The 55,690-nt window shown below is 65.4% G+C and carries 52 protein-coding genes (1 of these 52 cut by a window edge); 32 read left to right on the top strand and 20 right to left on the bottom strand.

Annotated elements, in window-relative coordinates; translation table 11 throughout:
- The 5 genes in view from N0K08_RS21775 to N0K08_RS21755 are tightly spaced (at most 38 nt apart) and all read right to left on the bottom strand, a layout consistent with a single transcriptional unit that may run on beyond the window.
- Nucleotides 1–173, bottom strand: the 5' portion of a protein-coding gene (locus N0K08_RS21775; protein ID WP_261502521.1) for an ornithine cyclodeaminase family protein. 754 nt of this gene lie to the left of the window's left edge; 173 of the gene's 927 nt are visible here — the first part of the coding sequence; its start codon is at nucleotides 171–173; the stop codon falls past the left edge of the window.
- A 38-nt stretch (nucleotides 174–211) separates the two neighbouring features.
- Nucleotides 212–967, bottom strand: a complete 756-nt coding sequence (locus N0K08_RS21770) for a sulfite exporter TauE/SafE family protein (RefSeq protein WP_261502520.1) — start codon at nucleotides 965–967, stop codon at nucleotides 212–214.
- On the bottom strand, nucleotides 961–1,239 hold the full coding sequence (locus N0K08_RS21765; protein ID WP_261502519.1) for a 2Fe-2S iron-sulfur cluster binding domain-containing protein: 279 nt from the start codon (nucleotides 1,237–1,239) through the stop codon (nucleotides 961–963). The genes N0K08_RS21770 and N0K08_RS21765 overlap by 7 nt, the downstream gene beginning before the upstream one ends.
- Nucleotides 1,240–1,256: 17 nt before the next feature.
- Nucleotides 1,257–1,574: a ferredoxin gene (locus N0K08_RS21760; protein ID WP_261502517.1), complete on the bottom strand. Its 318-nt coding sequence runs from the start codon at nucleotides 1,572–1,574 to the stop codon at nucleotides 1,257–1,259.
- Nucleotides 1,575–1,589: 15 nt separating this feature from the next.
- Nucleotides 1,590–1,892: a 2Fe-2S iron-sulfur cluster-binding protein gene (locus tag N0K08_RS21755; protein WP_261502715.1), complete on the bottom strand. Its 303-nt coding sequence runs from the start codon at nucleotides 1,890–1,892 to the stop codon at nucleotides 1,590–1,592.
- Nucleotides 1,893–2,113: 221 nt separating this feature from the next.
- On the opposite strand from N0K08_RS21755, the gene N0K08_RS21750 reads away from it, so the two are divergent.
- The 5 genes from N0K08_RS21750 to N0K08_RS21730 all read left to right on the top strand — a co-directional run bounded on the left by N0K08_RS21750 (nucleotide 2,114) and on the right by N0K08_RS21730 (nucleotide 6,757).
- On the top strand, nucleotides 2,114–2,851 hold the full coding sequence (locus N0K08_RS21750) for a TenA family transcriptional regulator (protein ID WP_261502516.1): 738 nt from the start codon (nucleotides 2,114–2,116) through the stop codon (nucleotides 2,849–2,851).
- Nucleotides 2,852–2,946: 95 nt separating this feature from the next.
- Nucleotides 2,947–4,404, top strand: coding sequence for an aldehyde dehydrogenase family protein (locus N0K08_RS21745; protein ID WP_261502515.1), 1,458 nt, complete (start codon nucleotides 2,947–2,949; stop codon nucleotides 4,402–4,404).
- 35 nt (nucleotides 4,405–4,439) lie between these two features.
- Nucleotides 4,440–4,916 carry a GlcG/HbpS family heme-binding protein gene (locus N0K08_RS21740; RefSeq protein ID WP_261502514.1) on the top strand — a complete coding sequence of 159 codons (477 nt, stop codon included), beginning with the start codon at nucleotides 4,440–4,442 and terminating at the stop codon, nucleotides 4,914–4,916.
- 25 nt (nucleotides 4,917–4,941) lie between these two features.
- The gene (locus N0K08_RS21735) at nucleotides 4,942–5,967 is read left to right on the top strand and encodes a 2Fe-2S iron-sulfur cluster-binding protein (protein WP_261502513.1); all 1,026 of its coding nucleotides are present in this window, start codon (nucleotides 4,942–4,944) and stop codon (nucleotides 5,965–5,967) included.
- A 10-nt stretch (nucleotides 5,968–5,977) separates the two neighbouring features.
- Entirely contained in the window at nucleotides 5,978–6,757 is a 780-nt protein-coding gene (locus N0K08_RS21730; RefSeq protein ID WP_261502511.1) for an SDR family oxidoreductase, read from the top strand.
- Nucleotides 6,758–6,820: 63 nt separating this feature from the next.
- On the opposite strand, the gene N0K08_RS21725 is transcribed toward N0K08_RS21730, so the two are convergent.
- Both N0K08_RS21725 and N0K08_RS21720 read right to left on the bottom strand, forming a co-directional pair.
- A complete protein-coding gene (locus N0K08_RS21725) occupies nucleotides 6,821–8,194 on the bottom strand; it encodes a PepSY-associated TM helix domain-containing protein (RefSeq protein ID WP_261502510.1) in 1,374 nt (457 codons plus the stop codon).
- A gap of 11 nt (nucleotides 8,195–8,205) precedes the next feature.
- Nucleotides 8,206–10,386 carry a TonB-dependent receptor gene (locus tag N0K08_RS21720; protein ID WP_408642995.1) on the bottom strand — a complete coding sequence of 727 codons (2,181 nt, stop codon included), beginning with the start codon at nucleotides 10,384–10,386 and terminating at the stop codon, nucleotides 8,206–8,208.
- A gap of 291 nt (nucleotides 10,387–10,677) precedes the next feature.
- Here N0K08_RS21720 and N0K08_RS21715 point away from each other — a divergent pair, with 291 nt between their 5' ends.
- Both N0K08_RS21715 and groL read left to right on the top strand, forming a co-directional pair.
- Nucleotides 10,678–10,968, top strand: coding sequence for a co-chaperone GroES (locus N0K08_RS21715; RefSeq protein WP_261502508.1), 291 nt, complete (start codon nucleotides 10,678–10,680; stop codon nucleotides 10,966–10,968).
- Between the two features lie 48 nt (nucleotides 10,969–11,016).
- Nucleotides 11,017–12,672, top strand: coding sequence for a chaperonin GroEL (gene groL / locus N0K08_RS21710; RefSeq protein WP_261502507.1), 1,656 nt, complete (start codon nucleotides 11,017–11,019; stop codon nucleotides 12,670–12,672).
- 314 nt (nucleotides 12,673–12,986) lie between these two features.
- On the opposite strand, the gene pgi is transcribed toward groL, so the two are convergent.
- Both pgi and tal read right to left on the bottom strand, forming a co-directional pair.
- Complete coding sequence (gene pgi, locus N0K08_RS21705; protein ID WP_261502506.1) at nucleotides 12,987–14,594, bottom strand: glucose-6-phosphate isomerase; 1,608 nt, start codon at nucleotides 14,592–14,594, stop codon at nucleotides 12,987–12,989.
- Between the two features lies 1 nt (nucleotide 14,595).
- Nucleotides 14,596–15,549: a transaldolase gene (gene tal, locus N0K08_RS21700; RefSeq protein ID WP_261502505.1), complete on the bottom strand. Its 954-nt coding sequence runs from the start codon at nucleotides 15,547–15,549 to the stop codon at nucleotides 14,596–14,598.
- Nucleotides 15,550–15,889: 340 nt separating this feature from the next.
- Between tal and N0K08_RS21695 the strand changes: the two genes are divergently transcribed.
- Nucleotides 15,890–16,735, top strand: a complete 846-nt coding sequence (locus N0K08_RS21695) for a MurR/RpiR family transcriptional regulator (protein ID WP_261502503.1) — start codon at nucleotides 15,890–15,892, stop codon at nucleotides 16,733–16,735.
- A 177-nt stretch (nucleotides 16,736–16,912) separates the two neighbouring features.
- Here N0K08_RS21695 and N0K08_RS21690 read toward each other — a convergent pair whose 3' ends face one another.
- Complete coding sequence (locus N0K08_RS21690) at nucleotides 16,913–18,022, bottom strand: porin (protein ID WP_261502502.1); 1,110 nt, start codon at nucleotides 18,020–18,022, stop codon at nucleotides 16,913–16,915.
- Between the two features lie 243 nt (nucleotides 18,023–18,265).
- On the bottom strand, nucleotides 18,266–19,300 hold the full coding sequence (locus N0K08_RS21685) for a porin (RefSeq protein WP_261502501.1): 1,035 nt from the start codon (nucleotides 19,298–19,300) through the stop codon (nucleotides 18,266–18,268).
- Between the two features lie 313 nt (nucleotides 19,301–19,613).
- Between N0K08_RS21685 and coq7 the strand changes: the two genes are divergently transcribed.
- A complete protein-coding gene (gene coq7 / locus N0K08_RS21680; RefSeq protein WP_261502500.1) occupies nucleotides 19,614–20,231 on the top strand; it encodes a 2-polyprenyl-3-methyl-6-methoxy-1,4-benzoquinone monooxygenase in 618 nt (205 codons plus the stop codon).
- 30 nt (nucleotides 20,232–20,261) lie between these two features.
- Here the strand turns inward: coq7 and N0K08_RS21675 are convergent, their stop codons facing one another.
- Nucleotides 20,262–20,711: an OsmC family protein gene (locus tag N0K08_RS21675; protein ID WP_261502499.1), complete on the bottom strand. Its 450-nt coding sequence runs from the start codon at nucleotides 20,709–20,711 to the stop codon at nucleotides 20,262–20,264.
- Nucleotides 20,712–21,073: 362 nt separating this feature from the next.
- On the opposite strand from N0K08_RS21675, the gene ilvA reads away from it, so the two are divergent.
- From ilvA to N0K08_RS21660, 3 genes are read left to right on the top strand one after another with little or no spacing between them, the layout of a single operon-like run.
- Nucleotides 21,074–22,627 (top strand): threonine ammonia-lyase, biosynthetic, encoded by a 1,554-nt coding sequence (ilvA, locus tag N0K08_RS21670; protein WP_261502498.1) that lies wholly within the window; start codon nucleotides 21,074–21,076, stop codon nucleotides 22,625–22,627.
- Nucleotides 22,628–22,646: 19 nt separating this feature from the next.
- Complete coding sequence (gene cobS / locus N0K08_RS21665; protein WP_261502497.1) at nucleotides 22,647–23,459, top strand: adenosylcobinamide-GDP ribazoletransferase; 813 nt, start codon at nucleotides 22,647–22,649, stop codon at nucleotides 23,457–23,459.
- Complete coding sequence (locus N0K08_RS21660) at nucleotides 23,459–24,019, top strand: histidine phosphatase family protein (protein WP_261502496.1); 561 nt, start codon at nucleotides 23,459–23,461, stop codon at nucleotides 24,017–24,019. The genes cobS and N0K08_RS21660 overlap by 1 nt, the downstream gene beginning before the upstream one ends.
- A gap of 59 nt (nucleotides 24,020–24,078) precedes the next feature.
- Here the strand turns inward: N0K08_RS21660 and N0K08_RS21655 are convergent, their stop codons facing one another.
- Complete coding sequence (locus tag N0K08_RS21655) at nucleotides 24,079–24,522, bottom strand: type II secretion system protein N (RefSeq protein ID WP_261502495.1); 444 nt, start codon at nucleotides 24,520–24,522, stop codon at nucleotides 24,079–24,081.
- Nucleotides 24,523–24,543: 21 nt separating this feature from the next.
- Between N0K08_RS21655 and gspG the strand changes: the two genes are divergently transcribed.
- The 15 genes from gspG (at nucleotide 24,544) to N0K08_RS21580 (ending at nucleotide 38,306) form a co-directional block, all read left to right on the top strand.
- Nucleotides 24,544–25,020 (top strand): type II secretion system major pseudopilin GspG, encoded by a 477-nt coding sequence (gene gspG / locus N0K08_RS21650; RefSeq protein ID WP_261502494.1) that lies wholly within the window; start codon nucleotides 24,544–24,546, stop codon nucleotides 25,018–25,020.
- Nucleotides 25,021–25,108: 88 nt separating this feature from the next.
- The gene (locus N0K08_RS21645; protein WP_261502493.1) at nucleotides 25,109–25,534 is read left to right on the top strand and encodes a prepilin-type N-terminal cleavage/methylation domain-containing protein; all 426 of its coding nucleotides are present in this window, start codon (nucleotides 25,109–25,111) and stop codon (nucleotides 25,532–25,534) included.
- Nucleotides 25,535–25,557: 23 nt separating this feature from the next.
- Nucleotides 25,558–25,911: a type II secretion system minor pseudopilin GspI gene (gene gspI, locus N0K08_RS21640; RefSeq protein ID WP_261502492.1), complete on the top strand. Its 354-nt coding sequence runs from the start codon at nucleotides 25,558–25,560 to the stop codon at nucleotides 25,909–25,911.
- 160 nt (nucleotides 25,912–26,071) lie between these two features.
- A complete protein-coding gene (locus N0K08_RS21635; RefSeq protein WP_261502714.1) occupies nucleotides 26,072–26,782 on the top strand; it encodes a prepilin-type N-terminal cleavage/methylation domain-containing protein in 711 nt (236 codons plus the stop codon).
- Complete coding sequence (gspK, locus tag N0K08_RS21630) at nucleotides 26,779–27,798, top strand: type II secretion system minor pseudopilin GspK (protein ID WP_261502491.1); 1,020 nt, start codon at nucleotides 26,779–26,781, stop codon at nucleotides 27,796–27,798. The genes N0K08_RS21635 and gspK overlap by 4 nt, the downstream gene beginning before the upstream one ends.
- A 21-nt stretch (nucleotides 27,799–27,819) precedes the next feature.
- Nucleotides 27,820–29,052: a type II secretion system protein GspL gene (gene gspL / locus N0K08_RS21625; RefSeq protein ID WP_261502490.1), complete on the top strand. Its 1,233-nt coding sequence runs from the start codon at nucleotides 27,820–27,822 to the stop codon at nucleotides 29,050–29,052.
- Nucleotides 29,049–29,624, top strand: a complete 576-nt coding sequence (locus N0K08_RS21620) for a type II secretion system protein M (RefSeq protein ID WP_261502489.1) — start codon at nucleotides 29,049–29,051, stop codon at nucleotides 29,622–29,624. Before gspL ends, N0K08_RS21620 begins: the two co-directional genes overlap by 4 nt.
- Complete coding sequence (gene gspN / locus N0K08_RS21615) at nucleotides 29,621–30,448, top strand: type II secretion system protein N (protein ID WP_261502488.1); 828 nt, start codon at nucleotides 29,621–29,623, stop codon at nucleotides 30,446–30,448. Before N0K08_RS21620 ends, gspN begins: the two co-directional genes overlap by 4 nt.
- A gap of 5 nt (nucleotides 30,449–30,453) precedes the next feature.
- Nucleotides 30,454–32,733 carry a type II secretion system secretin GspD gene (gene gspD, locus N0K08_RS21610; RefSeq protein WP_261502487.1) on the top strand — a complete coding sequence of 760 codons (2,280 nt, stop codon included), beginning with the start codon at nucleotides 30,454–30,456 and terminating at the stop codon, nucleotides 32,731–32,733.
- Between the two features lie 4 nt (nucleotides 32,734–32,737).
- Nucleotides 32,738–34,099 (top strand): GspE/PulE family protein, encoded by a 1,362-nt coding sequence (locus tag N0K08_RS21605; protein ID WP_261502486.1) that lies wholly within the window; start codon nucleotides 32,738–32,740, stop codon nucleotides 34,097–34,099.
- Between the two features lie 221 nt (nucleotides 34,100–34,320).
- Entirely contained in the window at nucleotides 34,321–34,608 is a 288-nt protein-coding gene (locus N0K08_RS21600; protein WP_261502484.1) for a hypothetical protein, read from the top strand.
- Between the two features lie 16 nt (nucleotides 34,609–34,624).
- On the top strand, nucleotides 34,625–35,626 hold the full coding sequence (locus N0K08_RS21595) for an LLM class flavin-dependent oxidoreductase (RefSeq protein WP_261502483.1): 1,002 nt from the start codon (nucleotides 34,625–34,627) through the stop codon (nucleotides 35,624–35,626).
- Between the two features lie 101 nt (nucleotides 35,627–35,727).
- Nucleotides 35,728–36,957 carry a type II secretion system inner membrane protein GspF gene (gene gspF / locus N0K08_RS21590; protein WP_261502482.1) on the top strand — a complete coding sequence of 410 codons (1,230 nt, stop codon included), beginning with the start codon at nucleotides 35,728–35,730 and terminating at the stop codon, nucleotides 36,955–36,957.
- A gap of 19 nt (nucleotides 36,958–36,976) precedes the next feature.
- Nucleotides 36,977–37,906 (top strand): 5'-nucleotidase, encoded by a 930-nt coding sequence (locus N0K08_RS21585; protein WP_261502481.1) that lies wholly within the window; start codon nucleotides 36,977–36,979, stop codon nucleotides 37,904–37,906.
- A 31-nt stretch (nucleotides 37,907–37,937) separates the two neighbouring features.
- Nucleotides 37,938–38,306, top strand: coding sequence for an EF-hand domain-containing protein (locus N0K08_RS21580; protein WP_408642994.1), 369 nt, complete (start codon nucleotides 37,938–37,940; stop codon nucleotides 38,304–38,306).
- Between the two features lie 12 nt (nucleotides 38,307–38,318).
- On the opposite strand, the gene N0K08_RS21575 is transcribed toward N0K08_RS21580, so the two are convergent.
- The 3 genes from N0K08_RS21575 to N0K08_RS21565 form a co-directional block, all read right to left on the bottom strand.
- Nucleotides 38,319–38,750: a hypothetical protein gene (locus N0K08_RS21575; RefSeq protein ID WP_261502480.1), complete on the bottom strand. Its 432-nt coding sequence runs from the start codon at nucleotides 38,748–38,750 to the stop codon at nucleotides 38,319–38,321.
- A gap of 169 nt (nucleotides 38,751–38,919) precedes the next feature.
- A complete protein-coding gene (locus N0K08_RS21570) occupies nucleotides 38,920–39,411 on the bottom strand; it encodes a cyanophycin metabolism-associated DUF1854 family protein (RefSeq protein ID WP_261502479.1) in 492 nt (163 codons plus the stop codon).
- Nucleotides 39,412–39,414: 3 nt separating this feature from the next.
- Complete coding sequence (locus N0K08_RS21565; RefSeq protein ID WP_261502478.1) at nucleotides 39,415–41,712, bottom strand: cyanophycin metabolism-associated ABC transporter; 2,298 nt, start codon at nucleotides 41,710–41,712, stop codon at nucleotides 39,415–39,417.
- 203 nt (nucleotides 41,713–41,915) lie between these two features.
- On the opposite strand from N0K08_RS21565, the gene N0K08_RS21560 reads away from it, so the two are divergent.
- The 3 genes from N0K08_RS21560 (at nucleotide 41,916) to N0K08_RS21550 (ending at nucleotide 47,280) form a co-directional block, all read left to right on the top strand.
- A complete protein-coding gene (locus tag N0K08_RS21560) occupies nucleotides 41,916–44,087 on the top strand; it encodes a cyanophycin synthetase (RefSeq protein ID WP_261502477.1) in 2,172 nt (723 codons plus the stop codon).
- Between the two features lie 70 nt (nucleotides 44,088–44,157).
- Nucleotides 44,158–46,743, top strand: a complete 2,586-nt coding sequence (cphA, locus tag N0K08_RS21555) for a cyanophycin synthetase (protein WP_261502476.1) — start codon at nucleotides 44,158–44,160, stop codon at nucleotides 46,741–46,743.
- A 57-nt stretch (nucleotides 46,744–46,800) separates the two neighbouring features.
- Nucleotides 46,801–47,280, top strand: coding sequence for a CreA family protein (locus N0K08_RS21550; protein WP_261502475.1), 480 nt, complete (start codon nucleotides 46,801–46,803; stop codon nucleotides 47,278–47,280).
- Here the strand turns inward: N0K08_RS21550 and N0K08_RS21545 are convergent.
- From N0K08_RS21545 to N0K08_RS21535, 3 genes are read right to left on the bottom strand one after another with little or no spacing between them, the layout of a single operon-like run.
- Nucleotides 47,270–50,005, bottom strand: a complete 2,736-nt coding sequence (locus N0K08_RS21545) for an Hsp70 family protein (protein WP_261502474.1) — start codon at nucleotides 50,003–50,005, stop codon at nucleotides 47,270–47,272. The two genes, N0K08_RS21550 and N0K08_RS21545, sit on opposite strands and share 11 nt — an antisense overlap.
- A 14-nt stretch (nucleotides 50,006–50,019) precedes the next feature.
- Entirely contained in the window at nucleotides 50,020–51,882 is a 1,863-nt protein-coding gene (locus N0K08_RS21540) for an Hsp70 family protein (RefSeq protein ID WP_261502473.1), read from the bottom strand.
- Nucleotides 51,883–51,884: 2 nt separating this feature from the next.
- On the bottom strand, nucleotides 51,885–52,478 hold the full coding sequence (locus N0K08_RS21535) for a DUF2760 domain-containing protein (RefSeq protein WP_261502472.1): 594 nt from the start codon (nucleotides 52,476–52,478) through the stop codon (nucleotides 51,885–51,887).
- Nucleotides 52,479–53,057: 579 nt separating this feature from the next.
- Between N0K08_RS21535 and N0K08_RS21530 the strand changes: the two genes are divergently transcribed.
- Entirely contained in the window at nucleotides 53,058–53,936 is an 879-nt protein-coding gene (locus tag N0K08_RS21530) for a FapA family protein (RefSeq protein WP_261502471.1), read from the top strand.
- 2 nt (nucleotides 53,937–53,938) lie between these two features.
- On the opposite strand, the gene N0K08_RS21525 is transcribed toward N0K08_RS21530, so the two are convergent.
- Nucleotides 53,939–54,370, bottom strand: a complete 432-nt coding sequence (locus tag N0K08_RS21525) for a type III secretion system chaperone (protein WP_261502470.1) — start codon at nucleotides 54,368–54,370, stop codon at nucleotides 53,939–53,941.
- A 577-nt stretch (nucleotides 54,371–54,947) separates the two neighbouring features.
- On the opposite strand from N0K08_RS21525, the gene N0K08_RS21520 reads away from it, so the two are divergent.
- Complete coding sequence (locus N0K08_RS21520) at nucleotides 54,948–55,160, top strand: hypothetical protein (RefSeq protein ID WP_261502469.1); 213 nt, start codon at nucleotides 54,948–54,950, stop codon at nucleotides 55,158–55,160.
- Nucleotides 55,161–55,690 lie beyond the last annotated feature (530 nt).

The following is a 55,690-nucleotide window of genomic DNA, read 5'->3' as shown; positions in this document are numbered from 1 at the left end:
GCTGGAATCACGGCCCCCAAGGTCGAGAGCTTGACGCCCCCCGCCTCGGTGCGCTCGCGCGATTGCATGGCCGCCTCACCCCGGCCAAAGGACGAGAACGCGGTACGCATCGCCTCCAGCGCGTCGTCGGGGGAAACCACGGCATCAATCATTGCATCGGTGATGTGCAGCATAGGAACTCTTCTCTGTACGGATATGGATAAAGCAGGCCCTACAGGGCTTGCCAAAGAATGACCAGGGAGCTCACCAGCGCCGTTCCCAGCAGCCAGTGGCGGATTCGGTCGCGGCTGACCTTGCGCGCCAGCGCGGTGGAAACGCTGAAACCCGCCAGCATCCAGGGCAGCAATGCCAGGCTGTAAAACCACTGCGCGCCGCCCATACGGCCAACCCAGGTCAATGCCGCCAGGGACACCAACGTGCCGATGAAGAAGACCATGCCCAGGGTGGAGCGCAGGGTCGCGGGTGGCAGTCGCTGCATGGCGATGGCAAACGGCGGACCGCCGGCCGCGGTGATCGTTCCCATCACCCCGGAGAACAGGCCGGCCACCGATAAATTGTTGACCGTGGGCGCCACTTTCCAACCCACCAGGCTCAGCGCCACGCCCGACAGAATCAACAGCGCAAAGAAGATGGCCAGCCCGTCGGCGTCGACCAGGCTCAGCAGGACGGCTGCCGCCGCGGTGCCAACCACTCTTCCAGCCAGCGCCGCCGCCGCCACGCGCACATCCAGCGCCTGCCGCTCCCGCAGATAGGCCAGCAAGGCCAGAGGCGCGCCGACCGCCAGCAATGGCCCAGGCACCAGTTCCGGGAAATAGAGGGCTGCCAGCGGCGCGCAAAGCATGGCATAGCCCAGGCCGCCAACCCCTTGCATCGCAGCCCCCACCAGCACCATCAAGCCCATGCACAGATAGGCCGACAGCGACAGCGTGTCCAGCCAGCTGCCAAACAGTGCGTACAGGCTCACCATGTCACGCTGACATCACCGTTGACAAAGGTCTGGCAGGCCAGCCGGTGGCCTTGCGCAAAATCCTCGTCCGAGAAGTGCTTGCGCTCCTTGGCTTTCACGGCGTCGGTGTTGGCCAGGCCTTCGACGATCTTGCATTTGCAAGTCCCACACAGGCCGCCTCCACACTTGAAAGGGATCCCGCCCTTTTCGCGCAGCGACACGCGCAGCAGATTGCTGTTTTCCGGGGCTTCAACGGCTTTGCCGCCGTTGCTGACAAAAATGATTTGGGGCATGGCTTTGTTTCCTCGGCTCACGCCGTTGCAAGACTGCTCAAGGCGCGCTCGACCAGCTTGGCGTCCAGTGAGCCGAACTTGCACAGGTGTGCCAGCTCGACGTGTGCCGCTTCCAGGGTGTCGAAGCGCTCCAGGAATTTGGAGGGCACCCAATTGACGATGCTGGCATCGGCGTCCTCCACGACTTTCACGCGCGTCTCACGCAACAGGCGGCCGATCACGAACTGCGCCTGCTGGCGGCCGTAAAACACATAGTCCCAGGCCTCCACCAGCTCAATGTCCGCATTGGCGTGGGTGGCGTACTGACCGGGCTTGCTGGTCAAGATGACAAACATCGGGGGCTCCTTTTCTCAGATGCTTTCGGGGATTTGTTCCAGCTCCAGGTCATGCTCCAGCCACAGCTGGCATGCCAGTCGAAAGCCCTCATCCAGGCGCGCGCCCAGTTGCTTCTTTTCTTTCCAGTTCGGCGGCGGCAACAGCTCGCCTCCTGACAGCACCTTGCAGGCGCACTTGGCACATTTGCCCATCCCGCACTCGTAGACCAGGTGTGGATAGGGGTACTGCTTGATCCCAGCCCGAACCACCAGGTTCGCGCCCGACTTGACCTCATCTTCAAAGACTTGGCCGTTCTTGTGAAAAGTAATACGCGGCATGAGAAGCTCCACTAGAACGATGTGGATACTGTATACATATTTCTTCACTCAGTCAGATTTTTTTGAGTTCATCCTGCAAAAAATCCTGAATTACCCCGGTAAGTCTTTTTTGAAATATTTAAGCGAAATGGGTTGACAGACAATTTGTATACAGTATTCTAAGTCGTCGCATCCAGCTCGCAAGCCGCGACACGATCAACCCACCGACACAAGGACCCGCCATGACCGACAAATTGATGAACCGTGATGAATTTCGTGCTGCCCTGGAAAACGCCATCAAGAGCCAGAGTGCCAACAAGGCACCGTTCAGCGTGGCCTGGGCCAGTGGTCGTTTGAGCCGTGAGCACCTGGCGCGCTGGGCCGAGAACCACTACCACTACGTGGGCCCGTTTGCCGACTACCTGGGCTACCTGTACGCCCGCACGCCGCACCACATGACGGAAGCCAAGGATTTCCTGCTGGCCAACATGTATGAGGAAGAAATTGGCGGCGACCGCCATACCGACCTGCTGATCCGTTTCGCCGAAGCCTGCGGCACCACCCGTGAGCGCGTCGTCAACCCCGACAACATGTCGCCCACCACCCGCGGCCTGCAGGCCTGGTGCTATGCCGTGGCCATGCGCGAAGACCCCGTGGTGGCGGTCGCCGGCCTGGTGGTCGGCCTGGAATCCCAGGTGCCTTCGATCTACCGCAAGCAGACGCCCACGCTGCGCGAGAAATACGGCTTCACCGACGAAGAAGTCGAATTCTTCGACCTGCACATCGTCTCCGACGAGATCCACGGCGAGCGCGGCTACCAGATCGTGCTCGAGCACGCCAACACACCCGAGCTGCAAGCCCAGTGCCTGCGCATCTGCGAAATCGGCGCCCAGATGCGTCTGCTCTACACCACGGCGCTCTACCACGACTACGTGGCCCACGAACTGCAGATTCCCGCCGAGGAACTCGTCGCCGCCTGAAACAGGCCCCAGGCCTGCGCGGGCATGGCGACATGCGCCATGCCCGCTTCCCATACCGCCCGACAACGCCCCCCTACCAACCTTCACCGACCGCCATGACCGCAACAGTGCAGAAGTTCTTGAACTACATCGATGGCAAATGGCTGCCTTGCCAGTCAGGCCGAAGCTTTGACAACACCAACCCGGCCGATACGGACGACATCGTCGGCCAGTTCCAGGCCTCCGGCTCCGCCGACGCGGAAGCCGCCGTCGCCGCCGCGCAAAAAGCCTTCGACGCCTGGCGCAAGACGCCCATCGGCAAGCGCGCCAAGATCCTCAATGACGCCGCACTGTATCTGGAGCAGAACGTCGACCAGTTCGCCCAGGAGCTGACCCGGGAAGAAGGCAAGGCCCTGGCCCAGGCCAAGGACGAGTTCCTGCGCAGCGCGCAAACCTTCCGCTTCTACGCCACCGAAGGCCAGACCTGCGGCGGCGAAACCTACCCGCAGGATGACCCCCACATGCACGTCTTCAGTCACCGCGAGCCCCTGGGCGTGGTGACGGTGATTTCGCCCTGGAACTTCCCGGCCTCCATACCGGCGCGCAAGCTCGCGCCGGCCCTGATCACCGGCAACACCGTGGTCTTCAAACCTTCTTCCGATGCCCCGCTGAGCGGCCTGCGCCTGGTCGAGGCGCTGGAAAAAGCAGGCATTCCCGCCGGCGTCGTCAACTGCGTGACGGGCCGTGCCGGCGATGTCGGTCCGGTGATCACCACCTCCAACACCATTCGCGCCATCTCGTTCACCGGCTCGACCGTGGCCGGCACGCAAATCCACCGCAGCGTGCACCTGACCACGCGCCTGCAGATGGAGCTCGGCGGCAAGAATCCGCTGATCGTCATGGAAGATGCCGATCTGGACCATGCCGTCGACCTGGCGATCAAGGGCGGCTTCTCGCTGACCGGCCAGGCCTGCACCGGCACCAGCCGCATCATCGTCGTGCCCAGCGTCAAGGCGGTCTTCACCGAAAAGCTGCTGCAGCGCGTCGCCGAACTGAAGATCGGCCCCGGCATGACGCCCGGCATGGACCTGGGCCCGCTGGCCACGGAAAAGCAGATGCAGACCGTGCTCAAGTATGTGGACATCGGCAAGCAGGAAGCCCGCTGGCTGTGTGGCGGCGAGCGCCTGAGCGGCCCGGGTTTCGACAAGGGCTACTACGTCTCTCCGGCCGTCTTCACCGATGTCACGCCCCGCATGCGGATTGCCCAGGAGGAAATCTTCGGGCCGGTGCTGGCCATCATCGAAGCCGCCGATTTCAACGATGCACTGGCCAAGGCCAATGACACCGAATACGGCCTGTCCGCCAGCCTGGTGACCATGAACCCGCGCTACATGCACATCTTCACCAACGAGATCCAGGCCGGCACCGTGAAGATCAACCGCACCACCACCGGCAACCTGGTGAATGCCCCATTCGGCGGCATCAAGAACTCCAGCACCTCCACCTTCCGTGAATCCGGTCGCGCCGGTCTGGATTTCTTCACCCAGATCAAGACCGTCTACCGCGGCGTCTGACGCCTTTCCCTTCTTCTCCGAACCAGGAACCGACCATGAAAAACGCACTGAAACTGGAATTGCACGAAGCCCGGGCCATGGCCCACGCCGCACTGGCCAAGGCCAAGGAAATTGGCGTCCCCGAAACCGTCTGCATCACCGACGAAGGCGGTTTCCCGCTGGTGCTCGAACGCATGGACAACGCACGCGTGACGGGACCGCAGATCGCCTGGAACAAGGCCTTCACCGCCGCCGGCCACAAACGCTCGACCCATTTGTTCAACACCGCCCCCAACGGCCCCGCGCTGCCCGGCAACGAGGCTTTCGGCATCCAGTGGAGTTTCGAAGGCAAGTTCGCCGTGTTCGTCGGCGGCTTCCCCATCGTCGTCAACGGCGAAGTGATTGGCGGCGTAGGCCTGTCGGGCGGCAATGGCGAGCAGGACACGGCCTGCGGCCTGGCTGCTTTGCAAGCCTTGCAGGAAGTGCTGGGCAGCCGCGCCGAAGTACTGGTACAGGCCGATATCAAGAAATAAGCCACCGCGTGCAAGGAGAGAAACCGTGACCTACCGCGTACTTTGGCTGCAGACGCAGCAAGCGTTTGATGTCGACAGCGAGGAATCCGTGCTCGAAGCCGCCACGCGCCATGGTGTGGATTTGCCGCACGAATGCACGTTCGGCGGTTGCGGCACCTGTCGCATGAAGGTCGAAACCGGCAGCATTGCCTATCCAGACGGCGAACTGCCGATGGCGATGACCGATGAAGAACATGCACAGGGCTACGCCCTGGCCTGCCAGGCACGCGCGCAATCCGACCTGGTGATCAGCGTGGAACAGGGGCCGGCGTGCTCGCCCCCACAGACGCTGACCGCCACGGTAGTGGAAATGGCGCTGCACTCTCCTGACATCTACCATCTGGCGCTGGAGTTGCCGGCCGAGCACGGTGTGCGCTATGCGCCGGGCCAGTATCTGAACATTGCGCTGGGCAACGGTGAAGTGCGCAGCTTCTCCATGGCCAACCCGCTGCAGGGCAATCGCATCAGCCTGCAGATCCGCAAGATCCCCGGCGGCCAGTTCACCGACCAGATGCTGGCCACGACACGCCCCGGCGATGACCTGCAGGTGGAGCTGCCCCACGGCAACTTCCACCACCACGCCCAGGACTACCAGCCCATGGTGTTCGCGGCCACCGGCACGGGCTTTTCCCCCATCCGGGCCATTCTGGAATCGCTGCTGGACGACGAGGATTGCCCACCCATCCACTTCTACTGGGGCATGCGCAGCGAGCAGGACTTGTACCTGCTGGACGAGCTCGAGCGCTGGAGCAGCCGGCTGTATGAGTTTCGCTTCATCCCCGTGTTGTCGCGCCCTTCCGATGCCTGGACCGGCCGGCGCGGCCATGTGCAAGATGCCATCACGCAAGACTTCGACGACCTCTCCGAGCATTCGATCTACCTGTGCGGGTCGCCGCGCATGATCGAAGAGGCCAAGGCGGTGCTGGCCCTGTCCGGCGCCGCCATGGACAAGATCTACTCGGACAGCTTTCTCTTCCAAAACGCCGCTGCCGCCCTGGCAGACGCCACCTGAGGACTGCCGCATGGACTTGAAGATCGCCGGAAAATCCGCCCTGGTCTTTGGCGGCAGCAAGGGCATGGGCTACGCCACGGCCCGCCAGCTCGCGCTCGAAGGCGTGCATGTGGTGATTGCCGCGCGCACCGAAAGCACGCTGCAAAGCGCCAGCACCCAGCTGTCGCAGGACTGCGGCCTGGCGGTGCGCCACGTGGTGGCCGACATCACCACGGCGGCAGGGCGACAGGCCGCGCTGCAGGCCTGCCCGGCGCCCGACATTCTGGTGACCAATGCCGACGGCTTTCCACCCGGTGATTTCCAGGACTGGGACAGCGAGACCTGGCACCGCGCGCTGGACTTGATGATGGTCGGCCCCATAGACATGATCCGCCAGGTGGTCGACGGCATGCGCGCACGCCGGTACGGCCGCATCATCAACATCGTCTCCCGCAGCGTCAAAGCCCCGCATGCCGAGCTGGGCCTGTCGAATGGCGCGCGCTCGGGCCTGGTCGGCTTTTGCGGGGGCCTGGCGCGCCAGACGGTGCGTGACAACGTCACCGTCAACAACGTGCTGCCAGGGGCCTTCGACACCGATGCCCAGGCACGGCACATCCAGAAGCTGGCCTTGAGCCAGGGGGATTCCGTGGAAGCCATCCGCAAATCACGGGAAGCACACAATCCGGCAGGCCGATTCGGCAGGCCTGAGGAAGTCGGGGCCTTGATTGCCTATCTTGCGTCCGATCTGGCGGGCTATATGACAGGACAAAGCCTGCTGATCGACGGCGGCGAGTACCCTGGCATCTTTTGATGTCTTGCATTGAAGCCTGCGCGCCCATGCGGGCCATGAAAAAACCGCCCGCAGGCGGTTTTTTCATGCCGCGCTGACCGCCAGCGCACGCTCCTTGGCCCTGCGCGCCCGGCGCTTGCGCTCCCAGATCACGATGCCCGTGACCGACAGCATGACCACCAGCAGGCCCATGAAGGACATCATGATGCGTCCCGGCAGGCCCAGGATGCGCCCCGAATGCAGCGGCAGCTGCAGTTGCACGAACACATCGGCGGCCGTGCCATGCCAGGGCCGGTGCATGCCCAGCACTTCGCCGTTGTCCGCGCTCACATAGATGTTCGACAGACCCATGCCCATGCCGCCCATTTCATCAGCCGGATCGAAGAACGACACGTTGTAGAACGGGAAATCCCCGCCGTACCAGATGCCGCCCGGCGGGTGCTCGAAGCCCAGGCGCTCGCCTTCGCGGCGCGCGATATCGATCGCCGTGGCGAACGAGACCTTGGGTTCGATGAAGCTGCCGAAAGGCGCGGGCGTGATGGTTTCGTACGGGCCGGGCGTGGTCGTCGAGATCTGGCGCATCACCGGATAGAACACCTCGCGGTACAGGTTCAGCGAAAAGGAAGTGAACGACACCACAATGATGAGGACCCAGATCCACAGGCCGCCCGCGCGGTGCAGGTCGAAGTTGAGCTTATAGCCGCCCGCGCGCCAGCGCACGACCCACGACGGCTGCCAACGGCTCCACCAAGATTTTGACCCCCCTGAGCCGCTCACGCGGCTTCCCCCTCTCAACCTTCGGTGGAGGGGGACGGCAGCCTCGGTGCGGGGCGGCCCTTCCTCGTTGCCCCTGCGCTGGGACAGCACAGTTGCATGGGCTGTTGACGGCATTGACACGCGGCGCGCGGCCAGGCGCCGCGGCAGCGTGAGGTAGAGCGCGACAAAGCTGTCGATCAACCACATCAGCGCCACGCCGCCCATGAGCCAGAAGCCCCAGCGGTCGCTGCCCCAGAAGGCCGGCATGTGCAGGCTTTCATGCAGATGGCGCAGCCAGGGCATGAGGTTGCGGGTGCTGAGCGTGAGGCTCTTGGAATCGCGGTGCCCGGTGATCTGCGCGGTCACCGGGTCGACAAACACGTTGTTGTAGTCGAGCACATGGAACCGGCCCGTGGCCGGGTCCTTGCGCGGGCGCACCAGAAAGGAGGCCGCATGGCCTTCTTCCAATCCCAGCGTCATGTAGGCCACCTCGGCGCGCGGGTCGCTGGCTTCGACCGCGGCCGCGAGTGCCAAGGGGTTCCGCAGCGCGCCCCGCCCCGGGGTGTGCATGATGTCGCCGTTGAGCCATTCATCGATCTCGTGGTCCCACGAAATCACCGCACCGGTCGCTCCCGCCACGATCAGGAAAAGCGCCACCGTCAGGCCCATCCAGCGGTGGACCACGGTCCAGAACTCACGCATGTGGCGCTACCTCAGAAATCGACACTGGCGCTGAGGGCGAAAGTACGCGGCGTGGACTGCACCAGGTAGTTCGAACCCGGATAGCCGCCGACCGACGCCCAGTACTGCTTGTCGAACAGGTTGTCGACACGCGCGCGCAGCGTCAGCAGGCGGTCGTTGCCGATGTCCATCATGTAGCGCACACCCAGATCGGTGCGGGTCCAGCCCTTGACGTTCAGCGTGTTGGCCGCATTCGCATACTGGCTCGAAGTGTGGATCAGGCGCGCATTGAGCGCCAGGCCCTGCACGCCGGGCACATCCCAGTCGCCGCCCAGCGTCAGCTGGCGACGCGGCACGCCGATCGCGTTGTTGCCCTGGTACAAGCCACCGGCCGTGGTCTTGAGCTTGGCGTCCGCAAAAGTCACACCGCCGAGCACGCGCAGGCCCTTGACGGGCTCGCCAAAGACATTCAGCTCCAGGCCGCGGTAGCGCTGCGTGCCAAACTCGCCGAAGACCTGGTTCTGTACATAGCTGACCGGCTTGTCCATGGTGTAGAGCGCGGCCGTGGCGCCGAGTCCGCCCTGCTGCCACTTCACGCCGACCTCTTTTTGCTTGGCGCGGTAGGGCGAGAACACCTGACCGGCATTGAGCACGGGCAGGTTGCCGGCAGAGGTGGGTGCCACCTCACCCTTGACCAAGCCTTCAACATAGTTGCCGTACAGCGAAAGTGCGGGCGTGGCCTTGAACACCAGACCCACGACCGGCGTGGTCGCCGACTTCTTGTAGCTGCCAGTCTGCAGGTCGGTCGCATTGCTGAAGCTGTTCTGCTCAATGCTCTGGTGGCGCAGGCCCAGGGTCAGCAGCACGCGATCGTCATGGAAGGACAAGGTGTCGGCCAGCGCATAGCTCTGCAGCTTATCCACGCCCGCGCGCAGCGGGTCGGACAGATTGCCGCTGCCCAGATTGGTGGCCGGGCGCGCCGAGCCCACCGGGTCGTAGATATTGATGGGGAAATTGCCGCCAGTGAACATGGCCCAGGCGTTGCGCTCCTCATGCGCGAACCACGAGGCGGACGCGACCACCTGGTGCTGGACAGCGCCGGTCGCGAAGCGCGCGCGCAGACCGATTTCGCCGGTCTTCACATCGTCTTCACGGCTGTTGTCGAAACGGCCCGTATTCGCCATCCCGGAGCGATCGACCATCGTGGGACTGGCCAGTGAATTCTCTTCCTTGCCGCGCTTGAGCCCGCCCGCGGCCCAGGCCGTGACCTGGTCGCTGAGGTCCCATTCGGCGCGCGCGGTGGCAAACAGGTCCTTGGCATTGGAATAGGTCCAGGGCTGGGCGTAGTTGGTCTTGTTGTCGGGCACGGCGGGAATGAAGTCCGCAGCGGGCGTCAGATTGGGACGCGCGCCCTTGAGCTTGTCGTCCTGGTAGCCGAGGTCCGCCGACACGCGCACATCGCGGCTGCGCCAGTCCAGGCCCAGACCCAACGCCGTCAGCCCGCGGCTTTCGCCGTCAATAGCCGTGCCGCCATCGCGGCGCACGGCATTGAGTCGCACGCCCGTGTTGTTGTCCGGACCGAAGCGGCGCGAGAGGTCGACGGACGCCGACACCTGGCCGCCCGACTGCACGCCCAGGTCCACGCGACTCAGCGCTTCATTGCTCGCGCGCTTGGGAACGAGGTTGATCGCGCCGCCGAGGTTGCTGCCCCCCGGGGCCGCGCCATTGAGGAAAGCGCTTGCACCGTGCAGCACTTCGACGCGCTCGAAGAATTCCGACGCCACATATTGGCGCGGCAGCAGGCCGTACAAGCCGTTGTAGGCGATGTCGTCCGAGTACATCGGCTGACCGCGCAGCATGTAGATTTCCTGGAAATTGCCATAGCCCCGGGCACTGCGCACGGCAGGGTCGTTGAGCAGCACTTCGCCCACGCTTTTCGCCTGCTGATCGCGGATCAGCGTATTGGTATAGCTCGTGAGCTGAAACGGCGTGTCCATCAGGTCCTGCTGCCCCAGCAGGCCCACGCGGCCACCACGCGCCACCTGCCCGCCGGCAAAGGGCTTGGCCAGGCCTTCGACCGAGGCATCGGCGCTGGCTTCGACCGTGACCGTGTCCATCTCGGGGGCAGAGGCTGCTGGCTGCGCCCCCGCCGTGCACGCAGTTGCCCACAAGGCAATAGCGCCCACAGTGGGGCGCAGTGACGGGTTTTTCATAATAAAAACAAAAATGATTCTCGTTTGATTTTATCTTTTGCGGCTTTTCCCTCCTGGGCCGCCGCCAAAAACCACAGGGATTTCCCGGACGAGGCTTCCAAGCACCCTCTGCGATCCCCGGATTCGCCAAGGCCTCTTGCCGCAAAACACTTGAAAGTCCGAAAAACGCCCTTATCATTAGCACTCGTTGGGATAGAGTGCTAACAGTGCCCTGCCCCCGGCAATTTCGAATGTCGAGCCGCTCCCGGCTTGGCAGTGTGGTTCCAACCTGTTGATGTATCTGGAGATGTTATGAAACTTCGTCCCTTGCACGATCGTGTGATCGTTAAGCGCCTCGAAAACGAAACCAAGACCGCTTCCGGCATCTTTATCCCTGACAACGCCGCCGAAAAGCCCGACCAAGGTGAAATCCTGGCCGTCGGCCCCGGCAAGAAGAACGACAAGGGCGAACTGATCGCTCTGAACGTCAAGGTCGGTGACCGCGTTCTGTTCGGCAAGTACAGCGGCCAGACCGTCAAGGTCGATGGCGACGAACTGCTGGTGATGAAGGAAGACGACCTGTTCGCAGTCGTCGAGAAGTAAGCACTTCTCCTTCCCGGCCTTCCTGTTAACTGAATTCGGAGAATCAAAATGGCAGCTAAAGACGTAGTTTTCGGTGGTGAAGCACGCGCCCGCATGGTTGAAGGCGTGAACATCCTGGCCAATGCGGTCAAGGTGACTCTGGGCCCCAAGGGTCGCAATGTGGTGCTGGAGCGCTCGTTCGGCGCCCCTACGGTGACCAAGGACGGCGTGTCCGTTGCCAAGGAAATCGAACTCAAGGACAAGCTGCAGAACATGGGCGCTCAGCTCGTGAAGGAAGTGGCTTCCAAGACCAACGACATCGCTGGTGACGGCACGACCACGGCTACCGTGCTCGCCCAAGCCATCGTGCGCGAAGGCTCCAAGTACGTCGCCGCTGGTCTGAACCCCATGGACCTGAAGCGCGGTATCGACAAGGCTGTGACCGTGTTGGTCGAGCAGCTCAAGGCCCAATCCAAGGCCACCACCACTTCCAAGGAAATCGCCCAGGTCGGCTCGATTTCTGCCAACTCGGACGAGTCCGTGGGCCAGATCATTGCCAACGCAATGGACAAGGTCGGCAAGGAAGGCGTTATCACGGTTGAAGAAGGCAAGAGCCTGGACAACGAACTCGAAGTCGTTGAAGGCATGCAGTTCGACCGCGGCTACCTGTCGCCTTACTTCATCAACAACCAGGAAAAGCAATCGGCCATCCTGGACAACCCCTTCGTGCTGCTGTTCGACAAGAAGATCAGCAACATCCGTGACCTGCTGCCCACGCTGGAGCAAGTTGCCAAGGCCGGTCGTCCTCTGCTGATCGTTGCCGAAGACGTCGAAGGCGAAGCCCTGGCGACGCTGGTGGTCAACACCATCCGCGGCATCCTGAAGGTTGTGGCTGTCAAGGCTCCTGGCTTCGGCGACCGCCGCAAGGCCATGCTGGAAGACATCGCCATCCTGACGGGCGGCAAGGTCATCGCTGAAGAAGTCGGCCTGACGCTGGACAAGGTCACGCTGGAAGACCTGGGCCAAGCCCAGCGCGTCGAAATCGGCAAGGAAAACACCATCATCATCGACGGTGCTGGCCAAGCTGCTGAGATCGAAGCCCGCGTGAAGCAAATCCGCATCCAGATCGAAGAAGCCACTTCCGACTACGACCGTGAAAAGCTGCAAGAGCGCGTGGCCAAGCTGGCCGGCGGTGTTGCCGTGATCAAGGTTGGCGCTGCCACCGAAGTCGAGATGAAGGAAAAGAAGGCCCGCGTTGAAGACGCACTGCACGCTACCCGTGCAGCTGTGGAAGAAGGCATCGTGGCCGGCGGCGGCGTGGCACTGCTGCGCGCCAAGCAAGCCGTGGGCGAGATCAAGGGCGACAACGCCGACCAGGACGCCGGCATCAAGCTGATCCTGAAGGCCATCGAAGCGCCTCTGCGCGAAATCGTGGCCAACGCCGGTGGCGAGCCTTCGGTGGTGGTGGATGCCGTGCTCAAGGGCACTGGCAACTTCGGCTTCAACGCCGCCAACGACACCTACGGCGACATGATCGAAATGGGTATCCTGGATCCCACGAAGGTCACGCGTACTGCTCTGCAGAACGCAGCTTCCGTCGCTTCCCTGCTGTTGACCACCGAGTGCATGATTGCCGACGCCCCCAAGGCTGACGCTGGTGCCGACATGGGCGGCATGGGCGGCGGCATGGGCGGCATGGGTGGCATGGGCGGCATGGGCATGTAATTTCCCTCGGGAAATTGCGCTGTCCGGCGGGTCGCAAGGCCCGCCAGTCCCAGCCAACAAAAAACCCGCAGTCCGAAAGGGCTGCGGGTTTTTTATTGTCTACCGGCGTTCTCTCTGCGATTTGCATCGCTCGCAGCCTTTGAAACTGGCGCGGCCAAAAGCGAGGGACACCGAGCAAGGGCCGCCCCGCAGCGATGGTGTCGCCCCTAGCCGGGCGCCCCTAGCCGGGCACCCCTAGCCGGGCGCCCCCTTCCACCGAAGGATGAGAGGGGGGAGCCGGGGCCGGCCATCCGGTGAAGCGGCTCAGGCGGTGCTTATATATCCGCCGCAATCAGGCGTCGCATCAGGCCCGCGGTCGACGCATCCACGCCTTGCCAGTCGTCGCGCTCCTGGCGTGCAGCCAGATCCCGCGCCAGGCCCTTGCCCAGCTCCACACCCCACTGGTCGAAGCTGTTGATGCCCCACACGGCACCCGTGACGAACACCCGGTGCTCATACAGCGCAATCAGCGCCCCCAGCGATGCAGGATCGAGCTGCTGCAGCAGCAGAAAGCTGCTGGGACGGTTGCCCGGGCAGTATTTTTCGCTGCTCTCGTTCTTGCGCCCCACCATCAAGGCCTGGGCCTGGGCCACGGCGTTGACCAGCAGGCTGTGGTGGTGCGCGCCCAGGTACTTGCCGCCACCGCGCAGGGCGATGAATTCGACGGGAATCACGTCCTGGCCCTGGTGCAGCATCTGGAAGAACGCATGCTGGCCATTGGTACCCGGCTCCCCCCAGACGACGGCCGACGTGGCCACGCCCAGCGGACGTCCCTGGGTATCGACCTGCTTGCCGTTGCTTTCCATTTCCAGCTGCTGCAGATACGCCGTCAGGCGCCGCAGACCGTGGCTGTAAGGCGCGATGCAGCGGCTGCCAAAGCCTTGGAAGTTGCGATACCAGATATCCAGCAGGCCCATGCGCACCGGCAGATTGCGCGCAAGCGGCGCCGTGACGAAGTGCGCATCCATGGCATGCGCGCCCGCCAGCAGGGCGCGAAAATGCGTTGCGCCGACGGCAATCGCAATCGGCAGGCCGATGGCCGACCAGAGTGAATAACGCCCGCCCACCCAGTCCCAGAAGCCCAGGGTGCGGTGGATGCCGAACTGCGCCGCCGCCTGCACATTGGTGGTCAAGGCCACGAAATGATCGGCGATCGCACATTCGGCGGAATCGTCCTCCGAACCTCCGTTGGCCAGGAACCAGGTGCGCGCCGAATGGGCATTGAGCATGGTTTCGGCCGTGGTGAACGACTTGGACGCCACCAGGAACAACGTGCTGTGCGGGCGCACGCGCGACAGCACATGGCCCAGTTCATGCCCGTCCACATTCGAGACGAAATGAAAGCGCTTGCCCGAATCGCACCAGTCCTCGAGCGCGTTGACCACCACTTCCGGCCCCAGATGGGAGCCGCCGATGCCGATGTTGACCACGTCGGTGATATGGGGCATGGCCCGCACCTGCTCCGCCAGAGCCAGCATCGCGTCCAGGGTGTCATGCACCTCCTCCAGGGCTTCGCGCACCGGCGCCGCCATGGCCGTGACCAGCGCCTGCTCACGCAGCAGGCCGCCATCGCGCGGCATGCGCAGCAGCCAGTGCATGGCCGCGCGCCCTTCGGTGCTGTTGACCGGTGCGCCAGCGAACATGCGCTCGCGCTGCGCGGGCAGGCGGCATTCCTGCGCCAGTGCGATCAGCAGCTGCTCGGTGTGGGAGGTGATGCGGTTCTTGGACAGGTCGGCGAAGACATAGGGCGCCTGCTGGCTCAGCGCGGACAGGCGCTGCGGGTTGGCGGAAAAATCCTGAGCGATGTCAAACGCCGCCATGTCTTGCTGGTAGTGGCGCGCAAGCGCTTCCCAGGCTGCGGTTTCATTGCATTGCACGCTCATCCTAAGCTGCCACCTGTTGCATCAAAGTCTCCAGCTTGAAAGTGTCGGCGACAAAAGCACGTATGCCTTCGGCCAGTTTTTCCGTGCCCATGGCATCGGCATTGAGGGCGAAGCGAAAGCCGGCCTCGTCGTAGTGCAGCGCCGGCAAGTCCAGCGCTTTCGCGGCCTGGGGGTCGAGGGCGCGTGTCAGCGGCGCATCGCTGGCCGCGAGCTGGGCCAGCAGTTCCGGCGCAATCGTCAGCAAATCGCAGCCTGCCAGGGCTGTGATCTGCCCCAGATTGCGAAAACTCGCGCCCATCACTTCGGTGGCAATTCCGAAGTGCTTGTAATGCGCATAGATCGCCCGCACCGAGCGCACGCCCGGGTCGTTGGCACCGGCCATCGCGGCCTCATCCCAGGACGCACCCGCCTGCTTTTTGTACCAGTCGTAAATACGTCCGACAAACGGCGACACCAGTTGCACCTTGGCCTGGCCGCAGGCCACGGCCTGGCACAGCGAGAACATCAGGGTCAGGTTGGTGTGGATGCCGCGCTGCTCCAGACGGCGCGCCGCTTCAATGCCTTCCCAGGTGGCTGCAATCTTGATCAGCACTCGGTCAATGTGCACGCCTTCGGCCTGGTACAGCGCGATGAGGCGTTCCGCGCGGGTCACCGTGGCTTCGGTGTCGAAGGACAGCCGCGCGTCGACTTCGGTCGACACCCGGCCTGGCACCAGCGCCAGGATCTCGCAGCCGAAGCGCACCAGCAAACGGTCCATGACCTCGTCCAGCGGCCGTCCGCGGCGCTGGACCACGGTGGCCTGCAGCAGCGGTGCGTACTCCGGCATCTGCACGGCCTTGAGGATCAGCGAAGGGTTGGTCGTCGCGTCCTGCGGTAAATATTGTGCAATCTGGCGAAAATCACCGGTATCCGCCACCACCGTAGTGAACTGTCGAAGTGCGTCAAGCTGACTCATGCCAAATTCCATTCTTGTAGAGCCTCCATGGGTGGAGTGCGTTGTAGCGATCTTACAAGCCCGCAGCCAGCAGAGGCAGCACCGCCGCTGAGGATGGGGCAGACCGTGTCCCGGGCGGGCTCTACTTCCATCCAATGGAACTCGCCCACGCCAGCCCCCAGTGTATGCGCTGCCTTGCGCCGTTCCGCGCAACGGGCGGATCGCTCACCCTCAGGGAAGGCAAGCAGATGAAACTGCGGTTACATTGACGGTCGCGCTGAACGCGGCCACCCGCGGGCCCTGTCCGCCGACCTTCGGGGTCGCAGGCCCCGCAAGCTTCTTGCCTCCGTCCAGGATTTCCATGCTCGATCGCATCACTGCCTCCCTGCCCTCGCTGGCCCCGGCCGAACAACGCGTGGCGCGTCTCGTTCTGGCCGATCCCCGGGCCTTTGCCCAACTGCCCGTGCGCCTGCTCGCGGAGCGGGCCCATGTCAGCAAACCCACCGTGGTGCGCTTTTGCCGCAGCATGGGCTATGACGGCCTGTCCGACTTCAAGCTCAAGCTCGCCGGCCAGGGCACCGAAGGCGTGCCTTTCATCCACCGCAGCGTGGACAGCGATGACAAGACCGGCGATGTACTGGTCAAAGTCGTGGACAACGCCGTCGCGGCCTTTCTGCAATATCGCAATGCCGCCAGCACCCCGGCCCTGGAGCAGGCCGCCCAGGCCATCGTCAGCAGCTGGCAGCAAAACCGGCGCATCGAGTTCTACGGTGCGGGCAATTCCGGCATCGTCGCGCAGGATGCACAGCACAAATTCTTTCGCCTGGGCGTGACCAGCCTGGCCACCAGCGACGGCCACATGCAGGTGATGAGCGCCACCTTGCTCGGCCCCGGCGACTGCGCCATCATCATCTCCAACTCCGGCCGCACGCGCGATCTGATGGACGCCGCCGACATTGCGCGCCAGCGCGGCGCCACCACCATTGCCATCACGGCCAGCGGCTCGCCCCTGGCCAGCGCCTGCGAAATCCACCTCGCCGCCGACCATCCCGAAGGCTACGACCGCTACAGCCCCATGGTTTCGCGCCTGATGCATTTGCTGATCATCGACGTGCTCGCGACCTGCGTCGCGCTGCGCATTGGCGAGCCTTTGCAGCCGCTTCTGCAGCAGATGAAAGACAATCTGCGCGCCAAGCGCTATACCTGAGCCATGCCCATCCACGCCTTCCGCATCGAACCTCGGGCCATCTCCTACACGCCATTCAGCGGCACAGGAAATATTTGATCGACCTTCTCCGACATATATTCAAAATGAAATACCGGCCTTTTATAAAGCCAATAAAAAAGCCCCTTTCGGGGCTTTTTTATTGGGAAGCAGAGACCATCAGAAACGATGGCGCAGACCTGCGGTAATACCGGTGCGATCACGCGCGCCATTCGCACCCAGTGCGATATTGGCGCCACCCTTGACCTTGGTGTAGTCCACACCGAAATAGGCATCGGTACGCTTGGAGAAAGCATAATCCGCGACTGCCACGATGAAGTCGGCCTTGCCATTATCGGCCGCCACTGGGCTACCCTTTTGCTTGGCATGGAAGTAGTGCGCTCCGACATTCAACTGGGGCGTGAACTGATAGCCAAAGCCCACCTTGAACATATCACGCTTGGTCGCCGCGCCGCGCGTGAAGCCGCCATTGGTATCGCCGCCCCACATGCTCGCCAGCACTGCGGAATCCAGCGCCGTAGGTGTGCCCTTGAGCTTGTTCTGTCCATAGCCCAGGTTCACGTAGAGCGCATTCATGCGGTACGAACCACCCAAGGTAAAGGCGTCCACTTTCGCATTCTGGGGCAGGTTGTAATTCTGGTAAGCCGCACCTGCAGAGAAGCCATTGGCCGAGTAGCGCAGGTAGCCACCAGCAGTGCGTGCGCTGGCGCCCGTCGTCGTGTCTTTCTCATCGAATGAGTACTGCAGGGCACCGCGAACTGCACCGTACTCGGCGGTGTACTTGAGCATGTTGTTCGCACGCGCGCCCAGTGCCATGCCGATTTCCGGCTTGTAGGCTTCCATGTAAGGCGAATAGGGGAACGACGCATAAGTCGATGTCACCAGGTCGAACAGCACGTTGTACTGACGACCCATGGTCAGGCGTCCGTAGTTGCCTTGCAGGCCCAGCCACGATTGCTGGAAGTAATTGGCCGACGCCGTCGTGCCTGAATCGGTCAGGAAACGATTTTCCAGGTTGGCAATGGCCTTGAGGCCACCACCCAGATCTTCCGTCACATTAATGCCCCAACGGCTTTGCGACATACCGCCACCAATCATTTTGGTCAGCGACGAATTAGCCCCAACCCCCTCATTGTTGGTATGGCGAACAGCTGCATCGACAATGCCGTACAACTGTACGCTGCTGCTGGCCTGCTGCGCAAACAGCAAAGGAGAAGCGACTGCCATGGCAGCCAGTGCAAGGGTATTCTTCACAAACGAATTACGCATTATGCTGTCTCTCTTTATGAACAAAAAATGGGTTGGAATAGTCATTCTATGAACCCTCTTTTCTTGCGCATAGATGCGAGTGCAGCATCACAACACAGGTTTTCCCTAGCCGCAGGTTTACCCTAGCCGAAGGTTTACCCTGCTTTTTGGCGGTTTTCTCGCACAAAAAAAGCACAAAAAAAAGCCAGTCCGAAGACTGGCTTTTTTAGTTTCTAAGAGAAGCTGAGCGAACTCAGCCTGTCATTAGAACGAGTGGCGAATGCCGACTTGCACGCCGGTTTGCTTTTGGTTGGCAGCAGCGACGGTGTTGATACCCTTGGACTGCAGACCCAGAGCCGAGCCGTCCTTGTTCTTCAGGTAAGCCACGGTGCCGTAAACAGCAGTGCGCTTCGACAGGTTGTGCACGTAGCCCAGCGACAGCTGGTCAGCGTTGCCGTTGAAAGTCTTCTGGTCGTAGCGTGCGTATTGCAGCTTGACTTCGCCAGCGCCGCCCACGGGAGCCGACACGCCCAACATGTAGTTGTTGAACTTGGCTTCGCCGCCAGCGTTGGCAGAGTACTTCTGCTGCTGAACGATACCGTTCAGCTTGGCCACGCCGAAGTTGTACGAAGCGCCCAGGGTCGCTGCGTCACGGTCGCCGCCGACGAAGTCCAGACGGTCGTACGACACTGCCACGCTCAGAGGGCCGTTGTCATAAGACACGTTGCCGCCGATGTAACGGCCAGCCTTACCGGTCGCCTGCTCGTCGAAGCCGTAGCTGACAGCAGCCTTGACACCACCAAAGTTGGGGGTGAAGTAGCTGATCATGTTGTTCGAACGGATGCCGTTTTCGTCACCAGTAGCGACGACGCCACCCCAGTTGCGCCATGCGGAGAACTGGCCGATGCCGGTCTGGCTGAACAGGTCGTACGAGCTGGTCTTCGAGTAGCCGGTGGTCAGATCGCGACCCAGGCGCACTTCACCGAAGTTGCCTTCCAGGCCCACGGTCGAACGACGCTTGAAGTTCAGGCCATCAGGATTGCCGCCGTCAGCGAAAACTTCGCCTTCGAGCCAGAAACCAGCCTTCAGGCCACCGCCCAGATCTTCCGTACCACGGAAGCCGATGCGGCTGGTTTGGTTGCCGCTAGTGCCGACGCCGTACTTGTTGCCGTTAGCAGCAGTAGCGTTGTCCACGTAACCGACGCCAGCATCGATGATACCGAACAGGGAAACAGACGATTGGGCCATGGCGGCGCCGGAAGCAGCCAGCACGGCCAAGGCAATCAGGGATTTTTTCATTGCGAATTACTCCAAGGTTTAACAGAGGGCGTCGGTGCGTTGGGGGTAGTAGCAGGGTCAGACCCTGGGTCTCCGCCGCGATTTCCCGCGCCAACCTCCTGGTGGGGAAGCTTCCCGTATTCGAACAGACGGCTGGCCGATGCGCAAAGAAATTCACCCACAAGCGGCCGGAATCCAGGAATTCGTTGCATCATTGCAACACCTCCTCCCGGAGCGGTACCATCGTGCGCAAGTGCCTGAACCGGCCCTGATCGCGACGCCCCCGCCCTGGATGGGTCCATTTTTGTCGCCTTGCAGCAGCTTTTTTATCTCTATGGACAAGATTTTGACGGCAGCCGATGCGGCGCTGCGCACCCTGTTTGCCCGCCCGGCGGCGTCCCAGCCCTCGCCCGCGCAAGCCATTCCAGAAGCCGATCTGAGCAACGACCAGCAGCGCCTGGCCGGCGCCTTGATGCGCGTCAACCATGTCGGCGAAGTCTGCGCCCAGGCCTTGTACAACGCCCAGGCCATGGTCACGCGGGACGCGCAGTTGCGCATCCACCTGCTCGAAGCAGCCCGCGAGGAAACCGACCACCTGGCCTGGTCCCGCGAGCGCCTCGACGCCCTGGGCCAGCGCCCCAGCCTGCTCAACCCGCTGTGGTTTGCCGGCGCATTCGCCATCGGCCTGGTCGCGGCCAAGATCAGCGACCGCATGAGCCTGGGCTTTGTGGTGGAAACGGAAAACCAGGTGTCGGCCCACCTGGGCAGCCACCTGGAGCGTCTGCCCCAGGAAGACCAGGCCTCGCTCGCCGTGGTGCAGCGCATGAAGGACGACGAGGAGCGGCACGCGGCCGAAGCGCTGGAAGCCGGCGCCCTGCCCCTGCCCGCCCCCGTCCAGAACCTGATGCGCGCCGCAGCCAAGGTCATGACGACCACGGCGCACTACGTATAAGAGCACCCCCTGAACCGCTTCGCGGCTTCCTCAAGCTTCGATAATTTCAAACCCGGTGGTGATCTCGGCGGTCTTGCCCAGCATGATGCTGGCCGAGCAGTATTTTTCGTGGCTCATGGCGATGGCCCGCTCCACGGCGGTGGCTGGCACGCCCTTGCCGGTCACGGTGAAATGCATGTGGATCTTGGTGAAGACCTTGGGCTCGGTCTCGGCGCGCTCCGAGCTGAGCTTGACGCTGCAGCCGCGCACGTCGTGGCGGCCGCGCTTGAGGATCAGCACCACGTCATAGGCAGTGCAGCCGCCGGTACCGGCCAGCAGCGCTTCCATGGGCCGCGGCGCAAAGTTGCGTCCGCCGTTGGCCGGGGTTTTTTCATCGGGTGCGCCATCCATGGCCAGGATGTGGCCGCTGCCCGTTTCCGCCACAAACCCCATGCCCGACTGGGTGCCGCTGGCACCGGTCCAGCTGACTGTGCATTCCATGCTGTTTCCTTTGCTTATATGTAGTGAAATGGCATCGCCATTCCGGTAAACCCTGATTTTGCTGCAACGCAGCAACTTTTGCGCTACAATTGCCCCAAGCGTTGCCTGATTGCATTGTATTTTTCAGGCGGACAGCAAGATCAAACATCTTGCATCGCACCATTTGTCTCCTCCACCTCCTCTAATGGTGGATTCAGCCCTAGGCCTCACGGTCTGGGGCTTTTTTTTGGCCAAGCCGCTTCACAGCAAAAAACCTGGAGCTCGCGCGCTGCCGCACAGGCCCAAGCCGGGTAAACGCCTATGATGGCAGCCCAGCCTCCCGGCGGGCATGCAGCCCGCATGGCATGCATTTTTGCCCGACCATGACCAAACACCTCACTCCCGCCGACTATCTCACCAAGATCCTGAACGCGCGCGTCTACGACGTGGCCGTGGAGTCGGATCTGCAGCCCGCCAAGAACCTCAGCCGCCGCCTGCACAACAAAGTGCTGTTCAAGCGCGAAGACCAGCAGCCGGTGTTCAGCTTCAAGCTGCGTGGCGCCTATAACAAGATGGCCCACCTCACGGCCGAGCAGTTGCAGCGCGGCGTGATTTGCGCTTCGGCCGGCAACCACGCCCAGGGCGTGGCCATGAGCGCGCGCAAGCTCGGCTGCCGTGCGGTGATCGTGATGCCAACCACCACTCCCCAGCTCAAGGTCGATGCCGTGCAGGCGCTGGGCGGTGAAGTCGTGCTGGCCGGTGAAAGCTATTCCGATGCCTATCAGCACTCGCTGCTGCTGCAACAGGAGCAGGGCCTGACCTTTGTGCACCCGTTCGACGATCCCGACGTGATCGCCGGCCAGGGCACGATCGCCATGGAAATGCTGAGCCAGCTGCAAAAGCTGGGCAACCAGCGGCTGGACGCGGTGTTTGTCGCCATCGGCGGGGGCGGCCTGATTTCGGGCGTGGCCAACTACATCAAGGCCGTTCGGCCCGACATCAAGGTGATTGGCGTGCAGACCCGCGACTCGGACGCCATGGCGCGCTCGGTGCAGGCCGGCAAGCGCGTGGAGTTGACCGATGTCGGGCTGTTCTCCGACGGCACGGCGGTGAAGCTGGTCGGCGAAGAGACTTTCCGCATTGCCCGCAACCTGGTCGATGAGTATGTGGTGGTCGACACCGATGCCGTCTGCGCCGCCATCAAGGATGTGTTCGTCGACACGCGCGCCATCGTCGAGCCTTCGGGCGCGCTGGCCGTGGCCGCCATCAAACAATACGTGGCCAAGCACAAGACCAAGGGCGAGACCTACGCTGCCATCCTGTGCGGCGCCAACATGAATTTCGACCGCCTGCGCTTTGTGGCCGAACGCGCCGAAGTGGGCGAGGAGCGTGAAGCCCTGTTCGCGGTGTCCATCCCCGAAGCGCGCGGCAGCTTCCGGCACTTTTGCGAAGTCGTGGGCAAGCTGCCCGGCGGCCAACGCAATGTGACCGAGTTCAACTACCGCATCAGCCACCACCAGCGCGCCCATGTGTTTGTCGGCCTGACCACGGCGGCCAAGGGCGAGTCGGAAAAGATTGCCAAGAATTTCCAGAAGAACGGCTTCGAAGCGCTGGACCTGACCTTCGACGAAATGGCCAAGGAGCACTTGCGCCACATGGTCGGCGGGCATTCGCCGCTGGCCCAGGAAGAGCGGCTGCTGCGCTTTGTCTTCCCCGAGCGCCCCGGCGCGCTGTTCAAGTTTCTCAGCATGATGGCTCCGACCTGGAACATCTCGCTGTTCCACTACCGCAACCAGGGCGCCGACTACGGCCGCATCCTGGTGGGCATGCAGGTGCCGCCCGAGGACGCGGCCGCATTCGACACTTTCCTGGCCTCGGTGGGCTACCCCTGGGTCGAGGAAACCAATAACCCGGCCTACCGCCTGTTCCTGCAGTAAGCGCCGCGGCTGCACATCCATGCAAGCCTTGCGCCACTTCCTGCTGGCCCTGCAATTCTTCACCCGCATTCCGGTGACCGGACGGCTGGCGGCCTGGGTCGGCTACAGCCCGACCATGCTGCGCGCCAGCGCCGCGCATTTCCCCGGCATAGGCTGGATCGCGGGCGCGGTCGGGGCCGGCGTCTACGGCACCATCCATCTCGCGCTCGCGCCCAGCCCGTTCGCGCCGGCCGCGGCTGCCGTGCTCAGTTGCGTGGCCACGGTCTGCATGACGGGCGGCCTGCATGAAGACGGCCTGGCCGATGTGGCCGACGGCCTGGGCGGCAGCGCCGAGTCGGCGCGCGCGCTGGCCATCATGAAGGATTCGCACCTGGGCGCTTATGGCGCCATGGCGCTGGTGCTGGCCTTGCTGGCCAAGACCAGCCTGCTGGCCGTGCTGGGCAGCCACAGCCTGGGCGCCGCCGTGGCGGCGCTGGCGTTGGCGCAGGTGGTGTCGCGTTTTTGGCCGCTGTGCCTGATCCGCATCCTCCCGCATGTAGGCGACGCGGCACGCTCCAAAAGCAAACCCCTGGCCGAACAGATCAGCGCCAGCGCCCTGTGCGTGGCGGGCCTGTGGTGCCTGCCGCCGCTGGCACTCTACGCCTGGGCCCAGTCGCCACGGGTGCTGGGCCTGGCCCTGCTGGGCAGCGCACTGGCCGCAATGTGGATGGCGCGCTGGTTTGCACGGCGCCTGCACGGCTTTACCGGCGACTGCCTGGGCGCGACCCAGCAGGTCAGCGAAATTGCGTTTTATCTGGGCGCGGCCGTGATGCTCCTGCGCAACGCGGTCTGATGGCCTCCCCGCGCCTGTGGCTGGTGCGGCATGCGGCGCCCCTGGTCGCACCCGGCATCTGCTACGGCCGGCTCGACCTGCGCGCCGACGACCAGGCCACGCAGCAGGCGGCGCAGGCCCTGGCCCGGGCGCTGCCGCCGCGGGTGCGCCTGTTCAGTTCTCCGCTGCAGCGCTGCACGCAGCTGGCCCAGGCCTTGCGCGTGCTGCGACCCGAGCTGCACTGCGAGGAAGACGCGCGCTTGCAGGAAATGGATTTTGGCCAATGGGAAGGCCGGCCCTGGAACGATCTGCCCCGCGCCGAACTCGACGCCTGGGCCCAGGACCTGAACGGCTATGCACCCGGCGGCGGCGAGCCGCTGGCCGCCATGCTGGCGCGCGTGCAGGCCGCCCTCGAAGACACGCGCCAGCGCGCCAGCGCGCAAGACACGGTATGGATCAGCCATGCGGGCGTGGCGCGCTGCGTGCACTGGCTGCAACAGCAAGCTGGACAGGCCCCGACATCCGCGCAATGGACGCAGGCCGCACCCGCACCCGGCGAGTGGCTTACTTTTTTGCCATAAGCCGCCCCGTTCCGCTTGGGGGTAGGGCAGCCACGCTACAGCGAGGCTGGCTGTAGGGCTTATTTCTTTAAGGGCAATTCCAGGGTCACGGTAGCGTTGCCCTCACGCGACGGTCCGAGCTTTGCCTGCTGAACCCCGACCGACTGCAGCACCAAGCCCTCGTCGACCTGCGAACCGACCGCAAAGGCCTTGGCCGCCTGGCCGTTGACGGTGATCACGGCCGCGCCCCGGCCGCTGTCGCGACCCGCCAGCAGGCCTTGCAGCGCATAGCGACTGGGAGCGGCAGGGGCGGCCGCGACCGACTGCGCCGGGCCCACGCCCAATGCCCTGGCCAGCGCCTGGGGATCGACGGACACGGTTCCGGGGTCGGCCACGGCGACCATGGCGGTATCCGCGGGTGCGACAACGCGCAGCCCCCAGAACACCAGGCTGGCTCCCGCCAGACCCCAGAGAATGAAGGTGCCACCACGCACACGCCAACGTTGAAGTGAATTTGTCACCATGGCCCATTATCATGGAGACATATGACTGTTCTGCCACTGAACCCCAATCAAGCTCCGCGTTCCTCGTCCTGGCGTGCATTGCGCCGTGCCGTGCAGCGCGGTTTCACCCTGATCGAACTGATGGTGGTGCTGGTCATCATCGGCGTGCTGGGCGCACTCATCGTGCCCAATCTGCTGGACCGTGCCGACGATGCACGCCACACGGCCGCGCGCACCGACATCACCAACCTCATGCAGGCGCTCAAGCTCTACCGCCTGGACAACCAGCGCTACCCCACGGCCGAGCAGGGACTGCAAGCCCTGGTCGCGCGCCCCAGCAGCGGCCCCCAGCCCAACAACTGGAAGCCCTATGTGGAAAAGCTGCCCAATGACCCCTGGGGCCATCCCTACCAGTACCTGAACCCTGGCATCAAGGGCGAAGTGGACGTGATGTCGCTGGGCGCCGATGGACAGCCCGGCGGCGAAGGCAAGAACGCCGACATTGGCAGCTGGCAGTGAAGTCGCCGGCCCGGGCAGGTGCGCAGACTGCTGCGCCTGACTGCCAGGGCCGCCACAGCCCCGACTTTGGCTTTGACACTCTCCCCTCATGACGCGCGCACGCGGTTTTTCCCTGCTGGAGTTGCTGGTGGTGATCAGCATCATGGCGCTGGCCACGGCCGGCGTGGGCATGGCCTTGCGTGACAGCGGCCAAAGCCGGCTGGAGCGCGAAGGCCAGAGGCTGTCGGCCCTGCTCGAAGCAGGTCGTGCCCAGGCCCGCGCCAGCGGCACCCTGGTGCGCTGGCAGGCTCAAGGGTCGGGCTTTCGTTTTGAAGGCCTGCCCGCTGGCAACAGCTTGCCCACCCAGTGGCTGGATGCGGGCACCCGGGTCGTTCAAGGCAACGTGCTCGTTCTCGGCCCCGAGCCTTTGCTGCCGCCGCAGCGCACCGTTCTGACCCATGTCGACACGCCCGAATTGCGCCTGTCCGTGGCCACCGACGGCCTGCGCCCGTTTGCACCCGAAAGCCGCCAGTGAGGTCGCCATTGCCGCGCCGGGGCTTGCGCGCCCGAGGCTTCACCCTGATTGAAGTGCTGGTGGCACTGGGCATCGTGGCCATCGCCTTGCTTGCCGGCGCGCAGGCCACGTCGGCGCTGACGCGCAACGCCCAGCGCCAGTCCGACATGCTGCTCGGCCAGCTGTGCGCCGAAAACGAGCTGGTGCGCATGCGCCTGTCGCGGCAAATGCCGCCCGTGGGCGACACCACGCTGCGCTGCGAACAAGCGGGGCAGGCGTTCAACGTGACCCTGGTCGTGCGCCCCACGCCCAACCCCAGTTTCCGCCGCGCCGACGTCAAGGTCAGCGACGGCCGCTATCCGGTGCTGAGCATCACTTCCATCATAGGAAGATATTGAGATGAAGCACCCCCTGAGAGGCTTCGCCTCTTCCCCCTCTCATCCTTCGGTGGAGGGGGACGACACCATCGCTGCGGGGCGCCCCTTGCTCGGTGTCCCCTTGCAGGGCCACGCCAGTTTCATAGGCCATGGGACGACGCAAGCGTCTTGGGTGCCTGAAATGCCCCCGCGCGCGCGCCGTTCTTATTCCCGGGCCCGCGGCTTCACCCTCGTTGAACTGCTGGTAGCGCTGGTCGCTATGGCGCTGATGGCCTTGATGGGTTGGCGCGGCCTGGACAGCATGCTGCGCTCGCAGCAATACACCCAGGCCCACACCGATGCCCATGCCGTGCTGCAGACCGCGCTGGCCCAGTGGAATGCCGACCTCGAAGGCCTGATGGCCCTGGACAACACCCAGACCATTGTCTGGGACGGGCAGGTCTTGCGCATGACCCGCCGCTTTGCCGCCGCCCCCTCGGAAGGGGCGCTGGTCGTCGCCTGGACCCGTCGCACCAGCCAGGGCCAGGACCAGTGGCTGCGCTGGCAGTCGCTGCCCGTGCGCACGCGAAGCGAATGGAGCGATGCCTGGAACCAGGCCGCGCAATGGGCGCGCAACCCCAGCGACGACCAGCGCCGGCGTGAAACAGCCTTGTTTCCACTGCAGGGCTGGAAGATATATTTTTACCGCGACGGCGCCTGGAGCCATCCGCAGTCCAGCGATTCCTCCGGTGAAGCCGCCAGCCCCCCGGCGACCGGCGCGGCCCCCGCCACCCCGCCATCCGACATTCCCGAAGGCGTGCGGCTGGAGCTGGATCTCGCGCCCGGTGCCGGCCTCGCGGGCCGCCTCACGCGCGATTGGGTCAACCCCCTGCGCCCGAACAACCGCACATGAAGCAGCCTGCTCGCGCCCACACTGCCCGCCGCCTGGCGCCGCCCGGCCTGGCACGGCTGCGCGCGCGCGGCGCCGCACTGCTCGCCGCCATGCTCACCGTGACCCTGGTGGCCACTTTTGCGGCAACGGCGCTGTGGCAGCAATGGCGCTCCGTGGAAGTGGAAACCGCCGAGCGCGCACGCGCCCAGGCGGCCTGGATACTGCTGGGCGCGCTCGACTGGTCGCGCGTGGTGCTGCGCGAGGATGCGCGCTCGGGCGGACCCGACCACCTGGCCGAGCCCTGGGCCGTGCCATTGCAGGAAGCCCGCCTGTCGAGCTTTCTCGCGGCCGAAGGCAATGTGAGCCAGGTCGACGACGCTTCCAGCGAAACCGCCAACGCTTTCCTGTCAGGCGAAATCATCGACCTGCAATCCCGGATGAACCTGCGCAATCTGCTGGACCGGGAAGACGCCAACCTCCCGTTCGAGCGCCTGTTCGAGCGCCTGGGCCTGCCGTCGGGCACGCTGCAGCAGATCGCGATGGGCCTGCGCCAGGCCCAGGCGGCCGGCAGCAACGAACAAAGCACGGCCCCGCTGATGCCGCGCACGCTGGTCCAGCTGGGATGGCTGGGCATTGCGCCGCAAGTCATTGCCCGGCTCGAGCCCCATGTGACACTGCTGCCCATGCGCACACCGATCAATGTCAACACCGCCAGCGCCGAAGTGATCTGGGCCAGCGTCGACGGCCTGGACTGGGCCAAGGCCAGCCAGTTCGTCCAGTCCCGTGAAGCCAGCCCGCTGCGCAACACGGCCGATGCACTGACGCGCATGGGCGTTGCGTCCGACACGCCGAGCAACAATCTCGCGGTCTCATCATCTTTCTTCGAAATTCGCGGGCGTTTGCGGCTCGGAGACGCACTGGTCAGCGAGCGCTCCCTGGTACAGCGCAAGAACATGGATGTCGTCACGCTGTGGCGCGAACGCGGCAGCTGGACCTCCCCCAGCCTCCCCCTGCCAGGCCAGTCACCTGCTCCCTAATATGGCCCGCCCTTCCCGCCTATGAGCCTTCTGATACTTCAACTGCCACTGACATCTTCCGGTCCCGACGGCGAGTATGTCTACGCGCTCAGCCCCGACGGCCAGGCCGTCACCCGCCATGCGGCGGCCAATGTCACCGATCTGCCCGAAGCCGGGCGGGCCGGCGAAATCGTTGCCGTCGTGCCGCCACAGGCCCTGTCCTGGCACCGCATCACTTTGCCCGCGGGCATTGCCGTCGGCACGCGCAATGCCACCGGCAGGCTGCGCTCGGTGGTCGAAGGCCTGCTCGAAGAACACCTGCTGGACGAGCCTGAACTGCTGCACTTTGCGCTGCAGCCAGGCGCGCGTGCCGGCCAGAGCGTCTGGGTCGCGGTCTGCGACCGGGCCTGGCTGCGCGGCCATCTGCAAGCCCTGGAAGCCGCGGGGCGCAGCGCGGACCGCATTGCGGTCCAGATGACGCCAGCCGCCGAAGACGAGGCCCCGCGCCTGTGGGCCGTGGGCACACCCGAATCGGCCTGGCTGCTGGCCAGCGGCTGCTCCGCGGACCAGGGCGTGGCCTGGGCCCCGCTGTCCAGCGACGGCCTGGCCCTGCTGGGCGCGCCCGACGCTCTGCTGGTGGATGCCGCGCCCGCGGTCGCCGGCCTGGCCGAGCAGCGCCTGCAGCGCCCGGTGCGCCTGGCGGGCACGGCCGAGCGCCTGCTCGACGCCAGCCGCACCTCCTGGGATCTGGCCCAGTTCGACCTGGCCCTGGGCGGGCGCAGCCATGCGCTGCGGCGCCTGGCCAGCGCCAGCCTGGCCTTTGTACGCGCACCGCAGTGGCGTGCCGCGCGCTGGGCGCTGGGCGTGCTGGTCGTGGCCCAGCTCGTCGGCCTCAACGCCTGGGCCTGGAAAGAACGCCAGGCACTGGCCGCCAAGCAGATCGCGGTACGCGCCAGCCTGCTGCAGACCTTTCCCAAGGTGCAGCTGGTGGTCGACGCGCCCGTGCAAATGGAACGCGAAGTGGCGCAATTGCGCCAGCGCACCGGCAGCCTGTCGGCCCATGCGCTGGAGCCCCTGCTGGCCGCCGCCGGTCAGGCGCTGCCCGCGGGTCTGCGCCCCCAGGCCATCGAATACAGTGACCAGGAGCTGCGCTTGCGCGGACTGACGCTGGACGCCGCGGCCCAGGAACATGTGCGGACACAACTGGCCGCGCAAGGCTATGCCGCACGCTTTGACGGACAAAGCCTGCTGCTGCGAGTGAAGGAACAACCATGAATGCTGCCACCTCCCCCGGCCGCTTTGCCCACTTGAAAGCCTGGCGCACACAGTGGAACGGACTCGCCGCGCGCGAGCGCCAGGCCCTGCTGCTGGCCGCTGCCACCCTGGGCGCAGGCCTGCTGTGGTGGGTGCTGCTGGCGCCGGCCTTGCAGACCCTGCGCCAGGCCCCGGCCCAGCATGCGGCCCTGGACCAGCAACTGCTGCGCATGCAGCGCCTGCAAGCCGAAGCCCAGCGCCTGCTGGCGGACATGCCGCCGCCCCTGCCCGGCGCACAGGACGGACTGGCGACGCCGGCCGATGTGCCCACCCGCCTGAAAGAGTCTGTGCAGCAGTTGGGCAGCGGAGCCCAGCTCACGCTGCAAGGTGAACGCGCCATGCTCACGCTCAAAGGCGTGCCGGCCGACGCCCTGGCAGCATGGCTGAGCCAGGTGCGGCAGAACCTGAAAGTCAACACGCTGGAAATGAAGCTCACGGCCAGCGCCCCATCGGCCAAGCCGGCGCCGGCCGGCGACCCGCGGTGGGATGGCAGCCTGGTGCTGGGCCTGCCGCAACCAGGACCCGCACCATGAAAGCCTTGAGTCGCCCCGCGCGCAGCACCGCTGCCGGCTCGGCCCGACCCGGCACCGCCCGATCCCCGCGCGCCTGGGCCCTGGCCGGCGCGCTGGCCGGCGGCCTGTTGACGCTGGTGCTGGCCGCGCCCGCCCATTGGCTGGCCGCGGGCCTGGAGCGCGCCAGCCAGGGCCAGCTGCAATTGCGCGAGCCGCGCGGCACGGTCTGGACCGGCTCCGCGCGCCTGGTGCTCACGGGCGGCGCCGGCAGCCGCGACCAGCTGGCCCTGCCTTCGCGCGTGCAGTGGCAACTGCGCCCCGCCTGGCTGGGTGCGCGCATCCAGCTGTCGGCCGCATGCTGCACGCCGCAACCGCTGCAGGCCCGCTTGCGCCTGCGCTGGCAAGGCCTGGAAGCACAATTCCAGGACCAGCAAAGCCAGTGGCCCGCGGACCTGCTCACCGGCCTGGGCACGCCATGGAACACGGCGCAAATCCAGGGCCAGCTGCTGCTGCGTACCCAGGGGCTGCGCCTGCAATGGCTGGCCGGCCGCGGACGCAGCGAAGGCCAGCTCCAGCTCGACGCGCTGGGCGTGTCCTCGCGGCTGTCCACCTTGCGCCCCATGGGCAGCTACCGGCTGGTCATAGACGGCGGGGATTCCCCCACGGTGACGCTCAGCACGCTCGAAGGCCATTTACAGCTCAGCGGCTCCGGCCAATGGGTAGGCCAGCGTCTGCGGTTTCGCGGCGAGGCCACGGCCACGCCCGAACGTGAAGCAGCCCTGGCCAACTTTCTCAACATCATCGGGCGACGCAGCGGCGCGCGCTCCCTCATTTCCCTGGGCTGAATTCCATGACGTTCATCACTTCACGCCGCTTGCGCGTCGCACTCCACTCCATTGCCGCCAGCGCCATACTGGCCTGCGCCAGCGGGCCGGCACTGGCCCAGACCCAGGCCAGCAACCGCACCGAGCCCGTGACGCTCAACTTCTCGGGCGCCGAGATCGAAGCCGTGGCCCGCGCCATGGCCACCATCACCGGCCGCAACGTGGTGGTCGATCCGCGCGTCAAGGGCACGATGACCCTGATCAGCGAGAAACCGCTGGCGCCGACCCAGGCCTTCCAGCAATTCCTCGCCGCGCTGCGCCTGCAGGGCTTCACCGTGGTCGAGGCCGCGGGCCTGTACAAGGTCATTCCCGAAGCCGATGCCAAGCTCCAGTCGGGCAGTGTGGCGGTGTCGCAAGGCGGACGCGGCGGCACTCCGGCCGGCGGCCAGATCGTGACCCAGATCTTCAAGCTCAACTTCGAGAACGCGGCCAATCTGGTGCCCGTGCTGCGGCCGCTGATCAGCCCGAACAACACCATCAACGTGAACCCGGGCAACAACTCGCTGGTCATCACCGACTATGCGGACAACGTACAGCGCCTGTCGCGCGTCATCGCCGCCATGGACGTATCCAACGCCACCGACGTCGACGTGATTCCGCTGCAGCACGCCGTCGCCTCCGAAATGGCGGTGCTGGTCGGCCGGCTGATCGAAGGCGGCAGCGCGGGCGCGGTGCCCGGCGCCGTGGCCCAGGGCCAGGCCGATACGGCCTACAAGACCACCTTGATGGCCGAGCCGCGCAGCAACGCGCTGGTGGTGCGCGCCGCCAATCCCGCGCGACTGGCCCAGGTGCGCTCGCTGATCGCACGCCTCGACCAACCCGCCTACGCCAGCTCGGCAGCAGGCAGCGGCAACATCCATGTGGTCTACCTCAAGAATGCCGATGCGGTGACCCTGGCCACCACGCTGCGCGCGGCGATGAGCAGCGACGGCGGCGCCGCTTCGTCCTCGACCGGCGGCGTGTCCGGCAGTGCCAACAGCACGCGCACGTCGACCAGCACCAACACCCAGCAAGGCAGCAGTTCCGGCATGGGCGGCAGCACCAGCAGCTACGGCCTGGGCAGCAGTACCAGCAGCGGCAGCAACAGCGGCAACCAGCCGTCCACGGGCGGGCAAATCCAGGCCGACCCGGCCACCAATTCGCTGATCATCAGCGCGCCGCCACCGGTCTACCGCCAGTTACGCGCGGTCATCGACCAGCTCGACGGGCGCCGTGCCCAGGTGCTGGTGGAAAGCCTGATCGTCGAAGTCTCGGCCACCAAGCTGGCCCAGGTCGGCGTGCAGTGGCAGTCGCTGCTGGGCAGCAACGGCAGCACCATGGGGGTGATAGGCACCAATTCCGGCACCAGCGGCGCGAACATCCTGGGCGTCACAGCCGGCATTGCCGGCGGTAGCGCCACCGCGGCCACGGCGCTCAGCTCCCTGGGCAAGGGCCTGAACATCGGCATCGCGCCGCGCATCAACGGCAAGTACTACCTCGGCGCGCTGGCCAACTTCCTGCAGACCAATACGGACGCCAACGTGCTGTCCACGCCAAACCTGATGACGCTGGACAACGAGGAAGCGAAGATCATCATCGGCAACAACGTGCCGTTCGTCACCGGCTCCTACGCCAGCACCACCGGCACTTCCGGCGTGAGCCCGTTCACCACCGTGGAACGCAAGGACGTCGGTCTGACGCTGCGCGTGCGCCCGCAGATCAACGAGAACGGCACCGTGAAGCTGTCGGTCTACCAGGAAGTCTCCAGCATCGACCTGTCGACGCTCAAGGACACCAATGGCCCGACCACGCGCAAGCGCTCGATCGAATCGAACGTGCTGATCGAGGACGGCAGCATTCTGGTGCTGGGCGGCCTGCTGCAGGACGACTACTCGCTGGCAGAGGACAAGGTGCCCTTGCTTGGCGACCTGCCGGGCGTCGGCAACCTGTTCCGCAGCCAGAACCGCACGCGCAGCAAGTCCAATCTGATGGTGTTCCTGCGCCCGGTGGTGGTGCGCGATGCGGCGGCCAGCGATGCGCTGATGCTCGACCGCTACGACGCCATCCGGGCGAACCAGGAGATCGTGCAGCCGGCGCCAAGCACCATCCTCGGCTCGGTGGATGGCGCGCCAGTGATGCCCCAGCTGCAGCCCGGCGGTCCGACGCAACCACTGGCCACCGTGCCTTTCACATCCGGTGCAGCCAAACCGGCGCGTCCGCGCGTCGTGCCCGTCTCCGAGTCTGACGAAACCTACAGCGCGCCCTGAAGCCATGCGTTATCCCCTGCCCTATGCCTATGCCCGCAGCACCCAGCTGCTGCTCGAAGACGACGGTCAGCAGCCCGTGCTGTGGCACGGCCCGACGCCCGACTTCCAGGCACTGTCCGAAGTGCAGCGCAAGCACGCCGTGCCGCACTGGCAGTCGCTCGATGCCGCGCAGTTGGCGCAGCGCATCAGCGCCGCCTATGCCCAGGGCGAATCCAGCGCCGCGCGCGTGGTCAGCGAAGTGGAATCCGACGCCGATCTGTCGCGCATGATGCAGGACCTGCCGGCGGTGGAAGACCTGCTGGAAACCGCCGACGACGCACCCATCATCCGCATGCTCAACGCCCTGCTCACGCAGGCCGCGCGCGACGGCGCCAGCGACATCCACATCGAGCCCTACGAGCGGCATTCCAGCGTACGCTTTCGCGTCGATGGCGATCTGCGCGAAGTCGTGCAGCCCAACCGGGCCTTGCACGCGGCGCTGATCTCGCGCCTGAAGATCATGGCCGACCTCGACATTTCGGAAAAGCGCCTGCCGCAGGACGGACGCATCAGCCTGCGCCTGGGCACGCGCGCCATCGACGTGCGCGTCTCCACCCTGCCCAGCGCCCATGGCGAACGCGCCGTGCTGCGTCTGCTCGACAAGAGCGGCTCCAAGCTCACGCTCGAAGCCGTGGGCATGCAAGGTCAGACGCTGGAGCGCATCGAGTCGCTGATCCGCCAGCCCCACGGCATCATCCTGGTCACCGGCCCCACGGGCTCGGGCAAGACCACCACCTTGTATGCGGCGCTGCAGCGGCTCGACGCTTCGAGCGGCAACATCATGACGGTGGAAGACCCGATCGAGTACGAGCTCGCGGGCGTGGGCCAGACCCAGGTCAACGCCAAGATCGACCTGACGTTCGCCAAGGCCTTGCGCGCCATCCTGCGCCAGGACCCGGACGTGATCATGATCGGCGAAATCCGCGACTTCGAGACCGCCCAGATCGCCATCCAGGCCTCGCTCACGGGCCATCTGGTGCTGGCCACGCTGCACACCAACGACGCGCCCAGCGCCATCACCCGACTGGTCGACATGGGCGTCGAGCCTTTCCTGCTCAGCAGCTCGCTGCTGGGCGTGCTGGCCCAGCGCCTGGTGCGCAAGAAGGACGACTCCGAGCCCAGCGGCTACAAGGGCCGCACCGGCGTCTTCGAGCTGCTGGTGGTCGACGATGCGATCCGCCGCCAGATCCACGGCCAGGCCAGCGAAGCCGACATCCGCGCCGCGGCCCTGGCCAGCGGCATGACGCTGATGCGCGACGATGGCGAGCGCCTGGTGCGCTCCGGCATCACTACGGCGGAGGAAGTGCTGCGCGTGACGAGGGACTAAAGCACCCCCTGAGCCGCTTCGCGGCATGGGCCGCCCCGTCTCCCCCCTCTCAACCTGCGGTGGAGGGTGGGGGGCCGCCCAGGCACGGCAGCCTCGGTGCGGGCCGGCCCTTCCTCGCTGCCCCCTTACTGGGCCGCGCCAGTTGCGTGGACTGCTGGCGACGCGAACGCTGAACAAAGCCCTCGCAGCGCGGCTGAGCAATGGCAGCGACAATGGTCTCCATGATGGAATCCCTTCGCACCTGGAGCGCGCCTTACGGCGGCGAGACTTTTTTGTTGCTGACCCTGCTGGCCGTGGCCAGCTACGGGCTGCTGTTGTTCTACAAGGCCCGCCTGTTGGAGGCCCAGCTGCGCCGCTGCATACGGCTGGCCGCGCTGGTGGCCCTGCCCCTGTCCTTCGTGGCCATGGAAATGGGCAGCAACAACTGGGGGATTGCCGTGCTGTCCTTCGTCTGGTGCATCGTGGTGGGTATAACCTGCAAGAACGAAATCACACGCCGACTGCGCTGAACGGACCCGCTGCATGATGAAATCTCTCCAAGACACTCGCCTTTCCCTGCTCGATCTCGTGGCCGTGCGCGAAGGCGGCACCGTGGCCCAGGCCCTGGAGATCGCCTTGCGCACGGCGCAAAAGGCCGAAGCCCTGGGCTTTACCCGCTACTGGCTGGCCGAACACCACAACATGCCGGGCATTGCCAGCTCGGCGACGGCCGTGCTGATCGGCCACATCGCGGGCGGCACCAGCCGCATTCGCGTGGGCTCGGGCGGCGTGATGCTGCCCAACCACGCGCCGCTGGTCGTGGCCGAAGCTTTCGGCACACTGGCCGAGCTCTACCCGGGCCGCATCGACCTGGGCCTGGGCCGCGCGCCCGGCACCGACGGCCCGACCATGCGCGCACTGCGCCGCGACCGCGTCGAAACCGAGCAGGACTTCCCGCGCGACGTGGCCGAACTCCAGCAACTGCTGGGCCCGGTCACGCCCGGCCAGCGCATCATCGCCATGCCCGGCGCGGGCACCAACGTGCCGATCTGGCTGCTGGGGTCGAGCCTGTTCTCGGCCCAGCTTGCCGCGCACATGGGCCTGCCCTACGCCTTTGCCTCGCACTTCGCGCCGCGCATGCTGCACCAGGCGCTGGACATGTACCGCGAACTGTTCCGTCCCTCGGCCACGCTGGCCAAGCCCTATGCCATCGTCGGCGTGCCGGTGATTGCCGCCCCCACCGACGAAGAAGCCGAGTTCCTGGCCAGCAGCACCTACCAGCGCGTGCTGGGCATTCTCACGGGCCAGCGCTCGCGCCTGCAGCCGCCCGTGGAAAACTACGCCGCCCAGCTCTCGCCTTCGGAGTGCGCCGCCATCGGCGACTTCCTGCGCGCCGGCGTGGTCGGCAGCCCGGACAGCGTGCGCCGCCATTTCCAGACCTTGCTCGACTCCACCCAGGCCGACGAGTTCATGCTGGTCAGCGATATCTACGACCCGGCGCTGCGCCTGCGTTCGCTGGAAATCGCCGCCCAGGCCATCGCCTCCTGAGCCACAGCGCAGGCCACCAGGCCTGCGGCTGACACGCTCTGTCATCTGCAGCCGCTAACATGTGCTGAACTCCACACGCACGCGCGCCCCACTCCTGCCCCATGCCCGCTTTTTCTTACGAAGCCCTCGACGCCCAGGGTGCCACCCGCAAGGGCACCCTGGAAGCCGACACCGCCAAGTCCGCGCGCAACCTGCTGCGGGCCCAGGCCCTGGTGCCCCTGTCCGTGAACCCCATCGGGTCGGGCAGCGCGCCCGGCACGGAGCTGACCTGGCAGGAACGCTGGTTCACGCGGCCCGTATTCAACGCCAGCGCGCTGACGGTCTGGACACGCCAGCTCTCGGGCCTGGTCAGCGCCGGCCTGCCGCTGGAACGCGCGCTGAGCGCACTGGCCGACGAAGCCGAAGACGAACGCCAGCACCATCTGCTGGCCACGCTGCGCGCCGAAGTCAATGCAGGCTCGACTTTTTCGCGCGCGCTGCAGCAGCACCCGCGCGAGTTTTCCGCGATCTACTGCGCCGTCATCGGCGCCGGTGAATCCAGCGGCAGCCTGGGCCTGGTGCTCGCCAACCTGGCCGACGACCTGGAAGCGCGCCAGGCGCTGCAGTCCAAGCTCATAGGCGCAGCCCTGTACCCGGCCATCGTGTCTCTGGTGGCCGTGGTCATCGTGCTGTTTCTGGTGAGCTACGTCGTGCCCCAGGTGGCCAGCGTGTTCGTAGGCACCAAGCGCCAGCTTCCCATGCTCACCGTGGCCTTGCTCGCCGTCAGCGACGCCGTGCGCGACTACGGCTGGACTTTCCTGGGCATCGCCGTGCTGGCGGCGCTGGCCGGCCGGCGCCTGCTGCGCAACCCGGCCACGCGCGAGCGCTTCGACGCGGCCTGGCTGCGGCTGCCGCTGATCGGCCGCCTGGCGCGCAGCTACAACGCCGCGCGTTTTGCCAGCACCCTGGCCATGCTGGCCGGCGCCGGCGTACCGATTCTCAAAGCCTTGCAGGCCGCGGCCGAAACGCTGAGCAACCACGCGCTGCGGGCCGACGCGCTGGATGCGCTGGTGCTGGTGCGCGAAGGCGCGCCACTGGCTTCGGCGCTGGCGCAGAAGAAACGCTTTCCCGGCCTGCTGGCCATGTTTGCGCGCTTGGGCGAGCAGACCGGCCAGCTGCCGGTGATGCTGCAGCGCGCCGCCAACCAGCTGTCGACCGAAGTCCAGCGCCGCGCCATGCACATGGCCACCATCCTCGAGCCGCTGCTGATCGTGGTCATGGGCATGGTGGTGATGCTGATCGTGCTGGCCGTGCTGATGCCCATCATCGAGCTCAACCAGTTCGTCAAATGAAGCCTGCCCGGAGCCGTACATGACCGTGACCCTGGATGACAAGCTCGTCGTCGCCATCTCGTCGCGCGCCCTGTTCGACTTCGAGGAAGAAAACCGGCTGTTCGAGCACAGCGACGCCGCCACCTACCTGCAGTTGCAGCGCGAACGGCTGGAGCTGCCGGCGCGCCGCGGCATCGCCTTTTCGCTGGTGCAAAAGCTGCTGGCCTTCAACACGCCCGAGCAGCAGCGCGTGGAAGTGGTGATCCTGTCGCGCAACGACCCGGTGAGCGGCCTGCGCGTCTTCCACTCGGCCGAGTCCGCGGGCATTGCGCTGCAGCGCGGCGTGTTCACCCAGGGGCGTGCGCCCTTCGGCTACCTGCGTCCGCTGGGCGCGCATTTGTTCTTGTCGGCCAACGCCGAGGATGTGACCGAAGCGCTGCGCCTGGGCTACCCCGCGGCCCATGTGTTCACCGAGTCGGCCCAGGCCAGCCAAGCCCACCCGCACGAAGTGCGAATTGCTTTCGACGGCGACGCCGTGCTGTTTTCCGACGAAGCCGAGCGCGTATTCCAGGCCCAGGGCCTGGAAGCCTTCCAGCGCCACGAGACCGACAAGCGCGGCCAGCCCCTGCCCGACGGGCCGTTCAAGCCCCTGCTGAGCGCCCTGCACCAGCTGCAGCAGATCCATGTGCCCGGCATGCGCATACGCACGGCCCTGGTCACTGCACGCAGCGCTCCGGCGCACAAGCGCGCCATACAGACGCTGATGAGCTGGAATATCGCCGTCGACGAAGCCATGTTCCTGGGCGGACTGGGCAAGGGCCCGTTCCTGCGTGAATTCGAGCCCGATTTCTTTTTTGACGACCAGACCGGCCATGTGCGCAACGCGGCCCGGCATGTGCCTTCAGGCCATGTGCGCAGCGCAGCGCCGGAAACAGTTGCAACCAGCCGCAAGCAGCCGCCCTTGGGGTGATTGCGCAGGCCTGGGTCAGGTCGGGCCCGCCATGGCACCATTCCACGCTATGGCCCATTTTCTTTCCCCTCTCCCCCTGCGCCTGCTCGGCGCACTGGCCCTGGCGGGCGCCTGCAGCCTGGGCTGGGCCCAGACTGCCCCCACCGAAGGCGCCGCGCCGCTGAGCAAAGGCGAAATCAAGGCACGGCGTGATTTCCAGCTGTTGGATTTCAACAAGGACGGCAAGCTCAGCCGCACCGAAGTGGCGCTGTTCCCGCGCCTGGCCGCAGCGTTCGACACGGCCGATACCGACAAGGACGGATTCGTGTCCTTCGAAGAAGTGGAAGTGTTCACGCGCCACTACCGCGCCGAGCGGGACCAGGCAAAGGCAGCCGCAGCCAAGGCACAGCCTGCCGACTAACCAGGACGGTGTTTACAACCCGCCGGTGCGCTTGGTTTTGGGCTCCGAGTAGGTCAGCGGCTCGTCCTTGACCTGCAACTGGTTGCGCTCGATCTCATCGGTCTTGCTGACCTGCTGGGATTGGTCGACGGCCATGGCGCTGGCGCGCCACATCGACTGGATGACTTCCAGTAAATGCTTGTAAATCGGCTCCTTGGGCGGCTCTTCGACTTCCTCGGCCTGCTTTTTCTCTTTGACCATGGTCCAGTCGCGGTTGGACTGGTCCGGGACCGAAGGCTTGTCGGGCTCGCGCACGATGGCGCCTTCACCCAGGCGGTCCATGGATTCGACGGCGTTCGCCGGATTGATTGGGCGCACGGGCACGGTGCCCGAAGCGCCAGTGGAATACAAATCAGCGCCTTGGGGCCGCCAGGCAGACGATCGATCGGCAGGTGTAATTTGCATGGCAAGTCCCTCGGTGGCTCAAAGACAAAGGCGAATGGCGGAAAAAACCCGCCTCGCTCTGTTTATCGGCAGCACTTTCGGAAACTAAAGGAAATTCCGAAAAAAACCAATTTTTTCTTCGCCTTTTTTCTTGCCCCCGCGGAAAGCCAAGCGACATGCGCCCCGGCTGCTATAGAAATCGCCCAAGCAAACGCTGGGAATGCCGGTCCAGCGCGGTCGTATCGGGAATCGAGAACTGCACCGCATCGCTGCCGGAAATGCGCAGCCGGGTGCGGCCGTGGAGCTTGCGGATGTCTTCTTCGGCCTTGAGCACCAGCTGGGTCGGCCCCCGGTCGGTGTCGACCTGCCAGGTGCTGGGCGTGGAAAAACCCGAGACGCTACGGATTTTCAGGATGGTGGGCACGAATTCGCGCACCGCCAGGTCTTGCTCGATCAGCGTCCGCGCGGCCGCCGGCAGCTGGTTCATATGCGCCACCCACAGCGCTTCCTTGCCGTCGCTGCGCACCAGCGACAGACCTTCCTCAGGCGCGGCCATGGGAAAGGCGCGCACCGGCACCACGCCCACGTGGCGCGTGCCGTCGGCCAGCGTCAGCACCAGGGCGCCATGGGCGTCGCGCTGCAACTGCATGTCCATCGGGGTCTCAACAAATGTTTCGCTCATGGCTCAATCCTTGGAAAGCGGAGTTTGCAGCACCAGACCCGCGGCCTGCGCATCTTCTTCGGCGCGGCGTGCCTGGGCTTCGTACAGCCGCCAGTAGGCGCCGCGCAGCGCGATGAGTTCGTCGTGCGGGCCGACTTCGACGATTTCGCCGCGGTCCATCACCACCAGTCGGTCGGCCTTGCGCAGGGTCGACAGGCGGTGGGCAATGGCGATCGTGGTCCGGCCCTGGACCAGGTTGTCCAGTGCTTTCTGGATTTCCTTCTCGGTTTCGGTGTCCACCGCCGACGTGGCTTCGTCGAGGATCAGAATGCGCGGATCGATCAGCAGCGCACGCGCAATGCTGATGCGCTGGCGCTCGCCGCCCGACAGGCTCTGGCCGCGCTCGCCGACCAGCGAGTCATAGCCCAGCGGCAGGCGCAGGATGAACTCGTGGGCATGGGCCGCGCGGGCCGCGGCGACGATTTCGGCGCGCGTGGCCTCGGGCTTGCCGTAGGCGATGTTTTCGGCGATGGTGCCGAAGAACAGGAAGGGCTCCTGCAGCACCAGGCCGATATTGCGGCGGTAGTCGGACACCGACATGCGGCGCACATCCACGCCGTCGAGCTGGATGGAGCCTTCGGTCACGTCGAAGAAGCGGCAAATCAGGTTGACCAGCGTGCTCTTGCCCGAACCGCTGTGGCCCACCAGGCCAATCATTTCGCCGGGCTTGATATGCAAGTCCAGGTGCTTGATCACGCTGCGGCTGCCGTAACGAAAGCCCACATCTTCCATGGTGATCGCGCCCTGGACCTTGGCCAGCTTCACGGGATTCGCGGGCTGGGGCACATTGCTCACGTGGTCCAGGATGTCGAAGATGCGCTTGGCGCCGGCCGCAGCCTTCTGCGTGACCGAGACAATGCGGCTCATCGAGTCCAGACGGCTGTAGAAACGGCCGATGTAGGCGATGAAGGCCGTCAGCACACCGACGGTGATCGAGCCGTCCGCGACCAGGTAGATGCCGAAGCCCCAGACGATGAGCAGGCCGATTTCCGTCAGCAGCGTCACGGTGGGCGTGAACAGCGACCAGGTCTTGTTGACCTTGTCATTGGCTTCCAGGTTGATCTGGTTGGCTTCGTGAAAGCGTGCGGCTTCGCGCTTTTCCTGCGCAAAGGCCTTCACCACGCGGATGCCGGGAATGGTGTCGGCCAGCACATTGGTCACTTCGGACCAGACGCGGTCGATCTTCTCGAAGCCCGTGCGCAGGCGGTCACGCACCGTGTGAATCATCCAGGCGATGAAGGGCAGCGGCACCAGGGTCACCAGCGCCAGCCAGGGGTTGATGGAGAACAGGATGACCGAAGTCATCACGATCATCAGCACGTCGGTGACGAAATCCAGCGCGTTGAGCGACAGAAAGAGGTTGATGCGGTCGGTTTCGGCACCGATACGCGCCATCAGATCACCCGTGCGCTTGCTGCCGTAGTAATCCAGGGACAGCGTCAGCAAGTGGTTGTAAGTGGTGGTGCGCAAGTTCGCGCCGATACGTTCGGACACCTTGGCCAGCACAAACGTCCGCCCCCAGCCCAGCGCCCAGGCCAGCAAGGCCGAGACCAGCAGCGCGCCCAGATAAAAGGTCACCAGGCTGGAATCGATCTTTTCACCGTTCTGGAACGGGATCAGGATCTTGTCCATCAGCGGAATCGTCAGGTAGGGCGCGACCAGCTGCGCAGCCGTCGTGGCCAGCGTCAGCAGAAAGCCCAGCAGCAGCTGGCCTTGGTGGGGTTGGGCAAAACGCCACAGGCGCAGCAGCACCCAGGTCGAAGTCTGGGGGGCCTGCTGGCGTGCGCAGGCCGGGCATTCGTCGGTATTGGGCGGCAGGGAGGCGTGGCAGACGGGGCAATGCGCGGCATCCTCGTCATCGACGGCGGCATAGACCCTCTGGCTGGCGATGCGCTCACGCTGGCGGTCGAACTGCTGCTGCAGCAGCACCATGGCCGCATGGTGCGTGAGCGTGCTGTGCCAACGCGCCAGCAGCGCATGCGGGCTGTGCAGCTCCAGAACGCCCACACCACCATGGTCATGCAGACGCAGGCTTTGATCAACAGCAAGTACCCACTCACTCCACTGCTTGGACTTGGGGTCGCAGGCCAGCAACCTGTCTTGCGTCAGCGCCAAAAGACCGCTGCCAAACTGCAAATCAGCACTCAGGTCAACCGGAACGATGGCTAAAACGTTTTCATGGGAAGCGAGCTTGGCTCGCAGTTCGTCCCCCAGGGGGCCGGCAAAGACTGCCGAGGCGTCCACAGTATGGTGATGTTGCATGTTGGCTTATTTTCCTCCGCCGCTGGCGGCTTCAAGAGTCATGCGGAAACCGCACCGGCAAGGTGAGCGCGGCCGCGCCGGACACTCGATACATTTTGCTTAACGCGCGAGCCTGCATTTAGGCTGACAACCGTCACAATGCTCTGCATCCTGGACAGGAAGATCACAATCTTGTTCTCCCCCATTTTTATCCGCTGATCGACATGGCGAAATTCAACGACATCCAACTCTTGCGCACAACCTTCCTGCGTGGCCCCAGTGTCTGGACCTACCGCCCCGTTCTGGAGGTTTGGCTGGATCTGGGGGAGCTCGAAGACTACCCGTCCAACAAGATTCCAGGCCTCAACGAGCGCCTGACCAGTTGGTTGCCCGACCTGATCGAACACACCTGCGGCGTTGGCGTGCGCGGCGGTTTCATCCAGCGGCTCGAAGGCGGCACCTGGATGGGCCATGTGCTCGAGCACGTGGTCATCGAATTGCTCAATCTCGCGGGCTTGCCGGCGGAATTCGGCCAGACCCGGGAAATTTCCCAGCGCGGCGTATACCGCATGGTGTTCCGCTGCCCCGAAGAAGCCGTGGCCCGCGTGGCCTTGGAAAACGGCCACAAGCTGCTGATGGCCGCCATCAATGACGAGGCCTTCGACACCAAGTCCGCGATCCGCGCCATCAAGACGGCGATCAACGACAGCTACCTCGGCCCCTCCACCGGCTGCATTGTCGATGCCGCGAGCGAGCGCCGCATTCCCCATATCCGCCTCAACGACGGCAATCTGGTGCAGCTCGGCTATGGCGCCGCACAGCGCCGCATCTGGACGGCAGAGTCCGACCAGACCAGCGCGATTGCCGAAGGCATTGCCCAGGACAAGGATTTCACCAAGCGCCTGCTGTCGGCCTGCGGCGTGCCCGTGCCCGAAGGCCAGATCGTGGCCAGCCCCGAAGAAGCCTGGGAAGTGGCGCAGGACATCGGCTTTCCCGTCACCGTCAAGCCTTCCGACGGCAACCATGCGCGCGGCGTGACGCTGGAGCTGTACCACGAAGAAGACATCAAGGCCGCATTCGCCTTGGCCCAGCCTGAAGGCTCGGACGTGATCGTCGAGAAGTTCATCGACGGCGTGGAACACCGCATTCTGGTCGTGGGCGGCAAAGTGGTCGCCGCCACCAAGGGCGAAACCGTCAGCGTCTATGGCAACGGCACCGCCACCCTGAGCGCGCTGGTGGAAGTGCTCAATCAGGACCCGCGTCGCGGCCCGGAGCAGGAATTCCCGCTGGACTGGATCAATCTGCAAGCCGGTGCCGTGAAGCTGGAACTCAACCGCCAGAAGCTGACACCCGACTCCGTCATTCCCAAAGGCCAGGCCGTGCTGCTGCAACGCAACGGCAACATGGCGATCGACTGCACCGACGACGTGCACCCGGACGTCGCCTACTACGCCACGCTGGCCGCCAAGATCGTGGGCCTGGACATCGCCGGCATGGACATGATCCTCAAGGACATCTCCCAGCCCATGCAAGGCCAGGGCGCGATTCTGGAAGTCAATGCCGGCCCCGGGCTGTTGATGCACCTCAAGCCCACCAGCGGCACGCCCCGCCCCGTGGGCATGGCGATCGCCGATCACCTTTTTCCCCGCTCGGAAGAAGACAAGGATGCGGGCCGCATTCCTGTGGTGGGCATCGTGGGCACGCGTGAAAACGCCTTCATCGCCCGCCTCGTCGGCTGGTTGCTGCAACTGTCGGGCAAGCGCACGGGCGTGGCCAGCAGCGAAGGCATGTTCCTGGCCAACCGCCAGACGCAAAAGACCAATACCGCCAACTGGGCTGGCGCCCACCGTCTGCTGACCAACTGCCTGGCCGAGGCGGCCGTGATCCAGACCACCTCGCGCTCCATCCTTGAGGAAGGCCTGGCCTATGACCGCTGCCTGGTCGGCGTCGTCACCGACATGGAAGGCTACGAAACGCTGCCCGACCATGATGTGAGCGAGCCCGCGCAGATGCGCCGCGTGATCCGCACCCAGATCGACGTCGTGCTGGCCCATGGCGCCGGCGTGTTCAATGCCGACCTGCCCGAAGTGGCGGAACTCGCCGAGCTGTGCGATGGCGAAGTGATTCTGTACACGCAGCATGCCGACAACGCCGTCGTCGCAGCCCACCGCCAGAGCAAGGAAGGCGGTCGCGCCGTGCTCGTCAAGGGCCGCCAGGTGGTCCTGGCCACGGGTGGGCAAGAGCGCGTGCTGGGCACGCTGGAAGCACTGGCGCTGGCCAATGGCCAACGCCCCGACACGGCTGCGCTGCTGGCCGCGATTGCCACCGCCTGGGCGCTGGATATCTCGCCCGACCTGATCGGCGCCGGCATCAAGACTTTTGAATACACCGTCTGATTGCACGCAAACCACGATGACATGCACGCGCGGCTGGTCCTGAGCCAGCCCGCCATCTGAAAGAACCCATATGCAGATCACCCGCATCCGAGCCTTGCGTGGCCCCAACCTCTGGACCCGCAGCACCGCCATCGAAGCCATCGTGCAGTGCGAAGACAACGAGCAGCTGTACACCGCCATTGACGGCTTTGAAGACAAGCTGCGCGCGCGCTTCCCCAGCATCGCCCCGCTGCAGCCCCACGGCGCAGCCCAGCGCCTGTCGCTGGCCCATGTGCTCGAAGTCGCCGCCCTGTCGCTGCAAGCCCAGGCGGGCTGCCCCGTGACCTTCAGCCGCACGCATGAGACGCTGGAACACGGCACTTTCCAGGTGGTGGTGGAGTACACCGAAGAAGCCGTCGGCAAGCTGGCCATGGAAAAGGCGCAGGCACTGATCCTGGCCGCGCTCAGCGACAGCGCTTTTGACGCCGAAGCCACGATTGCCGAACTGCGCGAACTCGACGAAGACGGCCGCATCGGCCCGTCCACCGGCGCCATCGTCGATGCGGCCGTGGCCCGTGGCATTCCCTTTCGCCGCCTGACTTCCGGCTCGCTGGTGCAGCTGGGCTGGGGTTCCAAGGCGCGCCGCATCCAGGCCGCCGAGCTGGACATCACCAGCGCCGTGGCCGAATCCATCGCCCAGGACAAGGACCTGACCAAGCGCCTGCTGCATTCGGCCGGCGTGCCCGTGCCGCTGGGCCGCCCGGTCCAGTCCGTGGACGAAGCCTGGGAAGTCGCGCTCGAAGTCGGGCTGCCCGTGGTGGTCAAACCCCAGGACGGCAACCAGGGCAAGGGCGTGACGGTCAACCTGACCGAACGCAGCCAGCTCGAAGCCGCCTATGCCGCGGCCGTCGAATACGGCACGGTGATGGTCGAGCGCTTCCTGCCCGGCCATGACTTCCGTCTGCTGGTCGTGGGCGGCCAGCTCGTCGCCGCCGCCCGCCGCGAGCCGCCCCAGGTGCTCGGCGACGGCCAGCACACGATCCGCGAACTGGTCGACATCGTCAACCTGGACCCGCGCCGCGGCTCGGGCCATGGCACGGCGTTGACGAAGATCCGCCTGGACGACATCGCCATCGGACGCATCGCCAGCGAAGGCCTGACGGCGGACTCCGTGCCCGCCCAGGGCCAGCGCGTGGTGCTGCGCAACAACGCCAACCTGTCGACCGGCGGCAGCGCCACCGACGTGACCGATGACGTGCACCCCGAAATCGCCGCGCGCGCCGTCGAGGCCGCGCAAACCATCGGCCTGCACATCTGCGGCGTCGACGTGGTCTGTGAAACCATGCTGCGCCCGCTCGAAGAGCAGAACGGCGGCGTGGTCGAAGTCAATGCCGCGCCCGGCCTGCGCATGCACCTTGCGCCCTCGTTCGGCAAGCCGCGCAATGTCGGCGTACCCATGGTCGACGAGCTGTTCGCCCATGACCAGAACGGCCGCATTCCCGTGATTGCCGTCACCGGCACCAACGGCAAGACCACCACGGCGCGCATCATCGGCCACCTGTTCGCGGCCCACGGCCTGCGCGTGGGCATGACCAATACCGATGGCGTCTATGTCAACGGCCGCCAGATCGACAGCGGCGACTGCTCGGGTCCGCGCAGCGCACGCAATGTGCTGGCCCACCCCGAAGTCGATGCGGCCGTGCTGGAAACCGCGCGCGGCGGCATTTTGCGCGAAGGCCTGGGCTTTGACCGCTGCCAGGTCGCCGTGGTCACGAATGTGGGCGAAGGCGACCACCTGGGCCTGAACTTCATCACCACCGTCGAAGACCTGGCCGTGCTCAAGCGCGTGATCGTGCAGAACGTCGCGCCTACAGGTTACGGCGTGCTCAACGCCGCCGACCCGCATGTGGCCGCCATGGCCAGCGTCTGCCCCGGCAAGGTGATCTACTTTGCAGCCGACCGCCACCATCCGGTGATGGCCACCCACCGCGCCCAGGGCAACCGCGTGGTCTATGTCGACGGCGATGCCATCGTCGCCGCCGAAGGCTCGTGGCGCGAAACCATTTTGCTGCGCGATGTACCCATCACGCGCGGCGGCACCATCGGCTTTCAGGTCGAGAACGTGATGGCCGCCACGGCCGCGGCCTGGGGCGCCAACCTGCCCTGGGAAACCATTCGCCGTGGCCTGTCGGGCTTTGTCAACGACAGCGACAACGCACCCGGCCGCTTCAATGTGATGGACTACCGCGGCGCCACCGTCATCGCCGACTACGGCCACAACCCGGACGCCATGCGCGCCCTGGTCCAGGCCGTCGAAGGCATTCCGGCCAAGAAGCGCAGCGTGGTCATCAGCGGCGCCGGCGACCGCCGCGACCAGGACATCACCGAGCAGACCAAGATCCTGGGCCATGCTTTCGACGACGTGGTGCTCTACCAGGACGCTTGCCAGCGCGGCCGTGAAGACGGCGAAGTGCTGGGCCTGCTGCAGCAAGGCCTGGCCGGCGCCAGCCGCACCCGCTACGTGACCGAAATCCACGGCGAATTCAACGCCATCGACCACGCGCTGGCACGCCTGCAACCCGGCGATCTGTGCCTGGTGCTGATCGACCAGGTCGAGGAAGCGCTGGCCCATCTGCAAAAACATGTGGATGACGCCGCGGGCACCGCAGCGCCCTGAACGCCGGCGCGAATGGTACAAAGGGGGCACTGCCCCCTTTTTTCATTTCTGCCCGCCATGCACCACAAACCGCTCAAATTCCTGTTGTTCCTCGCCCTGGCCGGCTGCGGCGCCGCCCAGACCGAAACCATTGGGTCGGTGGACACGGTCTTCAAGATTCTCGGCCCCGACCACAAGATCGTGGTCGACGCCTATGACGACCCCAAGGTGCCGGGCGTGACCTGCTACGTCTCGCGCGCCAAAACCGGCGGCATCAAGGGCGGACTGGGCCTGGCCGAAGACCGCGCCGAAGCCTCGATCAGTTGCCACCAGACCGGGCCCATCCAGATCCCCGAGCCGCTGCGCCAGCAGGACGAAGTCTTCAGCGAACGCATTTCGCTGCTGTTCAAGCGCCTGCGCGTGGTGCGCATGGTCGACGTCAAGCGCAACACCCTGGTCTACATGACTTATTCCGACCGCGTGATCGAAGGCTCGCCGCAAAACAGCATCACGGCCGTGACCGTGCCGCAGGCCACGCCCATCCCGCTCAAGAAATAAGCTGCAGCCCGGGCGGCAGGCTTTCGCCAAAGCTGCGCCGCTGCTCGGCGGCGTCGAGTTCCACCACGCCTGCCACCATGGCCTGCCAGACGGCGGGCGCACCCACCTGCTGCAGGCGTTCAGCTATCTGCGCGCGCTGCGCGTCGCTCAAGTCGCGTGCGCGGTCGCCGGTCATGCGCGCCAATTGCACGGCGGCGAACATGGCGCTGTCGTTCTGGCGCCAGTCCTGGGCCAGCACGGCTTCCAGGAACGGATCCAGCTGTTCGGGCGGAATGATCTGGTGCGCGCCCGCGGGGCTCAGCGGCACGCGGCTGCAGATGCGCCCCAGTGCCCACCAGGTCTGCACCGACTCGCCGGGCTTGCGCAGACGCTCCAGCATCCACTGTCCCATCTCGAGCCGGTAGGCCCAGGGCACGTTTTCCAGCACGGCAAACAGCCGCACCATGTCGTCGTAGCTGCCCAGCGCCGATGACTTCCCCTGCGCGCGCTGCCCGGCCTGCTGCATATGGCCGGCGACGTCTTCCAGCAATTGCATCTGCTGGGCTTCACTCAGGCCCGCGGCCGCACGCCGCCAGAAGATCCACCATTCGGCCCAGTTGCCGCTGTCCTGCGGGTGGGCAATGCCCTGGTCGTGCAGCGCCCAGACCTGGGCCATGCGCCAGTCGTCGAGTTCCGCGCCCACGCCCGGGCGCAGGCAGTAGCCCGCGAGATTGAGCCAGCTGCGCTCATGCTCAGGCGTGCGCCGGCGGCGCCGCGCGCGCGCCAGCAGCGCGTCGAACAGCGTGCGCAGCAGCGCGAGGTCCCAGCTTTCGCGCGCCCCCAGTATCTTTTCCAGCGCCGTGCGCAACTGCTTGACTTCCTTCGTGGCCACGCTCTGGTCCTGGCTGCCGAACACGCGCTCGATCTGCGCGATCGCGCTGTCCAGCGCCGCAGGGGCGGCAGCCGCCTGCCTGGCTTCGACTTCCCCGCGCACCGCAAACACCAACGGCCAGGTCTGCGCCGGGTCCTGCACGGATACGCACTGCACTTCCAGCGTGCCGACTTCGGTCATCGTCGCCTGCAGCAGGACTTCGACCTGAGCGCGTTCGCGGCCCGCGGGCGCGGGCAGCACGGCGGTGAGCGGCGGCAGGTGCACCAGCTCCTCGCCCGCCAGATCGCGGACTTCGCCAGACTGCACCTGGCCCAGCGCCGTCGATGCCAGCAGGTGAAAGCGCACGGCCTGGCCCAGGCGCAGCGAAAAACGCTGGTCGGCCAGGCGCTGGGCCACGCCTTCTTCGCTGCCCTGGGGCAGGATGCAGATGGCACGCAGGTGGCTGTCGTCGCTATCGAGACGCAGAAAATAGCTGCGCGCCGAACCGCCGCCAATGCGCAGGCCGCGTGGCGCTGCCGATGGCTGGCCGCGCTGCGCGCGCTCCAGTCCATAGGCCACGGCGCCGCGCGCCACGGCCCAGTCGGGGTGTTCATTGACCAGCACGCGCAGCGGTGCGCCGCGCCACTGCACCAGTTGATCGACCACGCGCTGCGCAATCGCCGGGCTGTGGAACACGCCGCCGTTGAACAACACGCTGTCGGGCATGCACGCATGGGCGGCCAGAAAAGCCGCGAGATGGCGCGTGATGGCCGCGTCAAAGGGATAGGGCAGGCCCCAGGCCAGCAGGCCGGCCTGGCGCTGCTGCGGCCGCGCGTCGGCGGGCTGCAGCGGAAAGAATCCATCGAGCAGCCGTTGCTGCACGGTCTCGCGCCGGAGTTCCGCCGAACGTGCTCCGCCCATCAGCTGGGCGCCGCTGCCCAGCAGCGTGACCGTGACGGTTTCGGGCGCGTCATCCGCGAGCAACAGCTCCTTGGCGACGCGGCAGCGCTGCATCAGTTGCGCGAAGCGCGCGGCCGACAGGCGCGGCTGCGGCGCGGCCATTTCAGCCTCGAGGCCGTGGGCCAGCGCCAGATCCATGTTGTCGCCGCCCAGCATCAGGTGCGTGCCCACGCCGCGGCGCATGAGTTCGGGCAGGCCGTCCGTAGCCTTGACCTGCACCAGACTCAGATCGGTCGTGCCGCCGCCGATATCGACGACCAGCAGCCATTCCGTGCCCTGCAAAGCTTCGGCCACCTGCGCCGACTGCATCAGCAGCCAGTCGTGCAGCGCGGCCTGGGGCTCTTCGAGCAGGCGCAGCGACGGCAGACCGGCCAGTTGCGCGGCTTCCAGCGTCAGCGCGCGCGCGCCTTCGTCAAACGACGCCGGCACCGTGAGCACCAGCTCCTGCTGCGCCAGCGGCGCATCGGGAAACTGTGCATCCCAGGCGGCGCGCAGATGCGCGAGGTAACTCGCACTGGCCTGCAAGGGCGAAATCTTCTGCACGCCTTCGGGTGCGCCCCAGGGCAGGATGGGGGCCGAGCGGTCCACGCCCGCATGCGACAACCAGCTCTTGGCGCTGCTCACCAGCCGGCCCGGCACCTGCGCGCCCAGGTCCTGGGCATAGCGGCCGAGCAGCGCCGGCGCGGCTTCGCTGGCGAACAGCGGCGGCCAGGGCTGCTGCCAGGTCGCGGGCGCGAGTTCGCCATCACCCGCCTGGTAGCGCAGCGACGGCAGCAAGGGCGTGGCCGCGATTTCGGCCGTGGACACGCGCTGCGCGACCGGCAGCAGCGCCACCCCGGCACTGCCATCGGCTGGCGCATAGGCCAGCAGCGTATGGCTGGTGCCCAGGTCGATGCCGACGATGTAGCGTGCCATGGCTCGCGGAATGATCAGCCTGCGGCGCTATCAGCGCGCACATCGAATTCCACCTTCCAGCGCTCTTCGCTGCCCAGCGGCACGGCATGCAATTCCAGCGTGCCGATATCGGTCACGCTGGCATGCAAACGCACGGCCACCACTTCGCCGGGCGCGCGGCCTTGCGCCGGCAGATGGATTTCGATTTCCTGCAGCTCGACCAGTTCGTCGGGGCCCCAGAAGTCGAGCAGGCTGCCGACCTGGTCGTTGCGCCGCGTCGACGAGCCGAAGAAGCGCAAGCGCACGGGCTCGCCCACGACCAGGCCGAACTCCTGGGCGTCGAGGGTCACTTCCGTGCCCTCTTCCATGCCGAAGGGTGCCAGGCACAGCGCCGAAATCGGCGGTTCCATGCCGGGGATGGCGGGCATGTTCGATTCCACGCCCACGTAATACGACTGCGCCGCGCCGCCGCGAATGCGCACGCCGCGGCCGCGCCGCACATAGCCGAAATAGGCCGCGCCGCGGGCCACGGCCAGGTCCAGATCGGCACCGTCCAGCAGCCGTGCGGGCGCCGCGCCCTCGGCGGCCAGCCAGCCGTTGAGCACCGTCAGCAAACGCTCGGCGATCAGTCCCGACTTGAGCACGCCGCCGTTGAACAGCACGGCCGAAGGATGGAGAAAGCCGGCGCCCGCGGGCTGCGTACCCTGCAGGCCTTCAATGGCTTCGGTGGCACCGGCCTGGCGCGTCAAGAAGGCCGCGAGGTGGCGGGTGACGGCTGCGTCCTGCGCATAGGGCAGGCCCAACTGGGTCAGCGCCGCGCGCGCCCGGGTGAGCGGCTTGTCGCTGACCGCGACCTGCGGGAAAAAGCCGTCGACCAGGAGTTGCGTGAGTTCTGCGCGCGTGACTTCGGTGCGCACCGAGCCGCCGATGAGCTTGGAGCCGCGGCTGGGCACGACCACCGGCACGCTGTCCAGCGAGGCATCGCTGAGCAAGGCTTCCTTGGCCGCGCGGCAGGCGTGCGACAGGGCACGGGTCTGCCAGGCATCGAGTTGCCGGCCTTCGGCCGCGAGCTTGCGCGCCACGCCATAGGCCAGCGCCAGATCCATGTTGTCGCCGCCCAGCAGAATGTGCTCGCCCACGGCCACGCGCTGCAGCGTCAGCTGGCCGTCGCGTTCCAGCACCGCCATCAGCGACAAGTCGGTCGTGCCACCGCCCACGTCGACCACCAGGATCACGTCACCGGGCTGCACCTGCTTGCGCCATTGGCCGGCGCTGCCCTGGATCCAGCTGTAGAGCGCGGCCTGCGGCTCTTCAAGCAAGGTCAGCTGCTGGAAACCCGCGGCACGCGCGGCCTCGGCCGTGAGTTCGCGCGCGGCCGGATCGAACGATGCGGGAATCGTCACCGTGATGTCCTGGGCGTCGAACGGCGCTTCCGGATGGGCCTGCTCCCAGGCCCAGCGCAGGTGCGACAGATAACGGATGGACGCCGTGAGCGGCGAAATGCGATGCACTTCCTCGGGCGCATCGGCCGGCAGCAGCGGCGAGCGGCGGTCCACGCCCGGGTGGCACAGCCAGCTCTTGGCACTGCTCACCAGGCGAATCGGCGTGGCCGCACCGCGCACGCGGGCCAGCTCGCCGACGGCGAAGTCCTGCTGCGCGCCCCAGGGCAGGGCCAGGTCGCCAGGCGTCAGTTCGCTTTCATGCGGCAGGTAGAGAAATGAGGGCAGCAGCGGCTTGGCTTCGACGGCCGCAGGGCCGGTCAGCTGGGGAATGTCGAGCACGCCCTGAACCACTTCATCGCCGTCGCTGGCCTGGGTATCGACCCAGGACAGGGCGCAATGCGTGGTGCCCAGATCGATGCCTATGGTGTAGCGGTTGGTATTTTCCGACGTCTCCATGCTCACAGCTCCACTTCGGCCTGGGCGATCACGCTGGCCGCCTTGGGGTCGGTCAGTTGGGGCAGGCGCGTGGCCGTCACGCGCCAGCCCCGGTGGCCCAGCGTGCCGGTGAACGGAGCCTGACCGACGACATTGCCCGTGAGGCGCACGGCCGTGGCATCAAAGCCCGCGGCCAGCGTCACGCGGCTGCCTTCGTCTTCGTTGCGCACCGGCTCCAGCGTGAAATGCTCTGCCAGCACCTTGCGGCAGCCGGCATGCACCACGCGCGCCGCGGCGCCAATGTCGGCATCGCTGTAGCCCGCGGGATCTTCCTGCACGAAGTCGACAAAGCGCGCTTCGCGCTGCAGCAGGCCCAGCAGTTGCAGGGCGGCGGTATCGGGCGCGGGCACCGGTGCTACCGGGGCGGGTACGGGCACTGGCGCCGCTACGGGCGCGGGTGCGGGAGCCGCCACGGGCGCCGGCACATCGGCCGCCAGGCGCTCGCCGCCGCGCAGGCGCGCGACGTCACTGGCCAGCTTGGCGTTGCCCAGGATGGCAAAAAAGCTGCTCACCGCAATGGCGATGCGCGACAGGAGGGAGGGAGGTGTTGGGTTCATGTTCAGATCCGACGTCATCAGCGCGGCAGGCACGCGGGCAGGCCGGCGGTGGCCTGCGCAGCACCTGGCCGCTGGAACGCGAGGCCCTCGGGCCTCGGCGTCAAAAGGGATGGCAATGTTAACGAATCCCCGCTGGGGCCACCGTGACGCGCCCGCGAGGCAGGCCGGGCTATAGGTTTTTCCTGAGCCCGGACAGCTGCACAGGCCTTGGGTGCGATGCGATAATTCGCCCCATCCATTCCCTGCCCCCCGAAATGCCCGCTGCCTTTTTCCCGTTCGCTGACCACTGCCTGGCCCTGCCCGCAGTGCAGTCGCGCGCGTCGGCCGCCCGGGTGCGCAGGCAGGTTCCCACGGCCTTCATCAGCCTTTGCGGCTTTACGGCCCTGCTTTCCGCCGCCGTGCGGAAAGCTCAGGACACGGCACAAGCCGCCTGACTTCCCGCACGGCCCCACAGCTGCTTGCATTGCAAGCAGCTTTGCATGGAGCATGTCAGGACATCAGAACCCTCTGGGGCGCCTTCCTGGCTGCACGTTGGCGTAGCGCATCACGCGCTGCGCGCCATTGTTCGCGGGACCCCCCATGGAATTCTCCAAAGACTTTCTCAAAGCCAAGAGCCCCTGCGCCGCAGGATTTCGCTGGTTCATTCGCCACCAGCACGAGGGCAAGGACTATCAGCTGCTGCTCGACAACCTGGTGCGCGACGGGCGCATCGAAGACGCCTGCTGGCTGCTGTCGCAGTTCGGCCCCACCGACGCCGAACTGCACCTCGAGCATCTGGAAGCCGAAGCCCTGGTGTTTGCCGGCAGCGTCATCGTCCATGGCGACGTGCGCGTCGCCGGCGTGCTGCGCGTGGGCCGCAATCTGCAGGTCGGCGCCGGCATCCGCGCCGGGCGCCTGGAAGCGGGCGAAGACATTCAGAGCGGCGGCGCGATCTTCTGCGGTGGCGCGCTGCTGGCCGGCGGCACCGTCAAGGCCGCCTGGAGCGTGGAGACCGCGGAAAACCTGAGCTGCGAGAAACTGCGCACCGGCTGGGGCCTGGACTGCAAGGGCAACCTGACGCTGAGCGGCGAAGGCCAGATCGGCCAGGAAGTGCTGGTCGCGGGCGACATCCGCTGCGCCAAAAGCCTGCGCAGCGGCGGCGCGCTGACCGCCCACGGCAATGTCCACGCCAGCCACGGCATAGACGCCGGCGGCGACGTGCATTGCGGCAAGCACTTGCAGGCCGACTGGGGCATTCGCGCCCGTGGCGCCATCACCGCCAAGGGCGCCATCAAGGCCGGTGAAACGCTGCAGGCCGACGCGGACATCTGCGCCGGTCCGGGCTACGGTGTGTATGCGGGACTGAGCGTGCAAATGGACGCCTGGGAAGACTGCGCCAGCGTGCGCGCCGCACGCAAGCCCCAGGGGCTGGTCAGCGGTTACTGGCAGGGCCTGGGCGCGGGCATGTCCATGGCCTAGGCCTAAACCCAGTCGGTCGGATAACGCACGGGCGTCGGCGCACTGGATTCCTGCAAGCGTTTTTCCCAGCGCTCGGCATGGGACAGCAGCAACTCCACGGCCGTCAGCAGAGCGGCCGCACTGGCCTGCGTTTGCGGCACCGGCAGGTGCAGCACCGCCTGGCCCGCAGTATCGAGGCCGGCCCAACCACCGCCGAAACCCGCGCCGCAGAAATTGCCTTGCAGCAGCAGACGCTGGCCTTGCGCATCGGGCGTACCGCCACGCAGCGGGCATGACAGCAGCCAGCGTTCCTGGGCCGGCAGATGGCGCAATTCGACCATCAGCGTGCCGTCGAAGAGCAGACGACAGCAGCCTTGCGCATCGAATCGCAAGGCGGGAATTCCAATGGTTTCACCCAAGGCCGTGATCAAGGCAGCGGCGTCAATTTCAAGCATGGCGGAAAGCGGCCGAAGAAGGGTTTGAAGTGGCCTGCCCAAGGCAAGGCAAGGGGGGTTATTCTGGATCATTAAAGTCGTAAACACGAGGCTAACATTCATGCGCCTTTCAAGGCGATCACGCCTTAGAACTACTTTTCTAAAGTCGTAAACTACTTTTCGCACGCCTTGACCTGTTGCACTGGGCTCGTCTCCTCCAGACTACTGCTCCCTGGATCCGTCTCCACGGAACCCAGACCGGATCACAGCAGCCTCACGTGACCTGCCCCCTTCCGCCATACCAAGCAGTCGGAAGTCCGGGTTAAAGCTTACTTGATCTCTTTGCTGGAAGCCGGCGGCCTCTGATTGATGATGCGATGGCAAAAGCGGCAATCGAGGCGCCGGGCTGCTTGCAGGCGGTCAGCAGTTCTCTCTTGAACTGCGGGGTATAGGTGCGGCGCGTGCGTGGCACCGAGTAGCGAGGAGATTGAGAGTCTTTGAGCATCGTGTCCACGTAGGTTTCGTGAACACGACCTTGCACAGAGGGATGTACCGCATCAAGATGGGATTATCGGACCCATGCAAGAAAGGTACTTGAATGACCAACGAATTTGACCCATTGCCGCAGCTGCCACTGACTTCTGCACAGCGTGAGAAGCTGGAATTCGAGCAGTCGATTCTCCTCAAACTGACCTACCGCGAGGAAGTGCCGCAGGCTGTCAAAGAGGCCCGATACGCGGCGATTTCAGAACTGCTGCTGGATGACGCGTGGATGAACTTCCCAGGGCCTGACCCTGATAGTTCGCGATAACTGACGCTTATCGACACCAAAAAATGCATCTTAAAAGGCGTATTTTTGAGTCACTTGAAATATCACCCATTTGCAGACTTCCGTATCGGATTTTTCTTGGTTGGAACATGAGCTCTCCTTTTTGGCTCAACAAGGATTCTGATCATGACGTCATCAGGACCGCTTTCGCTCCACTTAAAGTCAAGCAGAATTAGTCGTCGATTCGTACCTACCAAGCTCCGTCGTACTCCTGAAGGTCGTTGCCAAAACTACTTTTCGCACGCATTGACCTGCGCTGGGCTCGTCACCTCCGGCTCACTACCGATGGCTCAGCCTCCACGGATCCCGGGGCGGGTCACTCCGGTATCTCGGGACAGGGACTTGAAGGAAATGAAGTCTCAGTTCTTCATCAGCATACGGGAGCATGAAATACTCAAGGGATTTTATGAAGGAAAAAGGATACCCCCCAAATATTGATGTTGACGAGGAGAATCTCCCCCAAGGCAATCGCTGAAGTGAGGAGGCTGACAAGCTGGCTGAAATCAGCTATC

Source organism: Acidovorax bellezanensis, assembly GCF_025421555.1.
In the GTDB taxonomy this organism is placed as follows: domain Bacteria; phylum Pseudomonadota; class Gammaproteobacteria; order Burkholderiales; family Burkholderiaceae_C; genus Comamonas; species Comamonas bellezanensis.
Note: the sequence above shows the minus strand (reverse complement) of the source record. Positions and strands in the feature narration are given on the sequence as shown.

Excerpts from the sequence above, each read along its gene's own strand:
- N0K08_RS21770 (WP_261502520.1), bottom strand. The coding sequence starts at position 967 with ATGGTGAGCCTGTACGCACTGTTTGGCAGCTGGCTGGACACGCTGTCG.
- N0K08_RS21765 (WP_261502519.1), bottom strand. The coding sequence starts at position 1,239 with ATGCCCCAAATCATTTTTGTCAGCAACGGCGGCAAAGCCGTTGAAGCC.
- N0K08_RS21760 (WP_261502517.1), bottom strand. The coding sequence starts at position 1,574 with ATGTTTGTCATCTTGACCAGCAAGCCCGGTCAGTACGCCACCCACGCC.
- N0K08_RS21755 (WP_261502715.1), bottom strand. The coding sequence starts at position 1,892 with ATGCCGCGTATTACTTTTCACAAGAACGGCCAAGTCTTTGAAGATGAG.
- N0K08_RS21750 (WP_261502516.1), top strand. The coding sequence starts at position 2,114 with ATGACCGACAAATTGATGAACCGTGATGAATTTCGTGCTGCCCTGGAA.
- N0K08_RS21745 (WP_261502515.1), top strand. The coding sequence starts at position 2,947 with ATGACCGCAACAGTGCAGAAGTTCTTGAACTACATCGATGGCAAATGG.
- N0K08_RS21740 (WP_261502514.1), top strand. The coding sequence starts at position 4,440 with ATGAAAAACGCACTGAAACTGGAATTGCACGAAGCCCGGGCCATGGCC.
- N0K08_RS21730 (WP_261502511.1), top strand. The coding sequence starts at position 5,978 with ATGGACTTGAAGATCGCCGGAAAATCCGCCCTGGTCTTTGGCGGCAGC.
- N0K08_RS21725 (WP_261502510.1), bottom strand. The coding sequence starts at position 8,194 with ATGCGTGAGTTCTGGACCGTGGTCCACCGCTGGATGGGCCTGACGGTG.
- N0K08_RS21720 (WP_408642995.1), bottom strand. The coding sequence starts at position 10,386 with ATGAAAAACCCGTCACTGCGCCCCACTGTGGGCGCTATTGCCTTGTGG.
- N0K08_RS21715 (WP_261502508.1), top strand. The coding sequence starts at position 10,678 with ATGAAACTTCGTCCCTTGCACGATCGTGTGATCGTTAAGCGCCTCGAA.
- groL (WP_261502507.1), top strand. The coding sequence starts at position 11,017 with ATGGCAGCTAAAGACGTAGTTTTCGGTGGTGAAGCACGCGCCCGCATG.
- pgi (WP_261502506.1), bottom strand. The coding sequence starts at position 14,594 with ATGAGCGTGCAATGCAATGAAACCGCAGCCTGGGAAGCGCTTGCGCGC.
- tal (WP_261502505.1), bottom strand. The coding sequence starts at position 15,549 with ATGAGTCAGCTTGACGCACTTCGACAGTTCACTACGGTGGTGGCGGAT.
- N0K08_RS21695 (WP_261502503.1), top strand. The coding sequence starts at position 15,890 with ATGCTCGATCGCATCACTGCCTCCCTGCCCTCGCTGGCCCCGGCCGAA.
- N0K08_RS21690 (WP_261502502.1), bottom strand. The coding sequence starts at position 18,022 with ATGCGTAATTCGTTTGTGAAGAATACCCTTGCACTGGCTGCCATGGCA.
- N0K08_RS21685 (WP_261502501.1), bottom strand. The coding sequence starts at position 19,300 with ATGAAAAAATCCCTGATTGCCTTGGCCGTGCTGGCTGCTTCCGGCGCC.
- coq7 (WP_261502500.1), top strand. The coding sequence starts at position 19,614 with ATGGACAAGATTTTGACGGCAGCCGATGCGGCGCTGCGCACCCTGTTT.
- N0K08_RS21675 (WP_261502499.1), bottom strand. The coding sequence starts at position 20,711 with ATGGAATGCACAGTCAGCTGGACCGGTGCCAGCGGCACCCAGTCGGGC.
- ilvA (WP_261502498.1), top strand. The coding sequence starts at position 21,074 with ATGACCAAACACCTCACTCCCGCCGACTATCTCACCAAGATCCTGAAC.
- cobS (WP_261502497.1), top strand. The coding sequence starts at position 22,647 with ATGCAAGCCTTGCGCCACTTCCTGCTGGCCCTGCAATTCTTCACCCGC.
- N0K08_RS21660 (WP_261502496.1), top strand. The coding sequence starts at position 23,459 with ATGGCCTCCCCGCGCCTGTGGCTGGTGCGGCATGCGGCGCCCCTGGTC.
- N0K08_RS21655 (WP_261502495.1), bottom strand. The coding sequence starts at position 24,522 with ATGGTGACAAATTCACTTCAACGTTGGCGTGTGCGTGGTGGCACCTTC.
- gspG (WP_261502494.1), top strand. The coding sequence starts at position 24,544 with ATGACTGTTCTGCCACTGAACCCCAATCAAGCTCCGCGTTCCTCGTCC.
- N0K08_RS21645 (WP_261502493.1), top strand. The coding sequence starts at position 25,109 with ATGACGCGCGCACGCGGTTTTTCCCTGCTGGAGTTGCTGGTGGTGATC.
- N0K08_RS21635 (WP_261502714.1), top strand. The coding sequence starts at position 26,072 with ATGCCCCCGCGCGCGCGCCGTTCTTATTCCCGGGCCCGCGGCTTCACC.
- gspK (WP_261502491.1), top strand. The coding sequence starts at position 26,779 with ATGAAGCAGCCTGCTCGCGCCCACACTGCCCGCCGCCTGGCGCCGCCC.
- gspL (WP_261502490.1), top strand. The coding sequence starts at position 27,820 with ATGAGCCTTCTGATACTTCAACTGCCACTGACATCTTCCGGTCCCGAC.
- N0K08_RS21620 (WP_261502489.1), top strand. The coding sequence starts at position 29,049 with ATGAATGCTGCCACCTCCCCCGGCCGCTTTGCCCACTTGAAAGCCTGG.
- gspN (WP_261502488.1), top strand. The coding sequence starts at position 29,621 with ATGAAAGCCTTGAGTCGCCCCGCGCGCAGCACCGCTGCCGGCTCGGCC.
- gspD (WP_261502487.1), top strand. The coding sequence starts at position 30,454 with ATGACGTTCATCACTTCACGCCGCTTGCGCGTCGCACTCCACTCCATT.
- N0K08_RS21605 (WP_261502486.1), top strand. The coding sequence starts at position 32,738 with ATGCGTTATCCCCTGCCCTATGCCTATGCCCGCAGCACCCAGCTGCTG.
- N0K08_RS21600 (WP_261502484.1), top strand. The coding sequence starts at position 34,321 with ATGATGGAATCCCTTCGCACCTGGAGCGCGCCTTACGGCGGCGAGACT.
- N0K08_RS21595 (WP_261502483.1), top strand. The coding sequence starts at position 34,625 with ATGAAATCTCTCCAAGACACTCGCCTTTCCCTGCTCGATCTCGTGGCC.
- gspF (WP_261502482.1), top strand. The coding sequence starts at position 35,728 with ATGCCCGCTTTTTCTTACGAAGCCCTCGACGCCCAGGGTGCCACCCGC.
- N0K08_RS21585 (WP_261502481.1), top strand. The coding sequence starts at position 36,977 with ATGACCGTGACCCTGGATGACAAGCTCGTCGTCGCCATCTCGTCGCGC.
- N0K08_RS21580 (WP_408642994.1), top strand. The coding sequence starts at position 37,938 with ATGGCACCATTCCACGCTATGGCCCATTTTCTTTCCCCTCTCCCCCTG.
- N0K08_RS21575 (WP_261502480.1), bottom strand. The coding sequence starts at position 38,750 with ATGCAAATTACACCTGCCGATCGATCGTCTGCCTGGCGGCCCCAAGGC.
- N0K08_RS21570 (WP_261502479.1), bottom strand. The coding sequence starts at position 39,411 with ATGAGCGAAACATTTGTTGAGACCCCGATGGACATGCAGTTGCAGCGC.
- N0K08_RS21565 (WP_261502478.1), bottom strand. The coding sequence starts at position 41,712 with ATGCAACATCACCATACTGTGGACGCCTCGGCAGTCTTTGCCGGCCCC.
- N0K08_RS21560 (WP_261502477.1), top strand. The coding sequence starts at position 41,916 with ATGGCGAAATTCAACGACATCCAACTCTTGCGCACAACCTTCCTGCGT.
- cphA (WP_261502476.1), top strand. The coding sequence starts at position 44,158 with ATGCAGATCACCCGCATCCGAGCCTTGCGTGGCCCCAACCTCTGGACC.
- N0K08_RS21550 (WP_261502475.1), top strand. The coding sequence starts at position 46,801 with ATGCACCACAAACCGCTCAAATTCCTGTTGTTCCTCGCCCTGGCCGGC.
- N0K08_RS21545 (WP_261502474.1), bottom strand. The coding sequence starts at position 50,005 with ATGGCACGCTACATCGTCGGCATCGACCTGGGCACCAGCCATACGCTG.
- N0K08_RS21540 (WP_261502473.1), bottom strand. The coding sequence starts at position 51,882 with ATGGAGACGTCGGAAAATACCAACCGCTACACCATAGGCATCGATCTG.
- N0K08_RS21535 (WP_261502472.1), bottom strand. The coding sequence starts at position 52,478 with ATGAACCCAACACCTCCCTCCCTCCTGTCGCGCATCGCCATTGCGGTG.
- N0K08_RS21530 (WP_261502471.1), top strand. The coding sequence starts at position 53,058 with ATGGAATTCTCCAAAGACTTTCTCAAAGCCAAGAGCCCCTGCGCCGCA.
- N0K08_RS21525 (WP_261502470.1), bottom strand. The coding sequence starts at position 54,370 with ATGCTTGAAATTGACGCCGCTGCCTTGATCACGGCCTTGGGTGAAACC.
- N0K08_RS21520 (WP_261502469.1), top strand. The coding sequence starts at position 54,948 with ATGACCAACGAATTTGACCCATTGCCGCAGCTGCCACTGACTTCTGCA.